This window comes from Shewanella saliphila, assembly GCF_014648295.1.
GTDB lineage: Bacteria > Pseudomonadota > Gammaproteobacteria > Enterobacterales > Shewanellaceae > Shewanella > Shewanella saliphila.
Window position 1 is genome coordinate 1 of the sequence record NZ_BMQV01000002.1, and the last position, 57,671, is coordinate 57,671.

General features: G+C 41.1%; 55 protein-coding genes, 2 tRNA genes and 1 pseudogene (1 of these 58 running past the window's edge). 14 read left to right on the forward strand and 44 right to left on the reverse strand.

All coding sequences use genetic code 11. From position 1 onward, the window contains the following. Positions 1 to 116: pseudogene (locus tag IEY48_RS01680) on the forward strand (ISAs1-like element ISSpu13 family transposase); the annotation flags it as partial. Here the strand turns inward: IEY48_RS01680 and IEY48_RS01685 are convergent. From IEY48_RS01685 to IEY48_RS01820, 28 genes are all read right to left on the reverse strand, one after another. Next, positions 104 to 646, reverse strand: a complete 543-nt coding sequence (locus tag IEY48_RS01685) for a hypothetical protein (RefSeq protein ID WP_188916642.1) — start codon at positions 644 to 646, stop codon at positions 104 to 106. The pseudogene IEY48_RS01680 and the gene IEY48_RS01685 overlap by 13 nt on opposite strands. A 3-nt stretch (positions 647 to 649) precedes the next feature. Beyond that, positions 650 to 2,449, reverse strand: a complete 1,800-nt coding sequence (locus IEY48_RS01690) for a coiled-coil domain-containing protein (RefSeq protein WP_188916644.1) — start codon at positions 2,447 to 2,449, stop codon at positions 650 to 652. A gap of 51 nt (positions 2,450 to 2,500) precedes the next feature. Next, a complete protein-coding gene (locus IEY48_RS01695; protein WP_188916646.1) occupies positions 2,501 to 3,928 on the reverse strand; it encodes a phosphomannomutase in 1,428 nt (475 codons plus the stop codon). A gap of 6 nt (positions 3,929 to 3,934) precedes the next feature. Next, positions 3,935 to 5,344, reverse strand: coding sequence for a mannose-1-phosphate guanylyltransferase/mannose-6-phosphate isomerase (locus IEY48_RS01700; protein WP_188916648.1), 1,410 nt, complete (start codon positions 5,342 to 5,344; stop codon positions 3,935 to 3,937). Positions 5,345 to 5,357: 13 nt separating this feature from the next. Beyond that, the gene (gene rfbB / locus IEY48_RS01705; RefSeq protein ID WP_188916649.1) at positions 5,358 to 6,458 is read right to left on the reverse strand and encodes a dTDP-glucose 4,6-dehydratase; all 1,101 of its coding nucleotides are present in this window, start codon (positions 6,456 to 6,458) and stop codon (positions 5,358 to 5,360) included. Between the two features lie 534 nt (positions 6,459 to 6,992). Then, entirely contained in the window at positions 6,993 to 7,334 is a 342-nt protein-coding gene (locus IEY48_RS01710) for a four helix bundle protein (protein ID WP_188916650.1), read from the reverse strand. Positions 7,335 to 7,544: 210 nt separating this feature from the next. Further along, a complete protein-coding gene (gene rfbD / locus IEY48_RS01715) occupies positions 7,545 to 8,471 on the reverse strand; it encodes a dTDP-4-dehydrorhamnose reductase (protein ID WP_188916651.1) in 927 nt (308 codons plus the stop codon). A gap of 40 nt (positions 8,472 to 8,511) precedes the next feature. Beyond that, entirely contained in the window at positions 8,512 to 9,057 is a 546-nt protein-coding gene (gene rfbC, locus IEY48_RS01720; protein ID WP_188916652.1) for a dTDP-4-dehydrorhamnose 3,5-epimerase, read from the reverse strand. 193 nt (positions 9,058 to 9,250) lie between these two features. Beyond that, positions 9,251 to 10,162, reverse strand: a complete 912-nt coding sequence (gene rfbA, locus IEY48_RS01725; protein ID WP_188916653.1) for a glucose-1-phosphate thymidylyltransferase RfbA — start codon at positions 10,160 to 10,162, stop codon at positions 9,251 to 9,253. A gap of 52 nt (positions 10,163 to 10,214) precedes the next feature. After that, complete coding sequence (locus IEY48_RS01730) at positions 10,215 to 11,735, reverse strand: KpsE/RkpR family capsule polysaccharide export protein (RefSeq protein WP_188916654.1); 1,521 nt, start codon at positions 11,733 to 11,735, stop codon at positions 10,215 to 10,217. Positions 11,736 to 11,737: 2 nt separating this feature from the next. After that, on the reverse strand, positions 11,738 to 12,388 hold the full coding sequence (locus tag IEY48_RS01735) for an ABC transporter ATP-binding protein (protein WP_188916655.1): 651 nt from the start codon (positions 12,386 to 12,388) through the stop codon (positions 11,738 to 11,740). Positions 12,389 to 12,410: 22 nt separating this feature from the next. Next, positions 12,411 to 13,196 carry an ABC transporter permease gene (locus IEY48_RS01740; protein WP_188916656.1) on the reverse strand — a complete coding sequence of 262 codons (786 nt, stop codon included), beginning with the start codon at positions 13,194 to 13,196 and terminating at the stop codon, positions 12,411 to 12,413. A gap of 3 nt (positions 13,197 to 13,199) precedes the next feature. Further along, the gene (locus IEY48_RS01745) at positions 13,200 to 14,936 is read right to left on the reverse strand and encodes a polysaccharide biosynthesis/export family protein (RefSeq protein WP_188916657.1); all 1,737 of its coding nucleotides are present in this window, start codon (positions 14,934 to 14,936) and stop codon (positions 13,200 to 13,202) included. 5 nt (positions 14,937 to 14,941) lie between these two features. Beyond that, positions 14,942 to 15,331 carry an RT0821/Lpp0805 family surface protein gene (locus IEY48_RS01750; protein WP_188916658.1) on the reverse strand — a complete coding sequence of 130 codons (390 nt, stop codon included), beginning with the start codon at positions 15,329 to 15,331 and terminating at the stop codon, positions 14,942 to 14,944. A gap of 47 nt (positions 15,332 to 15,378) precedes the next feature. Beyond that, positions 15,379 to 16,416, reverse strand: a complete 1,038-nt coding sequence (gene wecA / locus IEY48_RS01755; protein WP_188916660.1) for a UDP-N-acetylglucosamine--undecaprenyl-phosphate N-acetylglucosaminephosphotransferase — start codon at positions 16,414 to 16,416, stop codon at positions 15,379 to 15,381. Between the two features lie 583 nt (positions 16,417 to 16,999). Beyond that, complete coding sequence (gene rfaH / locus IEY48_RS01760) at positions 17,000 to 17,509, reverse strand: transcription/translation regulatory transformer protein RfaH (protein WP_188916662.1); 510 nt, start codon at positions 17,507 to 17,509, stop codon at positions 17,000 to 17,002. A 350-nt stretch (positions 17,510 to 17,859) separates the two neighbouring features. After that, positions 17,860 to 18,417 carry a DUF4136 domain-containing protein gene (locus IEY48_RS01765; RefSeq protein ID WP_188916664.1) on the reverse strand — a complete coding sequence of 186 codons (558 nt, stop codon included), beginning with the start codon at positions 18,415 to 18,417 and terminating at the stop codon, positions 17,860 to 17,862. 397 nt (positions 18,418 to 18,814) lie between these two features. Continuing rightward, positions 18,815 to 20,557 carry a sugar phosphorylase gene (locus IEY48_RS01770; RefSeq protein WP_188916666.1) on the reverse strand — a complete coding sequence of 581 codons (1,743 nt, stop codon included), beginning with the start codon at positions 20,555 to 20,557 and terminating at the stop codon, positions 18,815 to 18,817. A gap of 21 nt (positions 20,558 to 20,578) precedes the next feature. Further along, the gene (locus IEY48_RS01775; RefSeq protein ID WP_188916668.1) at positions 20,579 to 21,799 is read right to left on the reverse strand and encodes a glycosyltransferase family protein; all 1,221 of its coding nucleotides are present in this window, start codon (positions 21,797 to 21,799) and stop codon (positions 20,579 to 20,581) included. A 1-nt stretch (position 21,800) separates the two neighbouring features. Next, complete coding sequence (locus tag IEY48_RS01780) at positions 21,801 to 22,658, reverse strand: HAD-IIB family hydrolase (protein ID WP_188916670.1); 858 nt, start codon at positions 22,656 to 22,658, stop codon at positions 21,801 to 21,803. A 2,210-nt stretch (positions 22,659 to 24,868) separates the two neighbouring features. Further along, positions 24,869 to 25,288 carry a Holliday junction resolvase RuvX gene (gene ruvX / locus IEY48_RS01785; protein ID WP_188916672.1) on the reverse strand — a complete coding sequence of 140 codons (420 nt, stop codon included), beginning with the start codon at positions 25,286 to 25,288 and terminating at the stop codon, positions 24,869 to 24,871. Positions 25,289 to 25,552: 264 nt separating this feature from the next. Then, positions 25,553 to 26,113 (reverse strand): YqgE/AlgH family protein, encoded by a 561-nt coding sequence (locus tag IEY48_RS01790; RefSeq protein ID WP_188916674.1) that lies wholly within the window; start codon positions 26,111 to 26,113, stop codon positions 25,553 to 25,555. Between the two features lie 28 nt (positions 26,114 to 26,141). Further along, complete coding sequence (gene yciH / locus IEY48_RS01795; protein WP_188916676.1) at positions 26,142 to 26,471, reverse strand: stress response translation initiation inhibitor YciH; 330 nt, start codon at positions 26,469 to 26,471, stop codon at positions 26,142 to 26,144. A gap of 342 nt (positions 26,472 to 26,813) precedes the next feature. Continuing rightward, positions 26,814 to 27,827: a ferrochelatase gene (gene hemH, locus IEY48_RS01800; protein ID WP_188916678.1), complete on the reverse strand. Its 1,014-nt coding sequence runs from the start codon at positions 27,825 to 27,827 to the stop codon at positions 26,814 to 26,816. Positions 27,828 to 28,002: 175 nt separating this feature from the next. After that, a complete protein-coding gene (locus IEY48_RS01805) occupies positions 28,003 to 28,536 on the reverse strand; it encodes a glutathione peroxidase (RefSeq protein ID WP_188916679.1) in 534 nt (177 codons plus the stop codon). A gap of 114 nt (positions 28,537 to 28,650) precedes the next feature. Continuing rightward, positions 28,651 to 29,754 carry a putative porin gene (locus IEY48_RS01810; protein ID WP_188916682.1) on the reverse strand — a complete coding sequence of 368 codons (1,104 nt, stop codon included), beginning with the start codon at positions 29,752 to 29,754 and terminating at the stop codon, positions 28,651 to 28,653. 117 nt (positions 29,755 to 29,871) lie between these two features. Further along, positions 29,872 to 30,984 carry a PilT/PilU family type 4a pilus ATPase gene (locus tag IEY48_RS01815; RefSeq protein WP_188916684.1) on the reverse strand — a complete coding sequence of 371 codons (1,113 nt, stop codon included), beginning with the start codon at positions 30,982 to 30,984 and terminating at the stop codon, positions 29,872 to 29,874. A gap of 11 nt (positions 30,985 to 30,995) precedes the next feature. After that, complete coding sequence (locus IEY48_RS01820; protein WP_188916686.1) at positions 30,996 to 32,033, reverse strand: type IV pilus twitching motility protein PilT; 1,038 nt, start codon at positions 32,031 to 32,033, stop codon at positions 30,996 to 30,998. Positions 32,034 to 32,060: 27 nt separating this feature from the next. Between IEY48_RS01820 and IEY48_RS01825 the strand changes: the two genes are divergently transcribed. The 7 genes from IEY48_RS01825 (at position 32,061) to IEY48_RS01855 (ending at position 39,445) form a co-directional block, all read left to right on the forward strand. Then, the gene (locus IEY48_RS01825; protein WP_188916687.1) at positions 32,061 to 32,747 is read left to right on the forward strand and encodes a YggS family pyridoxal phosphate-dependent enzyme; all 687 of its coding nucleotides are present in this window, start codon (positions 32,061 to 32,063) and stop codon (positions 32,745 to 32,747) included. Positions 32,748 to 32,992: 245 nt separating this feature from the next. Then, positions 32,993 to 33,811, forward strand: a complete 819-nt coding sequence (proC, locus tag IEY48_RS01830; protein ID WP_188916689.1) for a pyrroline-5-carboxylate reductase — start codon at positions 32,993 to 32,995, stop codon at positions 33,809 to 33,811. Positions 33,812 to 33,935: 124 nt separating this feature from the next. Further along, on the forward strand, positions 33,936 to 34,484 hold the full coding sequence (locus tag IEY48_RS01835; RefSeq protein WP_188916691.1) for a YggT family protein: 549 nt from the start codon (positions 33,936 to 33,938) through the stop codon (positions 34,482 to 34,484). Positions 34,485 to 34,658: 174 nt separating this feature from the next. Continuing rightward, a complete protein-coding gene (locus IEY48_RS01840) occupies positions 34,659 to 35,066 on the forward strand; it encodes a DUF4426 domain-containing protein (RefSeq protein WP_373293687.1) in 408 nt (135 codons plus the stop codon). 519 nt (positions 35,067 to 35,585) lie between these two features. After that, positions 35,586 to 36,218, forward strand: coding sequence for an RdgB/HAM1 family non-canonical purine NTP pyrophosphatase (gene rdgB, locus IEY48_RS01845; protein ID WP_188916695.1), 633 nt, complete (start codon positions 35,586 to 35,588; stop codon positions 36,216 to 36,218). Then, complete coding sequence (gene hemW, locus IEY48_RS01850; RefSeq protein WP_188916697.1) at positions 36,218 to 37,357, forward strand: radical SAM family heme chaperone HemW; 1,140 nt, start codon at positions 36,218 to 36,220, stop codon at positions 37,355 to 37,357. The genes rdgB and hemW overlap by 1 nt, the downstream gene beginning before the upstream one ends. A 237-nt stretch (positions 37,358 to 37,594) precedes the next feature. Beyond that, positions 37,595 to 39,445 (forward strand): DUF885 domain-containing protein, encoded by a 1,851-nt coding sequence (locus IEY48_RS01855; RefSeq protein WP_188916699.1) that lies wholly within the window; start codon positions 37,595 to 37,597, stop codon positions 39,443 to 39,445. Between the two features lie 457 nt (positions 39,446 to 39,902). On the opposite strand, the gene IEY48_RS01860 is transcribed toward IEY48_RS01855, so the two are convergent. The 5 genes from IEY48_RS01860 to trmB all read right to left on the reverse strand — a co-directional run bounded on the left by IEY48_RS01860 (position 39,903) and on the right by trmB (position 44,280). Further along, positions 39,903 to 40,844, reverse strand: coding sequence for a LysR family transcriptional regulator (locus IEY48_RS01860; RefSeq protein ID WP_188916701.1), 942 nt, complete (start codon positions 40,842 to 40,844; stop codon positions 39,903 to 39,905). A 418-nt stretch (positions 40,845 to 41,262) separates the two neighbouring features. Next, on the reverse strand, positions 41,263 to 42,075 hold the full coding sequence (locus IEY48_RS01865; RefSeq protein WP_188916703.1) for a YggN family protein: 813 nt from the start codon (positions 42,073 to 42,075) through the stop codon (positions 41,263 to 41,265). Between the two features lie 217 nt (positions 42,076 to 42,292). Next, positions 42,293 to 43,207, reverse strand: coding sequence for a glutaminase B (gene glsB / locus IEY48_RS01870; protein WP_188916705.1), 915 nt, complete (start codon positions 43,205 to 43,207; stop codon positions 42,293 to 42,295). 6 nt (positions 43,208 to 43,213) lie between these two features. After that, positions 43,214 to 43,540, reverse strand: a complete 327-nt coding sequence (locus tag IEY48_RS01875) for a 50S ribosome-binding protein YggL (protein ID WP_188916707.1) — start codon at positions 43,538 to 43,540, stop codon at positions 43,214 to 43,216. Positions 43,541 to 43,563: 23 nt separating this feature from the next. Continuing rightward, entirely contained in the window at positions 43,564 to 44,280 is a 717-nt protein-coding gene (trmB, locus tag IEY48_RS01880) for a tRNA (guanosine(46)-N7)-methyltransferase TrmB (protein WP_188916709.1), read from the reverse strand. Between the two features lie 258 nt (positions 44,281 to 44,538). Here trmB and mutY point away from each other — a divergent pair, with 258 nt between their 5' ends. Further along, positions 44,539 to 45,612 carry an A/G-specific adenine glycosylase gene (gene mutY / locus IEY48_RS01885; RefSeq protein ID WP_188916711.1) on the forward strand — a complete coding sequence of 358 codons (1,074 nt, stop codon included), beginning with the start codon at positions 44,539 to 44,541 and terminating at the stop codon, positions 45,610 to 45,612. 33 nt (positions 45,613 to 45,645) lie between these two features. Next, positions 45,646 to 45,924, forward strand: coding sequence for an oxidative damage protection protein (locus IEY48_RS01890; RefSeq protein WP_188916714.1), 279 nt, complete (start codon positions 45,646 to 45,648; stop codon positions 45,922 to 45,924). Between the two features lie 90 nt (positions 45,925 to 46,014). Here the strand turns inward: IEY48_RS01890 and IEY48_RS01895 are convergent, their stop codons facing one another. Further along, complete coding sequence (locus IEY48_RS01895; RefSeq protein ID WP_188916716.1) at positions 46,015 to 46,224, reverse strand: YceI family protein; 210 nt, start codon at positions 46,222 to 46,224, stop codon at positions 46,015 to 46,017. Positions 46,225 to 46,563: 339 nt separating this feature from the next. Between IEY48_RS01895 and IEY48_RS01900 the strand changes: the two genes are divergently transcribed. Both IEY48_RS01900 and IEY48_RS01905 read left to right on the forward strand, forming a co-directional pair. Next, a tRNA-Phe gene (locus tag IEY48_RS01900) sits at positions 46,564 to 46,639 on the forward strand. 7 nt (positions 46,640 to 46,646) lie between these two features. Continuing rightward, positions 46,647 to 46,722 (forward strand) — tRNA-Thr (locus tag IEY48_RS01905). A gap of 144 nt (positions 46,723 to 46,866) precedes the next feature. Here IEY48_RS01905 and IEY48_RS01910 read toward each other — a convergent pair. The 3 genes from IEY48_RS01910 to glnB all read right to left on the reverse strand — a co-directional run bounded on the left by IEY48_RS01910 (position 46,867) and on the right by glnB (position 49,473). Further along, complete coding sequence (locus tag IEY48_RS01910) at positions 46,867 to 47,568, reverse strand: SapC family protein (RefSeq protein WP_188916718.1); 702 nt, start codon at positions 47,566 to 47,568, stop codon at positions 46,867 to 46,869. Positions 47,569 to 47,783: 215 nt separating this feature from the next. After that, positions 47,784 to 49,070 (reverse strand): NAD(P)/FAD-dependent oxidoreductase, encoded by a 1,287-nt coding sequence (locus IEY48_RS01915; protein ID WP_188916720.1) that lies wholly within the window; start codon positions 49,068 to 49,070, stop codon positions 47,784 to 47,786. Positions 49,071 to 49,134: 64 nt separating this feature from the next. Next, the gene (glnB, locus tag IEY48_RS01920; RefSeq protein ID WP_188916721.1) at positions 49,135 to 49,473 is read right to left on the reverse strand and encodes a nitrogen regulatory protein P-II; all 339 of its coding nucleotides are present in this window, start codon (positions 49,471 to 49,473) and stop codon (positions 49,135 to 49,137) included. A gap of 220 nt (positions 49,474 to 49,693) precedes the next feature. Between glnB and IEY48_RS01925 the strand changes: the two genes are divergently transcribed. Beyond that, positions 49,694 to 50,218 (forward strand): GspH/FimT family pseudopilin, encoded by a 525-nt coding sequence (locus tag IEY48_RS01925; RefSeq protein ID WP_188916935.1) that lies wholly within the window; start codon positions 49,694 to 49,696, stop codon positions 50,216 to 50,218. A 136-nt stretch (positions 50,219 to 50,354) separates the two neighbouring features. Further along, the gene (locus IEY48_RS01930; protein ID WP_188916722.1) at positions 50,355 to 50,879 is read left to right on the forward strand and encodes a GspH/FimT family pseudopilin; all 525 of its coding nucleotides are present in this window, start codon (positions 50,355 to 50,357) and stop codon (positions 50,877 to 50,879) included. Between the two features lie 61 nt (positions 50,880 to 50,940). On the opposite strand, the gene IEY48_RS01935 is transcribed toward IEY48_RS01930, so the two are convergent. The 7 genes from IEY48_RS01935 to ispH form a co-directional block, all read right to left on the reverse strand. After that, positions 50,941 to 51,258, reverse strand: a complete 318-nt coding sequence (locus IEY48_RS01935; RefSeq protein ID WP_188916723.1) for a TapY2 family type IVa secretion system protein — start codon at positions 51,256 to 51,258, stop codon at positions 50,941 to 50,943. Next, complete coding sequence (locus tag IEY48_RS01940) at positions 51,255 to 51,647, reverse strand: type IV pilin protein (protein WP_188916724.1); 393 nt, start codon at positions 51,645 to 51,647, stop codon at positions 51,255 to 51,257. Before IEY48_RS01940 ends, IEY48_RS01935 begins: the two co-directional genes overlap by 4 nt. 15 nt (positions 51,648 to 51,662) lie before the next feature. Next, positions 51,663 to 55,169 (reverse strand): pilus assembly protein, encoded by a 3,507-nt coding sequence (locus IEY48_RS01945; protein ID WP_188916725.1) that lies wholly within the window; start codon positions 55,167 to 55,169, stop codon positions 51,663 to 51,665. Positions 55,170 to 55,171: 2 nt separating this feature from the next. Next, positions 55,172 to 55,615: a pilus assembly PilX family protein gene (locus tag IEY48_RS01950; protein ID WP_188916726.1), complete on the reverse strand. Its 444-nt coding sequence runs from the start codon at positions 55,613 to 55,615 to the stop codon at positions 55,172 to 55,174. A 57-nt stretch (positions 55,616 to 55,672) separates the two neighbouring features. Then, the gene (locus tag IEY48_RS01955) at positions 55,673 to 56,638 is read right to left on the reverse strand and encodes a PilW family protein (protein ID WP_188916727.1); all 966 of its coding nucleotides are present in this window, start codon (positions 56,636 to 56,638) and stop codon (positions 55,673 to 55,675) included. Next, on the reverse strand, positions 56,635 to 57,189 hold the full coding sequence (gene pilV / locus IEY48_RS01960) for a type IV pilus modification protein PilV (protein WP_188916728.1): 555 nt from the start codon (positions 57,187 to 57,189) through the stop codon (positions 56,635 to 56,637). Before pilV ends, IEY48_RS01955 begins: the two co-directional genes overlap by 4 nt. A 277-nt stretch (positions 57,190 to 57,466) precedes the next feature. After that, positions 57,467 to 57,671: the 3' portion of a 4-hydroxy-3-methylbut-2-enyl diphosphate reductase gene (gene ispH / locus IEY48_RS01965; RefSeq protein WP_188916937.1), read on the reverse strand. The gene runs 725 nt beyond the window's last position; the window shows 205 of its 930 coding nt (coding positions 726-930); its start codon lies beyond the right edge, outside the window; it ends in the stop codon at positions 57,467 to 57,469.

Sequence of the window (57,671 nt, forward strand, 5' to 3'; positions counted from 1 at the left end):
TAAATCTAGTGAAGCTACATCCCGCTAAAACAAGCCAAAATCAGAAATTCAATAGGGCTTGTTGGAGTGATGATTTCAGGGAAGATATTATTTTTGGCGCTGGTCAAAAAGTGTAATCAGCCCCTGACTCATAATGCATTTTACGCTTAATGCTTTGTGTTGAATCAAACGGACTGTACATTAAACCGACGATTATTGTTATTTTTGCAACATATTCAGCCCCATGATTTTGTTTCAATACATCTAATGCTAATGCTAATGCTTTAGCATGTTGCCAATTTAGGGTATGGCACCAAAATACTATTTTTTGATCTTTCTTATTCGTCGAAAGGCACAATCTGATTGCACTAATATATTCTAAGGCAAGACGGCTGCAGTATTGCTGTAATTCTTGATAGCTGGGTAATTGGTAAAAATACTGGTAAAAATCGGTTGTAAAGTGATGAGTGGCCTTAACCTTGCTGTTTAAGTTTTCTGTAAATGCTGTTGGGCAATCTTGATGGCATAAAAGCTCAATACTAACCTGTTCATTATTTGTAAAGGCATCAGCTATCGCTAACACAGTCGCGGGGTGATGCCCTCCTAGCTCTCGTAAACCAGGGTCTATTATTATCAGCCGTTGCTGAGAGACTTGGTTAACCGACATTGATTATAACGTCAGTAACGATAACGTATTTTGGAGATAATGTGGTACACTCACATCACTGCTTATTGATATTGGCGTCCACTGTCCGCCTTGCTGTAATTTGATATAATAAAACTCTAATTCTTCTTGCAATTGAGTAATTTGCAATAAGGCCAATTCATTCTCAGATTCTAAATCACATATCTTCAATTCAAGAGCCTTTATTTTTGCTTGATATTCATTATCGTTGGTAATGGATTGCTCAATTGAAATATTATTGGCCATTTTTTGGTTATACTCATCTTTAAGTTTTTTAAGTTCAGCATTTTTATGATCAAGCTTTTGCGACAGTGTTTGATTGTTTAAAAACGTTTGCTCAAGCTCTTCTTGTAACTGACTGATTTGCAGTAATCCTAATTCGTTTTCACTAGTCAACAACTCTTGTTGCCGTTCAGCTTGTGCTAACAGCTCGATACTGACTTGATGATCTGCCTTAAGTTGTTCGCTATTGACATACGATTGCTCAAGCTTTTCTTGTAACTGACTGATTTGCAGTAACGCTAACTCGCTTTCATTGGTCAACAACTCTTGTTGTCTTTCAGTTTGAGCTAACTGCTCGATACTGACTTGATGCTCTGCCTTAAATTGTTCGCTATTAACAAACGATTGCTCAAGCTCTTCTTGTAATTGACTGATTTGCAGTAACGCTAACTCGCTTTCGTTGGTAAACAACTCTTGTTGTCTTTCAGCTTGTGCTAACTGCTCGAGATTAACTTGATTATCAGCCTTAAGTTGTTCGCTATTAACAAATGATTGTTCAAGTTCTTCTTGTAATTGACTGATTTGCAGTAACGCTAATTCGTTTTCGCTAGTTAGCTTTGCTTGCAATATTTCTGACTGTGCTAATCTGTCAGTGAATGACGCAGTATCAAGGGCTAACTGTTGTTGTATTTGTTTTTTTTGCTCTGTGACAGCATGATGCTCAATTGCAAGCTTTTGGCTTTGGGTGTGCGTAATTTCAAGTTCTTCTTGCAACTGGTTTATTTGCAATAACGCTAATTCTTTTTCGGCATCGCCTGCCGTAGCTTGCTCTATTAACGCGCTATTTTGCTGTTGCAAACCATCAATGCGGCTTGCTAATTTTGTTACATCTTGTTGAGTCTCTTTAGCCGTGGTTAGCAACATTGATAACCCAATCGTTAGCCTTGCTTCTGCAGGTAAACCATAGTCGGTTTTATTAATGTCAGCTGCGCCTTCTAACTGCTCGAACAATTGCTGTAGCTGAGGGTTACTTTTGATACTGTTAATAGATTGAACGATTTGGGCGATGCTCAGTAAATTTTCAGCTTGTTGTTTTACTGTTAGCTTTTTAAGCACTAAGCCAGAAACACTATTAAATAATTTAACTATTTGCTCAACATGGTTAACGATATCGGCTTGATTGATCAGATATGACTGCTCCATATTGGATAAGTGTAGCTCTAGTATTGCACTTGAATAACTTACCCAATCGTGCTCACTGAGTGATGACGCTATACTTACTTCAGGCGCTGAATAAAATGAAATATAATGATAATTATCGCTGTTTAAAGGTGTATTATTTAGTAACTCAACATCCCCATTATAAAAGTAAATCGCGACTTTACCTTGGTATTCTATTTGTGCTTTACCTTGCTGTAAGTTCAATAAATAGTCATTTAATTGTTGTAGGTTATTACTTGCTACAGCGTCATTTAAGTTAATTGCATTGTGACTCAAAAACATATCAACTAACGCTTGTTTATTTTCTATATTTAATAAACCACAAAAAACCAGTAGTTTCATGATAGGTCCTTTAGTGTATGTCGCGACTAAAACGGCTAAATTTAGTATTCATTATATTGTTTGAACTTTTAATAAGGTGTTACTAACATAATCGAGAGCTTGTTGCTCAACATCTGATTCTGCATAACAACGTAGCTCAGGCGCATTACCTGATGGACGTAAATGGATAATATCACCGTCATTAAAGGTAATTCTTAAACCATCAGTTTGATTAATATTTGAAATGATTTTTTGGGTATAACCCAATGCTAAAACAAATTGTTGTGGTGCCTTTGCCGCGTTGGCAATGATAGCTTTACTACACTCGGTTGCGAAATTTTTAATTCGATCGCTAGCCGTAATGCGTTTAGGTAAAGCATTAACCGATTTTGATAACGGTTCTGTCATGCTTGCAGTTAAGGCAATAATAGCGGGTAATACTGCGTCTCGAGTCGGTAAGCTTTTTAATACCTTGTCACCAACTGCAATGTCACTGCCTAACAAAAAGCCACCGTTGGCCTCAAACCCAGCAAAAGAGCGGTATTGATTTTTTAAGGTGTCAAATGCGGCAATAACATAAGGTGAACCAATTTTTGTTCTTATGACTTGCTTAAAACTCTGTGTTAACTCAATGGCTGTATTGCAGCTAACGGGAACAGCCAACGCTTCAATATTTAGTGCTTGTGCGCATAGTAAGCCTAAAATATCACCTCTAAGCCATTCGCCATGCTCATCGGCAAGTAATGGCCTGTCGCCATCACCATCAGTCGAAAACAAGGCATCTAATTGATACTGCTGAGTCCAATTACGTGCTTTTACTCTGTCTTCTTCTGCAACGGCTTCGGTATCTATAGGTACAAAAACATCGCTGCGCTCTAGACGAATAACATCTGCACCTAATTGGTTAAAAATTGTATGGTAACAATCTCTACCCGCACTTGAGTGTTCATAAATACCAATGCGTTTACCTAGTAATGGTTGATTTGCAAACAATGAGGTATATCGAGAAATGTATTGATTTAACGCATCTGGATTGACTTCGATTTCAGTTGTATTTGTAATAGCTTCAAATTCAATTTGAGCATTTAAGATACCGACTTCATCTTGTTTGGTGATTTCACCATCTGGTCGATAAAATTTTAATCCGTTACGGTCAAATGGAATATGACTGCCCGTTACCATAATACAAGGTAGATTTAGCTGCATCGACACATAAGCTAAAGCAGGCGTTGGCACAACGCCATAGTAAATGACCTTTATATTGGCCTGCTGGGCAGCTTTAGCACATGCCATTGCCATACTATGGCTACTTGGTCGATTATCGATTGCGATGGCAATGGTATCAAAGCGAAACTCAGGTTTTATTACGTCGATAAAAGCATGGGTAAAAGCACCACATACATTATTTGTAAAATCGCTAACCAGTCCTCTGGCACCACTGGTTCCAAAGGCAATTTGACTATTTTTTAATATATGGTGACTATTTAATATATTGGCCATCTGTGATTACCCTTTTACACGCCCATAACGATCTTCAAAACGGACAATGTCATCTTCGCCTAAGTAGCTTCCGGTTTGCACTTCAATCATTTCTAATGGTATTTTGCCGGGGTTTTCTAAAGCATGAATCGTACCCAGCGGAATGTAGGTTGATTGGTCTTCTGTAACAATAATGGTTTGCTCACCATTGGTCACTTTTGCTGTGCCAGAAACGACAATCCAATGCTCACTGCGATGATGGTGCATTTGAATTGATAACTTCTCACCCGGCTTTACGGTAATACGTTTAACCTGGTCACGCTCACCAAAATCGATTGAGTCATATTTCCCCCAAGGGCGATAAACCTCACGATGTAGATGATGTTCTGTTCTGTTTTGTGACTTAAGCTGTTCAACAATTGCTTTTACATCTTGTACTTTGTCTTTGTGGGCAACTAAAACGGCATCTTTTGTTTCAATAACAACAATATTATCAACGCCTACAGCGGCAATCATTTTATGTTCGGCGTTAAAATAACTATTGTTGCTATTGTGGGTTAATACATCACCTTGCATAACGTTATTATTGACATCTTTATCAGAAATATCCCAAAGTGCAGACCAGGCTCCCACATCACTCCATTTGGCATCTAATGGGATAACGACGGCATTATCTGTTTTTTCCATTACCGCATAATCGATAGATTCTGATGGACATTTTAAAAATTCTTGTTCGTTTACGCGAATAAAATCGAGATCTGAAGTGGTATGATCAATAGCTTGTAAACATGCTTGATAGATATCAGGACGATGTTTTTGCAGCTCTTTTAAATAATCTGAAGCCTTGAACAAAAACATGCCACTATTCCAATAGTAATCACCACTATTGAGGTATTCTTGTGCAGTTGCTAAGTCTGGCTTTTCTACAAATTGATTAACGGTATAACCAGAAAGTTGTGGTTCACCACGTTTAATATATCCGTATCCCGTTTCGGCATGGGTAGGCACAATACCAAAAGTCACCATTTTACCTTGTTGTGCTGCAACGGTCGCTTTTTTTACACTTTCCTCAAATGCAGCCACATCTTTAATGACATGATCAGCTGCTAACACTAGCATTAACGCTTCACTATTTTGTTTTTGTAGTTCAAGTGCTGCTAATGCAATTGCTGGGGCAGTGTTTCGGCCAACAGGCTCTAAGATTATTTGCCCTAATTGATTAATTTCTCTTAATTGCTCTGCCGCTAAAAAACGGTGGTCTTCATTACAAATAACAATATTTTTATTATCAGCAAAAGGTAAAGTACGTAGTACTGTTTCTTGCAACATGCTGTTTGAGCTAGTTAGCTTTAAAAATTGCTTTGGGTGAAGCGCACGCGACATCGGCCATAAACGACTACCAGAACCACCGGCCATAATTACAGGTACAATTTGCATTTTTATTCCTAATTTATTTTGATTGATATGTTCCATCTAATACTGCTTTCCACCAATTATCATTGGTTAAATACCAGTCGAGCGTTTTAGCGAAGCCACTTTCAAAGCTTTCTGCTGGTTTATAACCTAATTCATTATTTGTTTTGGTTGCATCAATCGCATATCGTCTGTCGTGACCGGCACGATCTTGCACGTAAGTAATCAGTGATTCAGTTTTACCCGCAATCGCTGATTTTGCGTTAGGGAAGCGAGCAGATAAGCTGCTATCTGATGCGAATTTATCGTTCATTACTTTGCAGACTAGTTTTACAATATCGATATTAGCCCACTCATTGTTACCGCCAATGTTGTAGTTTTCACCTATGCGGCCTTTATTCAGCACTAACTCAATACCACGCGCATGGTCTTCAACGTATAACCAATCACGAATTTGTTGACCATCACCATAAACCGGCAATGGTTTGTCATTAAGGATGTTGGTGACAATTAACGGAATCAGTTTTTCAGGGAAGTGGTATGGGCCGTAGTTATTTGAACAATTTGAGGTTGTTACTTCTAAGCCATAGGTGTGGTGATAAGCACGTACTAAATGATCGCTTGCCGCTTTTGATGCTGAATAGGGGGAGTTAGGGGCGTAAGCCGTTTCTTCGGTAAAAGCGGGATCGGTTGCACTTAAGGTGCCGTAAACTTCATCGGTACTCACGTGATGGAAACGGTGTTCTGTTGTAGGTTTACCTTGTGCTTTTGGCTCATCTATCCACTTTTTCTTAGCGGCTTTTAATAAACTATAGGTGCCTAGAATATTGGTTTCGATAAAGGCATCTGGACCTGTAATTGAACGGTCAACATGTGACTCTGCAGCAAAGTGGACTATGGTATTTAATTGATGGGTATCGATGAGCGATTCGATTAATGGCGTGTCACATATATCGCCATGCACAAAAATCATCTTATTGTTGTCAGCAACTAGATCAAGGTTAGCTTTATTTCCTGCGTAAGTTAATGCGTCTAATACTACGACCTTATCTTGTGGATGATTAGCCAACCAGTAATGGACAAAATTAGCCCCGATAAAACCAGCACCACCGGTAACTAGCAAATTACGTTGTTCCATTTTTATATTCCATTTCACATATTTGGGGCTTTACACCCGAGATTTTTAATCAAAAGTGACAAGTAACAAGTAACAAGTAGCAAGTAGCAAGTAGCAAGTAGCAAGTAGCAAGTAGCAAGTAGCAAGTAGCAAGTAGCAAGTAGCAAGTAACAAGTAACAAGTAGCAAGTAGCAAGTAGCAAGTAGCAAGTAGCAAGTAACAAGTAGCAAGTGACAAATAGCAAGTAACAAGTAACAAGTAACAAGTAACAAGTAACAAGTAACAAGTAACAAGTAACAAGTAACAAGTAACAAGTAACAAGTAACAAGTAACAAGTAACAAGTAACAAGTAACAAGTAACAAGTAACAAGTAACAAGTAGCAAGTGACAAATAGCAAGTGACAAATAGCAAGTGACAAATAGCAAGTGACAAATAGCAAGTGACAAGTGACAAGTGACAAGTGACAAGTGACAAGTGACAAGTGACAAATAGCAAGTGACAAATAGCAAGTAACAAGCGGCAAGTAGTATGTGGCAAAGGTTAAAAAAACATAGCTATTGGAGCTTTTTTGCCATTAGACTTGCAATCATTCTTGAGATTTCTTCTGACTCTCTAATCCATTGAGTACCGATTTCAGATGCAATATATTCGATCTTGATTCCAATATAGATTTGAGTTCTTAATTCACCGCAAGAACCTTTGGCATATGACAAAAAGATAGCAAACTCTTTTCTACTTTTTCTTTCAAAACCCTCAGCAATATTTGATGGTACTGACAAAGAAGAACGTGTAATTTGATCTTTAAACCCAAAATCACGCGAACTCCTGAAATAAATATAAATTTCAGCAGACAAAATTACCGAACGTTTCCAGATATCAAGGTCTTCAAATCTCATAAACAGTCCTTTTCACTGTTATTTAGTGATTGTAAACCTTAGTCCAACACTTAACTTTTGTCTGTTTGTTTTTTAGTTTATCCTTTTCTACTTGTTCCTTTCTCAACTCTTCTTGTTACTTGTCACTTTCGGCTTTCTACTATTCTTTCTCAGCTCTTCTTGTTACTTGTCACTTTCGACTTTCTACTATTCCTTTCTCAGCTCTTCTTGTTACTTGTCACTTTCGACTTTCACCTTCTCAGCTTTAACCTGCTCTAGCATAGATTTTAATTGTTTGCGCCAGTGTATGGTTTTTACACTTGTTAGCGCTTCTGCTTCAGTTTTATTTAGCACACTAAATTCTGGGCGTTTTGCTGGTGTTGGGTAGCTTGATGCTGGAATTGCACTAATAGGTATCGCTTTATTTAATAAGCCTTGCTCTATAGCCAGCTCTTGGATTGCAACTGCAAAGTCATACCATGAGGCTACACCTGCATCGGTCCAATTAAGAATTTTCGTCTGATTTAATGTCTTGCTCTCAGCTCCAACCTTGTCACTTTGCTTCTGCACTAACGCCCAAAGCATATTAGCAAGGCCAGCAGCCCAGGTCGGTGTGCCAACTTGGTCATAAACGATACCAAGTTGGTCTTTTTCTGCCATTAAACGCAGCATGGTTTTTACAAAATTTTTTCCAAACTTAGAATAAACCCAAGCTGTGCGCACTATGGTGGCCTGCGAGCCTAGAATGCGACTAACCGCTTGTTCGCCTGCGAGCTTAGAGGCGCCATAAACACCCAGTGGATTTGTTGCATCAGCAGACACATAAGGCGTGGTTTTAGAACCATCGAAAACAAAGTCTGTTGAAATATGAATTAATTTTGCACTAATGGCTTTACATGCAGTGGCTAGGTTGGCCGCACCCGTTTGATTAACGGCATAGGCAGCATCAATATCTGACTCTGCTTTATCTACTGCAGTATAGGCTGCAGTATTAATAACGATATCTGGCGAAAAACTGATTAAAATCTCGTTCACTACGGCAATATCGGTAATATCAAGTGACTGACTGTCAAAGCATTGAATTTCTATATTGTCAGGACAACTACGTTGTAGTTCTGAACCAAGCTGGCCATTTTTACCTGTTATTAATACTTTCATTTAGTTTTTATTCGTCTTTTTATGGTGGTATTCAATGACATTAAAAAGTTGGTGCATCTGCAAACGCTAACCCTGCTTCATCTTTGACTGACAATGACGGTAATTGACCATCAACGAGTGGCCACTGAATGTTAACAGTTGGGTCATCCCATTTAAGCGACACTTCAACTGATGGGTTATACACATCTGTACACTTATATACGAATTCAGCTTCCTCGGTTGTTACATAAAACCCATGTGCAAAACCTTCTGGCACCCATAATTGGCGTTTGTTTTCTTCTGAGAGCAACACGCCAACCCATTGGCCAAAAGTCGCAGAGTCTTTACGCATATCAACGGCTACATCAAAAACTTCACCACGTGTTACTCGAACAAGCTTTCCTTGAGTATTGGCTGTTTGATAATGAAGCCCACGTAATATGCCATGCGATGATTTACTGTGGTTTTCTTGTACAAAAACACGCTCACCACAATGTTGATTAAATAGCTCTGTACGAAAGGTCTCCATAAAGAAACCTCGCTCATCACCAAACACTTTAGGCTCAATGATTTTTACATCAGGAATCGCTGTATCTATAAAATTCATAATCTCTCTTGATGTTGAAGTGGAAAGTTAAAAGTGACAAGCAGCAAGTAACGAGTTGTAAGTAACGAGTTGCAAGTGACAAGTGACAAGCAGCAAGCAACGAGCGGCAAGCAACGAGTGGATTGTTTTTTCTAAGCCTTTACTTGTGACTTGTGACTTTCTACTTTAACCGTCTCAGCCTTTCTGCTTCTGCTCAAAATACTTTTTGTTCTAATATGTCGAGTAGGTATTGTCCGTAACCTGACTTTTTAAGCGGTGCTGCGAGCTCGCGTAATTGCTGTGCATTAATATGCCCCATGCGGTAGGCAATTTCTTCTGGGCAACTGATTTTTAGGCCTTGGCGTTTTTCAATTGCTCGAATGAAATTAGCAGCATCAAGTAAATCGTCGAGAGTACCGGTATCTAACCATGCAGTGCCGCGCCCCATAATTTCAACATTGAGTTCATGTTGTGCTAAATATTGCTCAATTACATCGGTTATTTCGAGCTCACCACGCGCTGAGGGTTTAACATTTTTCGCGAAATCAACTACTCGATTGTCGAAAAAATATAATCCAGGTACCGCATAGTTTGATTTGGGTTGTTGAGGTTTTTCTTCAATCGAAATAGCTTTACCTGACTCATCAAACTCGACGACACCATATGATTTAGGGTTGGATACGTGGTAACCAAATACGGTAGCGCCAACTTCACGTGCTGTCGCATTTTGCAGTGAAATTGATAAATCGTGACCATAAAATAAGTTGTCACCTAATACCAATGCAGCACTTTGCCCTTCTAAAAACTCTTCTGCAAGAATGAAGGCTTGCGCCAGCCCGTCTGGGCTTGGTTGTTCTACATATTCAAAACAAATTCCCCAATCGCTTCCGTCACCGAGTAACTCTTTAAATCGCGGTAATTCATCTGGGGTAGCAATAACTAAAATTTCAGTAATACCCGCAACCATTAATGTTGAAATCGGGTAGTAAATCATAGGCTTATCGTAAACAGACATAAGCTGTTTACTCACGACTTTAGTCAATGGATACAAACGTGTACCCGTTCCACCAGCTAAAATTATGCCTTTACGAGTGTATTTGTTATTAGGTTTTGAAACAATGTTCATATAGCGTCCTGTCTATAAATTGCTATAGGTAAAGCTCAATAATAAAGTCGAGTTATCTTAGCTCTTTTGCCGTTGCAATGATGATTTTACCTATGCCGAATAGCATTAACTGAAACACCATAAACAATAAGATATTGTATGTTGCTTTAGGATATTGATTATCTTGCGGTAATGTTGCGGATTCGACAACAACTAGGTATTTAAGTTGTCTGTATGCTTCGATTCTAGCTTTATCTAAAGATATCTCCGACGCAGTATAGCCATTTAATGCTAACTCTAATTCAATCTTTAAATCTGCAAATTGAGCTAATACCTCACTAACAGCAGTTCCGCTTCGAGGTAAAGAAGGTTGATTTGATGTATTGACTGAGCCTGAGTTATCTTGCTTACCTTGCTGGAGTGACAAGCGCTCTCGCTCTAATTCCAACTGATTTTTTAATGCTGCAAGCTCTGACTCAAGGATCATCACTTGTGGTGCTTTTGATGTCATCACCGACGTTAAGCCTTTTAGTTCGGCACTTTTGCTTGCTATCTGGCTTTCTAATCCATAGGTAATTTGTTGCAGAGCAGTTCCTTCGGCTTCTGGGTCAAGTAGATTATTTTTTTGTTGAAAGGCTAAGATATTTCTTTGTACATCGCGCAGCCGACTTTCTACTTTTTGATGTTCACCTCGAATAAACTCTAATTGTGCATCTGCCAGTTGGTGACCAATAGAATTGATGTACCATTCAGCACGGTCAACAATCGCTTGGGTTAATGTTTTCGCATATTCTGGCGTAAAACCTTGTACTAATATTTTGATTACACCTGACTTTTCATCAATTTCTATAATCGTATGTTCAATATAATATTTAAGTAAATCTTCAATACTTGGGTTACGACTCAACCGAGAAAAAATATCACCGCCATCATGGTAATGCTGTTGAAGATTAAATTCTTTTTGTAAAAAATTGAGCATATCTTCAGAATGGATATATGCCTTAGCCAATTCAGTATCTGCTGTAGAGTTACTCCCTACGCCTAACCCGCTTAACAATGCCATTGAAGGGTCCATTGTTGACATGCCATCAGGTTGTTGAATGATCAATTGCGCACGGCTTTCATAACGCGGGGCTGCCCACACTAATTGATAAAATGAAAACAAAACAAAAGGAATAAGCAACACTACAACCCAAGGTTGCTTGAGCTTTTGGGTCTGAAATTGCGTCAAATATTGAGTAATAGTCAGTTCTATATTGTCTAGTACTGATTTCTTATTCATTTCATCAGTATTTTGATACTGATGATTTTCTGTCGTGCTGGCTTGATGTTCTATGGACGAGCTAGTTTGGGTCATTTTTGCTTTAGACGCTATCTCATTTGATAATCGCGTCAGTTCTTTCACTACATTTGGATTATTAGGTTGTAAATTACGAACTCGTTGCAATACACGTCTCGCTAAATAAATATCTGACTGCTCAATTTCTTTTGATAAACTAATTAATTTTTTTGGCGCATTCCAAATGGTTGCATCTGTTTTTTCTGCTAGTGCTTTAAAACGTTGTTCTATCTTATCAACTGCTTTTAGAGTCATAATTATAATGCCTGATATTGAGCAATTCCTTGCTCTAAATCGTTGTAGAAAGTTAATTGACCTTTATGAAGCACAATTGCGCTGTCACAAAAGTGCCTGAGTTCATCCATTTCGTGACTGACCATAATCACATTGGCATTTTTACTTTTTTCGGTTAGCGCCTTACGAGCTTTATTTCTAAACTTAGCATCACCAACGGATGTCACCTCATCAATAAGATAGATATCAAAGTCAATGCCAATTGAGCATGCAAATGCAAGTCTAGGTTTCATACCGCTAGAATACGTCCCGACAGGTAAATCAAATTTAGGTCCGAGTTCTGCAAATTGTCGTACTCGTTTCACATATGCATCTAAATCTGCTACACCATTGATCATGCCTATAAAACGGGCATTTTCTGCGCCGGTCATTTGACCATGAATACCCGTTGTTAATGCGACTGGCCAAGATAAATGCAAGTCGGTAACAACTCTGCCTTTGTTTGGATACTCACTGCCGGCTAAAATTCTAAATAATGTCGACTTACCTGCACCATTACTGCCCAGAATGGCAATGTTATGTCCTGAAGGGATTTCAAAATTTAGATTGTCGAATATATATTGTTTCCCAAGTGTTGATGGGTAATATTTAGTGACATTTTCGAGTCTAATCATAAACGTTGGCCGGACCTATAATTCATCGACTTATCGCCTGTTTCCAAGATATGTGATAAATAGATAGTGAGAAAAAAAATAATATCAATCCGGAAGAAAACAAATAAAACTCACTTACGGCCTCAGAGCTGTATGAGTGATAAGCGGCATGCCGCGATAACTCAATAGCATGCAATATTGGATTCCAATCAAGGTAATGCCAATACTCTTTGGGTACATCTTGCATTGAAAAAAATACTGCTGATATAAAAAATAATGGTCGAGTTAAAACTGATTGTATTTTACTCACTTCGGGTACATAACATTGAAAAATGGCTACTAACAAGCCTAGTGACATTGCGATTAACCAGAGCGCGATAGCATTGATAATTATTGATAAAGGGTCATCGACGCGAAACTCCATACCAATAAAATACATAATGACCAATACTAAAAGATATACCGTTAATTTAACCAAAAAATAAAAAGCGCCCGTTGCAATAACACTACTAATGGGTTGCACTTGCCGAAAGGCAAACAAGGCTTTATTTTTTTTAATTGAATTGGAGCAGTTCATAAAAGTATCTAAAAACAACTGAATAAACAGCATGCCGTACATCATAAACTCAAATGTAGGAATACTATGAGTATCACCACCATTCATTCTGCCGCGTAAATACGAAAGCATAAAAATAAAAGCTAATGGGTTTACTACAGCCCATGCTAAACCTAAGCGGTCATTAAAACCTGTTCGTAATTCACGCACAAAAAGGGCAAATATGACATCTCGCCATATTGCCCAATTATTACGTTTTATGATGGTTGTCATTGATTATGTAGCCACGTTTGCCGCAATGGCAATCTGGTAAATAATTTGGGTTACGTCTTTAATTGACTGCATAATTTTAGCATCTACTTTTGGTAAAACTAAAATTTGGTCGCCCGCTCTTAAAGGACCTTTGGCATTGAGGTCTATCATTCCATTTGGATGAATAACCATAATTTGTTCATAGTTAGCACGTTCGCTATAACCACCGGCCCAGGCAATATAGTCTTCAACGCTGGCATTTTTATTAAACACCAATGCCTGTGGCATGAGTACTTCTCCACCGACTTGAATTAAGTCTGTTTTAGCTGGAATAAAAACGATGTCGCCTTGTTCGAGTTGAATATTAGCGACTTTACCTTGATCAGAGATTACCACCTTACCTAGAGGCATTATTTTGCGTGCACGCTCGGTGAACTCAAGGATCATCTTGCCTTCTTCGGCACGAATTTTTGCCTCGCCGTCAGATGATGCCGGCGCGGTAAACACACTACGCTCTAAACGTTCAAGAGATTGATCAATCATCTCTTTTTGTTTTGTTGCAACACTCTTACGTTGAATATAGATAGACTCATAGTCAGTTAGGTTCTTATCAACCTCAATCTGCGCTAATAAATCATGTAAACGAGTTTCTTTTTTTACCGCAAAGTATGAAGGACCTAAATAACTACCTGAGATTTGAATATCGAACACTTGGGCGCGAATGTCGTCATTAAAGATGACTCGGTCGCCATCACGTAAGTTAAACGTTTCAAAATCATTGTAAGGCAAATATACAGAAAATGGCCCATCACTGCGATCACCAACAATGCCTACATGACTAACTTTTGCCAAAGGTAGTGCAAATTTAGCCAATTGTTGGCCATCTGCTTGGTTACCGGTAAATTCAAATCGGAATGGATTTCTTACGCTGCCAGACACAACTACGGTCGCTTTTTGGCGTTCGACCAAAATAACGTCGTTATCTTTAAAGTTAAATTTAGGTAAGTAGCCTTTTAACATGAAGTCATAAAGATCAATCTCTTGTACAACCTGGTTTTGACGAAGCACTTTGATAGAGCGATAACTGCCGCGTTCTGAGTCTATACCGCCGGCACGTTTAAGGTAATAAAGAATACTGTCCGATGCGATACCAGCATATTGGCCAGGACGGATGACACTACCACTGATATACACACTGACTGGCGTAGCGGTTAAAAGGTTTACGTAGATTTCGACACTATTTTTATAAACTTGCTTAATTTTTTGGCTAACAAAATTGTTTAATTGGCTCGCTTTTACGTCAGCAACATAAACAGGGCCAACATTGGTGATAAACAAGTTACCTTGATTATCAACAGTTATCACTTCAGATTGATTTATCGCACCCCATAACCAAATAGACACTTTATCGCCTGGTGCGATGGTGTAATCTTCGTTTAAACCATCAATGCGCTCACTTTCGTAACCACCGGCAAATAAGTTTGCCCCAAAAGGAGGTGGTAAACCTATTTCAGATACTGGTAATAGTTCAGCGGCGGTCATTTCACCCGGTAGCATAATGCCGTCTCGCGGCGCTTTGGAATAACTCCCATTTTCTAACGAAGCATTAGGTAAGGTTGTTTGTGTTGTCCCCATACTTTGTAGGTTGGTTAATGACATTTGGTTTGGCTCTGCCGCTGTAGCGCTAAACACTAACAACTGGGCACTAACCAGTAAACCTAACAGCAATTTATGGCAATAAAGATTGATAGCTTTATTCATGTTGATTACGCTCCAAAGTCAATTTGGTTGTTTTTACTATCAATAACCTGAGGGATAATTGACCATTGAACGCTTTGATTGTCTTTACAAATTATACGTCGTTGTTTGTCTGAATTATTTGTAGTGTAATTTAAAAACACTTCTCTGCATTGTTTGCCAAGCGCTGAAAAGTATTGCTTACCTAATGTAAATTGCACATCGTTATAAACACCAGCATAACCTTGAGGTTGCTGAGATATTATTGTGTTTAATTCAGCAGGCAGCACATTTTCACCAATCGATTTAACGGGTTGCTCTAACAATGGCATAGAAGCTTCGATAACAGGTGGAGAAGAAGTACAGCCCATAAGAATTAACATTATGGCAGAGAGTGACACGATACAATTTTTTTTCATATTTTATGTAATCTAATGATTTTGATTAATAAATTTAAACAATCCAGTTATTTTTTTCTGCTATTTAAACTGTTCCACATATGTTGAGTACATAATGCGTAACCTATGAATAAAAAGATAAAAAATGTAAACAGAATCCATTCAGGAACAAAGTAAATTTCAGCAAGGCAACCAATAAAAGCAAACACACTCGCTACTGAAGATATCGCGACTAGAGCATATCTTCTGCTGTAACCATATGCTTCGAATAAATGATGTAAATGCTGCCTATCGGCGGTAAACGGTGAGCCACCAGATTTCATTCGACGGATCATGACTGATACCATGTCGATTAATGGAATGGCTAATATGTACAAAGCGGTAACAGGCCTAAAAGCGGGTGTATCTAGCTCGGTACCAACAATCATTAACCATACGATTGTTAAACCAATAAACATGTTTCCAGAGTCACCCATAAACACTTTGCTAAATGAGTGATGCAAATTCAAGTTGAACAACAAATACGCAAGAAGTGCCGCTATAAATAATACTGGCAGTAAATACCACTCGTTAGTGAGCCTGCTAAGTAAAAACGCTAATGCACCAAATGCAATGAGACTAAGCGCTCCGGCTAAACCATCAATACCGTCCATCATATTGATCGCATTAATGCCTGCAATGATTGCAATAACACTCACAGCTGCGCCAGCATATCCCAATTTGAACTCAAAAAAGCCCAAAATAGAACCAAAGCTTTGCAAGTAAGTTTCGGTGCCGAATATCATTAAAGAAGCAACAATGATTTGAGAGATCAACCTGACTTTGACCGATAATAAATACCTGTCATCTAAGGTCCCTAGAAACAAAACCAGTGCTGCGGCCACGAGATAAATATTTAGATTTTGACTGTGGTCGATAAACACCATTGAGGTTATTAATACCGAAAAGTAAATTGCGATACCTCCGATAAGAGGTATATGCCCATCATGTACTTTTCGATCGCATGGGTAGTCGAGCAGTCCTGTTTTTACAGCGATAGGCTTCACTAGTTTAATTGCGAAGAATGAAACTAGAAAAGTCACTGATACTGGGAGCCAATAATCCATTATTTATCCCTATATTTATGAGTGATGAAAGTATTTTGGTTTAAAAGCCAAAAAACGAAATTGCGGTTGAATGTTAAAGCGAAAAGAACAAGGAAATTATGAAATCAAACTATTGTGTCATTGTTAAACATTTGAGCATTTAACCTTGGATTTTAACTGAAGTAGTGCACACGAATATTGCATACGTCCATGTGTTCCACTCTTCGAGCCAGCTGGAGCTGTTAGCGATTGTTCCAGACAATCACTTTCGGCGTCTGCTTAACGAATACTTATTCAAAAATACAGTTTTCATTCGATGTCCTTCGGACACGCTACCGCCCATGGATTACGGCTTCCAAATTGCCCAGGGTTTACCAATTTCTGTCTAAGCGCGCATATTGTAACTAAAAAGGACGCATTAATCTGTTCAAAAAGCACACAGAACATAAAACACTAACACTTTTTAAACATTTAGTGCTTTTCGAGCAGTTAAAAAGCTAATAATGGTACTTTTCGCTCCTACAGAAGCCAAATAGATACATTACAAAAAATTATATAGCAAAAATCTTACAAATTTTATAGCGAAAGTCGCATCAAATAGCGGTTAACTATCAGTTTTATTTTCAACGGTTTGTAAGTTATCCAGCTCAACTAAAATGCGTTTTTGCTGTCCCATAATGGTAAACAGTACATGGCAACGTTTGTCTGGGTTATTTTCATCGAAAATGGCCTCAAGGTCTTTAAATGGACCATAGACAAACTTCACTTTATCGCCTTTAGCTAGCGGCTTTTCAACTTCAGGAACATGTCCTTGAACACGCCTCTTAAGCGCGGAAATAATTCTGTCGTCAATGGGAGTCATATCTTCTCGACAGCCTACTATGCGGTTAGCACCACGAGTATTGTGGATTTTGCTCACGCTAGTGACTTGTGGGTCAAAGTAGATAAATAGATAACTTGGGAAAAGCGGCACCGTGACCATTTTGCTCTTATTACGGACCGTTTTTTGCTGGGCGATCATCGGTAAATAACTTTCGACTTCTTGCAAAGCCAAATTTTGCTGTGCACGTACTTCATCACGTGGTTTGCAATACAGTAGATACCAAGATTTCATTGTTTCTCGCTTGTGTTAATTTACTCATCAGCCTGAGTAAGTGACTTCCCATTCACACAATAGATTTTAGCAAACTTACTCATCCATTTGAATGACTTTCTACGTCGAACGCCTATAAATACGCCACTTAAAGAAAATATGGCAACCTAAAATATTGATGTAAAAATAACAATTCTTTTTACACTTAAATTTATCGAAAGCAGGACTAAAGTTTAATGATAAAAAAGGTCAGTTATTGCGCTACTGTAGAGGTTAATGATGTAGTCACAAATGCTTAATACATAAAAACCTCGACAAACGTCGAGGTTTTTATGTTTTTGCTAACTTGAGTCTGGCATCTGTTCGTTTGATTACTGGTCAAGTTTTGGCGGGTAATTCATCATCACTTTGCCAATCGCATTATTGATTGATTCAGTTCGCTCTTGTGGGGTATTTTGATCTCTTATTGTGTCGGCTACTGTACCGCGCCACACTAACTTGCCCGTTTTGTTGTCAACTAAATCAACAATCATGGTGCCGACTTCGTATTCGCGTACCACGGTTTCAGTTTGCATTGAACCTGCGAGTCCCCAACGAGGACCATAATACGGGTTGTATCCAAAATGGCTGTTAAAGGTGTCAATGTTGATTTTTTTATCTACTTTGGTGATGTAATTTACCAGTAAGTCTGCATTTTGTTTGTCGACTTTACTGATGCCTTTTTGGCTCAACTGAGTTTCAATGGCAGAGCGGACACGCTGGTCCATTAGCCCATCTAATTGATATACCGCATCATCATTTTTCTTTTCTATCCATGCGTATGATTTGTATTGTTCAAATGCGACTGAAGGATCGAAGTCTGAACTTGATTTTAAGGTGCTGCATGCGCTTAACGCTAACACCGCTATGGCGATAAAAACTTTTTTCATTACAGACTCCAAAATAGCATTGACTAATAAGCATAAGCTTATAGAGCGCAATAATGTTGTCAAGTTAACTAGGGTTTATAAACAAGCAGCGAGAAAGTGAGCTTCAAGCCAGCCCGACCGCATTCGTCGTCCCGGCAATGCTTTCAAGCCGGGATCCAGCTGTTAGCTTTGAAGCTTTAAAACAACACCTGGATCGTCCCGGAAACTCTTATAAATCCGGGTTCTAAGACCTCGGGGATGACGACAAAGCAATACACTCACACCTCGTCACTTGTGCCTTGGCCCTTGTCACTTGTACCTTGTCACTTGTACCTTGTCACTTGTACCTTGTCACTTGTACCTTGTCACTTGCACCTTGTTACTTGTACCTTGCCCCTTTCGCCCCCCGACTCTTCACCTAGCCTTTATTACTGATCCACACGGTTTGATAAGGCTGTAATTGTATTGTTTGAGTAATATCTTCTATTTTGGTGTCGGTGAGTAAATCGACCCAATGTTCTGAAATTACCAGATTTAACTCATTGATGGGTAAGTCGGTGACTTGGTCTGAGACATTACTGATACAAAAAATACTTTGCTTACGGTTTCGACTTTGACGCCAAAAACCAAAAAGCTGTAGACCTAAATGTAAGGTAAATTGTGTCGCGCTTGGATGAAATGCTGCTTGTTGTGTGCGTATATTGATGAGCTTTGTCATTGCCGACAATACTTGGCTGTGAGTGCTTTGTGCATCGCCCAGCTGTTGCTTTAATTCATCAAGCTCCCAACGGTGGCGGTTAATGGCCCGGTTGTGTGATGTATTTGTCAACTTTTCATAGTCATTACGGGTACCCAGCAAACTGTGAATGTATATTCCGGGGATTCCCTCAAGGGCCAACATGATGGAATGAGCACACATAAAGCGTTGCATGCCCCATAAATCTTTACCTTTTGTGGTGCCTTGCAGGGCATCGTAAAGGGCAATATTAATTTCGTAAGGTTTTTGCTCACCAGTTTCGGTGGTACGTGCTGATATTTGCCCACCAAAATCTTTCATGGTGTCGACAAGGGTTTGTATTTCATCATCGTCGAGTAACCCTTCTGCCGGACGTAACCCAATACCGTCGTGTGAGGCGATAAAGTTAAAGTAGGTTGTGCCATCTTGTGCTGGCGGCATGCTCATCAACCAACGCTTTAAGTACAAACAGTTACCGGTAATCAGAGTATTGATGAGCAAGGGCGGCAAGGAAAAGTTATAAATACAATGCGCTTCGTTAGCATTTCCAAAGTAGGTTAAATTTTGGGTGTTGGGTATATTGGTTTCGGTAATAATCATCGCATCGTTTTGTGCATGCTCAATTAGCGTGCGCAGTAACCGAATAATTTCATGCGTTTGTGCCAGGTTGATTGATTTACTGCCGACTATTTTCCATAAAAATGCGACTGCATCGAACCTAAATATACTGACGCCGGCATCTAAATACTGGCGAATAATAGTGACAAACTCGATGAGAACTTGGGGGTTTCTAAAATCAAAATCCACTTGGTCATGGCTAAACGTACACCACACATGTTGGGTGCCGGTTGGGGTTTCTGTTGGCCTTAATAGCGTTGATGTTCGTGGTCTTACAACCTCAGATAAATCATCGTTGGGTTGCGCGGTAAAAAAGTAATCGTGGCCTGGCCCCTCACCTTTACAAAAGTTTTCGAACCAAAAGCTTCGGCTAGAACAATGATTAATGACTAAGTCTGACATTAATCGACGTTTACTGGCAATGGCACTGATATCAGCCCAATCACCGAGGCTTTCATTAACGCTTGAGTAGTCAATAACAGCAAAGCCATCGTCTGAACTGTAGGGGAAAAACGGTAAAATATGCACACTATTAATGCAGCCAAGGTAGCTGTCGATAAATTGCGCTAAGGTGGTAAGTGGGCGCTCACCTTGCTGCAATATACTGTCACCATAGGTAATCATTATGGTGTCTTTTTCTGACCAATGGTTTACAAAAGGCTCAGGTATCTGACTAAACTCGGTAATACGCATGATTTCAATCAACCGACTCACCAATTGGTTTATCGGTTGTTCGATATCGATGTCTTTATAAATACACTCCAGTTGATGCTGTAGCTTTTGTTGTAATCCATCCATTACTGACATAAAAAAACCTTATATTTATCCTTAACTGAATTCAGCGTTGTCGGCCTCGACCGCTTCTTTAAGTTGTTCAAGTACATCAGGCATTGCGCTCACTACTCGGCTCCATGTTGGCATAAATGGTGTTTCCATTGGGTTATCTAGAAAACGTTGCCCTGCTGTCACAATATTTTGAGCAAACATTTCAACGGCCTTTTCTTCTAAATGGATGTCGGTAGTTAGGCCATTCATTAATGCATCATTATGATAGGTTTCGACATAATCGAGTGCAACACGGTAATAAGTGGCTTTTAATGTACGAAATGACTCGGTGCTGAAGGTGTTCCCTTGAGTGGCGAGTTTTCGGAAAAATGCTTTAGTAATATCAATCGACATTTTTGATAAACCGGCATCTTCATTGTTTAGCGACAAGTCTTGATGTTTGTGATCGTAATTATCGGCGATATCAACCTGACAAATACGGTTAGGGGCATAATTACGTTGCATTTCAGACAGTACGCCAATTTCTAGGCCCCAGTCACTTGGGATACGTAAATCAGTTAACACATCACGTCTGAATGAGAACTCACCTGCTAATGGGTAACGAAAGCTGTCCATGTATTCTAAATATTCGTTATAACCCACTACTTTTTTCAGTGCTTTAATCAGTGGAGTGACTAACAAACGTGATACACGGCCATTGATTTTACCATCAGATAATCTGGCGTAATAACCTTTGCTAAATGCATAATTAAATTGCGGGTTGGCGACTGGGTATAGCAATCTCGCCAATAAGGACTTCTCGTATGTCACGATGTCGCAATCATGTAATGCGACAGACTCTGATTTTTTTGAGGCCAACATGTAACCCATGCAATACCATACATTGCGGCCTTTACCCAACTCAGTGGGTGCTAAGCCTAACTTTTGTAACTTGGCATCGAGCGCTTGAAGACGTGGGCCGTCATTCCATAAAATACGGTGGTGTTGCGGTAATTCACCAAAAAAACTCAGCGCATGTTTGTATTGCGCTTCATCTGCCCTATCTAAGCCAATGACGATTTCAGACAAGTAAGGCACATCTTTAAGTTTTGCCACTATGCCTTTTAGTGCATCGCCTTCTAACTCAGAAAATAACGAAGGTAGTATCAACCCTAGTGGTCGAGTTTTAGCAAATTTAAGCAGATCTTGTTCAAGCTCATCATGGGTACGACGAGTTAAGTTGTGCATTGTAGTGACAATGCCATTTTGATAAAAATCAGCCATATTATGCTCCTGTTAATGACGCAGATGTTGAAGATGTGGCCAATGAAGATGTGAGTAGTGTTGCAGTAATACACTCAGCCCAACCTTTAGGACCGCACTCTTGGCTTTTAATGGTTTGTTTTTTACGTAATACCGGAAAATCATGGGTTGGAGATTTTATTTGAATGGCAATATCAGCCGCTTCTAACATGGCGCTGTCGTTACCGCTGTCACCTAATGCGATTGTCGTCACCGGAGCTTGATAATGGTTTGCATACACTTGAGCCAGCCAGTTCATGGCTTTGCCTTTGTCACTTTCACCACCGATGTGCAAAAAGCGACCGCCCTGTAACATATGGGCGCCAAGTGATGTCATATGTGCAATAAATTCTTGCTTACGTGCATCATCACCTTTCCATAATAATGGTTCAGAATAATGTCTCACCAGTGCAAGCCTTGCTTTGTCGGGGGCAAGGTCGGTGACTTCGCACAATTCTTCGACGCTAAAAGATGAAAAACCAACATACTCGTCTTCAAACTCAACGGCTTGTTGAGCTAATAAATCAAGCCAATGTTGACGTGGTGGGCAAAACTCTTTAACCCAGTAATAGCCTTGGGTAACGGTGTCTTGTGGTTGTTGATCAAAGTATCCGATTGGAATATAGATAACGGCACCATTTTCTGAAATAAACGGTGAGTTAATGCCGATGGTTTGCTGCAGTTTTTCCATTTCAGCAAAGGTTTTACTGGTATTAGCTATGATGGGAATATGACGTTCATTGAGCGCTTCAATCACATCAATGGCATGGTTGAAACTATAGTCAAAGTGGTCGAGTAACGTTCCGTCAATATCAGTGAAAATCAGTGGTCTGTTGGTCATATCTTGTCCCTTTAACTTAATACTGGATAGCGCGGTAAGTACAATCTTAGTTGTTACTTTGCGATATTACTAAATTAATAGATTCAGAATATGTGCCAGAGCAGAAAGCGTTGCCCCGAAATGGAACAAACCACCTTTTAGCCACTGTAATTTATAGGGTTTTATTTTATCAAACCTGAGGTGAACAACATTATTTTAGACTTTAAACGAGTTACATATGTGCAACAAATAAAGCCAATTGCACCATATTGGTGCAACCGATGAATAAAAAGAGACTATAACGTTGAAATGGCCAATATTGGTAAGCCGGTGCACAATCAAAGTCAAATGCCAAGAATGGATCCCCAATAAAAGCACTTGAGGATGACAGCAACTACTACGTCATTAGCTCATTCATACTCAGAAGATGCCAACTACTCCGTCATTAGCTCATTCGCACTCAGAAGATACTAACTACTCCGTCGTTCCGGCAATGCTTTTGAGCCGGAATCCAGGTGTTGGTTTTTATGCTGTAAGGCGACAGTCAACGTCACAAGATTCGCACTCGGATGATGCCAACGACTCCGTCGTTCCGGCAATGCTGTTGAGCCGGAATCCAGGTGTTGGCTTTTATGCTGTTAGGCGACAGTCACAAGACACGAGAGGCAAGAAACAACTAGATCGTCTCGGTAACTCTTATAAATCCGGGATCTAAGATCTCAGGGATGACAGATTAGAGCAACCTCCAACTACTCCATCATTAGCTCATTCGTACTCAGAAGATGCTTACTACTCCGTCGTTCCGGCAATGCTGTTGAGCCGGAATCCAGGTGTTGGCTTTTATGCTGTTAGGCGACAGTCAAACTCACAAGACACGAGAGGCAAGAAACACCTGGATCGTCCCGGTAACTCTTATAAATCCGGGATCTAAGATCTCAGGGATGACGGCATAGAGCGGCCTCCAATCACGCCAACTACTCCGCCATTAGCTCATTCGTACTCAGAAGATGCTTACTACTCCGTCGTTCCGGCAATGCTGTTGAGCCGGAATCCAGGTGTTGGCTTTTATGCTGTAAGGCGACAGTCACAAGACAAGAGAAACAAGAAACACCTGGATCCCTGATAACAGATCTCAGGGATGACAGATTAGAGAAACACCTAGATCGTCCCAGTAATTCTTATAAGTCCGGGATCTAAGACCTCGAGGATGACGGTATAGAGCAGCCTCCAACCAAGCCAACTACTCATCATTAGCTCATTCGCACTCAGAAGATCCTAACTACTACGTCGTTCCGGCAATGCTTTTTAGCCGGAATCCAGGTGTTGGCTTTTATGCTGTAAGGCGACAGTCAAAGTCACAAGAAACAAGAAACACCTGGATCGTCCCGGTAACTCTTATAAATCCGGGATCTAAGATCTCAGGGATGACGGCATAGAGCAGCCTCCAACCAAGCCAACTACTCCATCATTAGCTCATTCGCACTCAGATGACGCCAACTACTCCGTCGTTCCGGCAATGCTTTTAAGCCGGAATCCAGGTGTGGCTTTTATGCTGTAAGGCGACAGTCACAAGAAACAAGAAACACCTGGATCCCTGATAACAGATCTCAGGGATGACGGCATAGAGCGGCCTCCAATCACGCCATCTACTCCATCATTAGCTCATTCGCACTCAGAAGATGCTAACTACTCCGTCGTTCCGGCAATGCTTTTGAGCCGGAATCCAGGTATTGGCTTTTATGCAGTAAGGCGACAGTCAACGTCACAAGACACGTACTCGGATGATGCCAACTACTACGTCGTTCCGGCAATGCTTTTAAGCCGGAATCCAGGTGTTGGCTTTTATGCTGTTAGGCGACAGTCAAACTCACAAGACACGAGAGGCAAGGAACACTTGGATCCCTGATAACAGCTTTCAGGGATGACGGCATAGAGCGGCCTCCAATCACGCCAACAACTCCATCATTAGCTCATTCGTACTCAGAAGATGCTTACGACTCCGTCGTTCCGGCAATGCTTTTGAGCCGGAATCCAGGTGTTGGCTTTTATGCTGTAAGGCGACAGTCAAAGTCACAAGACACAAGAAACAAGGAACAAGAAACACCTGGATCCCAGATAACAGATCTCAGGGATGACGGCATAGAGAAACATCTGGATCGTCTCGGTAACTCTTATAAATCCGGGATCTAAGATCTCAGGGATGACGGTTAATGTAGTTACAGGCTCAAGCTTTAAAACTGGTTTTCAAAATAACTTTCGACAATCAATACGGCTGATACTGCATCAACTTGGCCCTTGGTTAATGCTTTAAACCCGCCTAACTCAAACAAACGCGCTTTAGCGTCTGCTGTAGTAAGGCGCTCATCTTGGGTGGCAATGTTCACTCCGAAACGGCCGTTGATACGATTAGCAAATTTACGGGCGCGCTGGGTCATTTCTTGCTCTGTACCATCCATATTTAATGGTAAGCCGACAACCACCAAATCGGGTTGCCATTCTTTAAGTAGCTTTTCAATATCACCCCAGTTTGGAATACCATCAACCGCTTTGATTGATAACAAGGGTGTGGCACTTGCCGTTATGGCTTGGCCTATCGCAACACCAATACTTTTGGTGCCATAATCAAAGCCTAAAACCGTTTGAGGTTGCATGTATTTCTCTTTATTTAATCGTTAGATTTGGGGGGGGAGGCTAGGAACTAGCAGCGTAGCGACCTAGCAGTGACGAAGTCACGCCCTAGAACCTAGCAGCGAAGCGCTCTAGCAGTGACGAAGTCACACCCTAGAAACTAGCAGCGAAGCGTCCTAGCAGTGACGAAGTCACGCCTTAGAACCTAGTAGCGTAGCGTCCTAGCTGTGACGAAGTCACGTCCTAGAACCTAGTAGCGTAGCGTCCTAAAACAACAGTGACACTGCTTAAGCGTGGCCGATTTGTGTCGACATTTGCCAAAAATCGAACCCTAACGCCTGGGTGGCACTTTGCCATAACTGTTCATGATCGCCATTAAATAACAGTTCTGGTGAGGCTTTTATCGTGAGCCATGTATTTTCAGCTAACTCTTGCTCAAGTTGATCTTTACCCCAACCAGCGTAACCCAAGGCAACAATAAAGTTATCGGGAGATTTTCCGGTGCCAATAGACGTCAGAATATCGCGCGAGGTCGTCAGCATTGAGTAATCACTAATCTCTACACTGTTAATCCAATTTTGTTGTGGGGTATGAATAACAAAGCCACGGTCGGGAGCGACTGGACCGCCAATCAATACTTGTTCATTGATTGCAAACATATGCTCTGGCGACGGATTTAACTCCATCTGATCAAGTAACTCTTCAACATCTACACCAATTGGGCGATTAACCATTATACCCATTGCGCCTTTGTCATCATGTTCACAAATATAAATCACTGAACGTTCAAAAAACGAATCATCAAGTGACGGCATAGCAATTAATAAATGATCTTTTAAACTATCCATATGCTCTCCCCAATCGTGCTGTTAGCGTTTATCCACCCGCTAATTTCACGGTGAAATTCAATTTCTCTAATATGGACTTTATTAATTCACGGTTGTCTGTTTGCACCTCAATATTGAAGTCTTTTACTGTACCACCACAACCGCATTGTTTCTTAATCTTTTGCGCCAATTCTTTTAACGCTTTTTCATCTAGCCCTAAGCCTTTAATAACACTGACACCTTTACCTTTTCGACCTTTAGTGTCTTTATGAATTCGCACTATGCCGTCACCCGTTGGCACTTCGGCTTGTTCTTTTGGCTCGTCAATTCGCCCTTTGTCTGTGCTATATACCAGCGAAATATTTGGATCTATTCTCATAATCGTTGTTTTTGATAACCGTAATTTGAGTTTAACAAATCGTAAAAGCTGAGGCGAGGAGATAAAATAAAAGCCTAGTATTGAGGACGCTACGCTGCTAGGACGATCTGCGGTCTCGAGGACGCTGCGCTACTAGAACGACCTGCGGTCTCGAGGACGCTGCGCTGCTAGAACGACCTGCGGTATCGAGGGCGTTGCGCTGCTAGAACAACCTACGGTCTCGAGGACGCTGCGCTGATAGAACCTAGCAGTGACGAAGTCACGCCCTAGCAGGACGTAGTCCACCCTCTGGCGAGCCTGCGAGTTCCTAGAACCTAGCAGTGACGCAGTCACGCCCTATAATTATAAGAAAGGTTTAACCAAGTTCGCCATCATTTTGATGTGGTCGTCGTTATCATTTAAGCACTCAATGTAACGGAAGTCTTTGCCACCAGCATCTTCAAATACATGGCGGTTTTCACCTTTGATTTCTTCTAAGGTTTCTAAACAATCAGCACTGAACGCTGGGCAAATAACGGCGATATCAGTAATGCCTTTTTCCGGCAAACTGCCAATAGTGGCGTCGGTATAAGGTTGTAACCATTTCGCTTTACCAAAGCGAGACTGGAATGTGGCAACATAATCGTCTTCACTTAACCCGAGTTTCTCAACCACTAAACGGGTGGTTTTCATACAAAAACAATAATACGGATCGCCAAGGTGTAAATTACGCTCAGGCATTCCGTGATATGACATCACTAACTTTTGCGGTTTGCCATTAAGGTCAAAGTCTTTTTGAATCGACGCGGCAATGGCATCAATAAAATCTGGGTTGTCATGATAGGTGTTAATAAAATGCAGTGACGGTAAATAGCGCCATTTCATCATTTCTTTAGCAAGCGCATCAAACGCAGACCCTGTCGTAGGCGCTGCATATTGCGGATAAAGCGGCAGTACCACTAGGTTATCGACACCTTGCTTATGCATTGTTTGTAGTGTGCTGGCCACCGACGGTGAACCATAACGCATGGCTAAGTGCACGCTAGCGTCATGACCTTGGGCTTGTAGGCTTTGTGCAAGCTTAGCTTGTTGGCGTTCACTGATATCGAGCAATGGTGAGCCTGCATCGGTCCATACTTGTTTGTATAGTTCTGCCGATTTAGCTGGGCGGATACGTAAAATAATGCCATGTAGAATAATCATCCACAGTAATTTTGGTATTTCAACTACACGAGGATCGGATAAAAACTCAGCGAGGTAGGTCCTTACCGCTGATGCTGTTGGAGCATCTGGAGTCCCTAGATTTAAAAGTAATACGCCAGTTTTACCACGCGCTTTATGACCAGTGTCTTTATCTAGCCCTGAAAATCTAGCCAAAATGTCTTCTCCGTTATCAGTCAAGGTGCCTTTGCTTTGTAAAATAGGCGCTATTGTTAGGGCATATCTTATCGGTAACCTTAGCAAAGGTTAGGTAGTTACTAGGGTAAGTATTGTATCTTATTATTTATAAACAAAAAGAGTGCTAGGTAGCGATTTTTTACCTTTGAGCATGTCACAAAACCGACTCAATGGCTTTTTTCAATTGTTCGCTGTCAGGTTTCACTCTTGAATTAAATTGCTGAACCGTTTGGCCATCACCTGAAACCACGTATTTATAGAAGTTCCATTTAGGTGCTGCACTTTTATCTGCTAAAAATTTAAACACCGAATTTGCAGCATCACCTTTTACAGGCGAAGTTGCGACCATAGTGAAGTTGACGCCGTAATTGATAAAACACACATCGGCGGTTTTAGCTTCGTCTTTTTCTTCTTGAAAAAAATCATCTGAAGGGAAACCAATCACCACTAATCCTTTATCGGCATATTGTTTGTGCACCGCCTCGAGGGCTTCAAATTGTGGCGTAAAACCGCAATTTGATGCTGTATTAACAATTAACACAGGCTTGCCTTGGGTAAGTTCGCACAAGTTTACGTTTTCTTTTGAATGTAATTTACGTGCTTCAACATTGAGATAATCAGGGCAACTTGCCGCCGATATTCCAAAACTGCTTGTAATAAGCGCTGCGGCGGCGAGAGACTTTATCATCTTGAAATATCCTTTTATTTAGTCAATAAAAAAGGTATTGATAATCAACGTATCAATACCTTTGTAGATTACTCTCAACATTACGCTTTTTAGCGATATTAAGATCAGTTTGCCTTAGAAATAAAAGCCAACATTGATGTTTAATCTAGAGTGCCATGAAGTATCACCATTATCGATACCAACACCAGAACCGTTAACAAAATACATGTTTTTGCCCGCAATCCAATCTACGTATGAGTACAGTTTACCTGCGCTGATTGCACAACCTGTTACGTTTTGAATTGAGTCATCAAGACCTTGACCAGACGACATTACCTGGCTGTAATCGTTATAACAGCTTAATTGAGTAATTGGGCCCCAATCTACGTCAAATGATTTAGCAATGTTAACAATGGCAACGTCAGCTTCAGCGGCAATATCAGACTGATATTGGAAAGCACTTATCGCAATACGGTTGCTGCCTTCTACGTCATAGTCGTAATGCATGTACTGTAATTGTAATTGCCATTTTTTCCAGTCAGCTTGCCAATGTGCAGCTGCTGCAATGCTATCAACATCTTCACCATCTGTGTTGGTCTCGTTAGCAACAAAATCTAACTGACTAAACTGGAACGAACCACCTAACTTGTGGGTTACGTCACCTGTGGTAAATTCACGTTCAACACGAGCGTTAAGCTGACCTGATTCTTCATAAGAAGATTGATCCGTTGTTGCCACGTCAAATGAGTAACGGTCATAACGTGAACCATCACCGTATTCGTCATTAGCAAAATAAGCTAAATCGTAGCGCCAGCCATTTTGTTCATTTTTATAATGAATACCTGCATCATAATCATCTTCAAAACCTAGATAATAAGCAGCGCTAAACCAAAATGAATGAGCGGCATAAGGTAGGAAGCCAAATGGAACTTGCGTTACACCCACTTGCACAGACTGAGCTTCATCAAACTGATACCCCATATATGCATGATGAATAACGTCCATATCTTGATACCAACGGTATTGAGCTGAAGCGAAGATGCCGTCTTTATCTTGGTAATTTACATCAGCTCGGAACAATTCAAACTCAAGCTTTGCGTTGTTGTCGTAATCTTTCCAGCCGTAGTTAATACGAACTGCACCACCAATGTCTAATTCATCAGTGACTTTAGCCGCTAATGAAGAAACAGAAAACAATACTAACGATGAAGCCAGAGCGGCTTTTTGCCATAAATACATGTGACATCCTTGAGAGGTTTTTAAAAACATGTTGTAAATTAGTAAGTGATCATAGCAATAAAGGCCATAAGTTGCTGCTTATAACCTCTTAAAACGTTAAATAGATGCTGAAAATTACTAATCCATGTCTAAAGTAATGCCTTCCATAGACCCTGCAGAAGAGGTTTCATTGCCTTGTAATTTAATCATTAAGCGTAAATCATTGGGTGAATCGGCATGATGTAACGCATCGGCGTAGCTAATTTCGCCTTCTATATACAAGTCGAGTAAGGCTTGGTCAAAGGTTTGCATGCCCTGCTCGCGTGATTTAGACATGGTTTCTTTGAGTTTATGCAGTTCATTTTTGGCAATCAAACTGGCGACACGTGGGGTATTAATTAATACCTCAATCGCAGCGCGACGTCCGGTACCGTCTGACTTAGGAATAAGCTGCTGCGCAACAATGCCGCGTAAGTTTAATGATAAGTCGAACAACAATTGATTGTGCTTACTTTCTGGTACTAAATGCATAATACGGTCAAGTGCTTGGTTAGCATTGTTGGCGTGCAATGTCGCCATACATAAATGGCCGGTTTCAGCAAACGACAGCGCAAACTCCATTGTTTCTTGAGTTCGAATTTCACCAATCAAGATAACGTCTGGCGCCTGACGCAATGAGCTTTTAAGTGCTGCATCAAACGAGTCGGTATCAATTCCGACTTCACGTTGGGTGATAATGCTTTTACGGTGGTTATGCACAAATTCGACAGGGTCTTCAATCGTTAAAATATGCCCACGCGCATGGGCATTACGGTAACCCACCAGTGCAGCAAGAGAGGTTGATTTACCAGTACCAGTACCCCCGACCATAATAATTAAGCCACGTTTACTCATGACCAAATCTTTTAAAATGGCAGGCAGCTTTAAGTCATCGACCTCTGGGATTTGCGTTTCAATACGGCGCATAACGCAACCGGCTGACTCACGTTGCCAAAATGCACTGACACGAAAACGGCCTAATTCTTTAGCGGCGAATGCAAAGTTACATTCGCTACTTTCATGAAATTCTTTCTTTTGAACGTCTGTCATTAACGATTCGACAAACTCTAACGACTGCTGCGGCGTTAATTTAGTCTCAGATAATTGACGCAATTCACCGTCAATTTTAGCGCTCGGCGGAAAACCGGCGGTAATAAATAAATCCGAGGCCTTTTTCTCGACCATAATATTTAAAAACGGACGAACATCCATGATCCTAATCCTTAAAAATTAGCTTGTTTATTCGAGCTTTTCTGCATGGCATCTTCACGAGTAATGATACCGCGATTGACCAAGTTTTGTAGGCATTGGTCAAGCGTTTGCATGCCATGTGCCATACCCGTTTGAATTGCAGAATACATTTGTGCCACTTTATCTTCACGAATAAGGTTACGGATAGCCGGCGTTCCCATCATAATTTCGTGTGCAGCAACTCGGCCGCCACCAATTTTTTTAATCAAGGTTTGTGAAATTACCGCCTGCAACGATTCTGACAACATAGTACGAACCATGCCCTTTTCACCTTCAGGGAAAACATCGACCACACGGTCAATGGTTTTAGCGGCTGAGGTGGTATGCAAAGTACCAAACACTAAGTGACCCGTTTCTGCTGCGGTCATGGCTAAACGAATGGTTTCAAGGTCACGCATTTCACCCACCAAGATAACATCCGGGTCTTCACGCAGTGCGCTTCGTAGTGCGGCATTAAAACTATGGGTATGTTTGTGTACTTCACGTTGGTTGACCAAACATTGCTTGTTTTGGTGTACAAATTCTATTGGGTCTTCAATGGTTAAGATATGGTCATGGCGGTTTTCATTAATGTAGTCGACCATTGCTGCCAATGTGGTTGATTTACCCGAACCGGTTGGTCCTGTCACTAACACTAAACCACGTGGATAACTGGATATTTTCTTAAAAATCTCTGGCGCGCCAAGCTGTTCTAATGACAAAATCTCAGATGGAATGGTACGAAATACTGCGCCAGCGCCACGAGATTGGTTAAAAGCGTTAACACGAAAACGTGCTAGGTTTGGCACTTCAAATGAAAAGTCAATTTCGAGGTGTTCTTCGTAGTCTTTTCGTTGTTTATCGTTCATGATGTCATAAACAAGACTATGAACACCTTGATGATCTAGCGCTGGTAAGTTAATTTTTCTCACTTCACCGTCGACACGGATCATTGGAGAAACACCAGCAGAAAGGTGTAGATCTGATGCTTTGTGTTTTACACTAAAAGCGAGTAATTCAGTGATTTCCATTGTAGAGACATCCATTTAACCAACATTATGACAACAATAGCAGACAGAATATCAATCGCCCAGAGTAGAATGTCACAAGCGGCGCAAAATTGTTCGCGATCGCCAAGTGAAATCAGCCTACTTGCGGTAAGTAAAACCAAACCCATTAGTGACATCATTGCCGCTTATCAAGCTGGCCAACGACGTTTTGGGGAAAATTATGTGCAAGAAGGCGAAACAAAAATCACTGCACTAGCAGACGATTACCCAGATATTGAATGGCACTTTATTGGACCATTACAATCAAATAAAACCAAAATTGTTGCCGAACATTTTGATTGGATGCATACCGTTAGCCGCGACAAAATTGCCCAGCGCTTAAACGATCAACGCCCAACTAACAAACCACCACTGAATGTCTGCATTCAGGTCAATATTAGCCAAGAAGACAGCAAATCAGGGGTTAATGTTAACGATGCTGCCACGTTAGCAGGGGTCATTAGTCAACTGCCTAACCTTAAGTTGCGGGGCTTAATGGCTATTCCAACAGCCACAGACGATATCCGCATTCAACAACAAGAGTTTGCCAGCTTAAAAAGCTTGTACGATCAATTACAGCAACAACACCCGAGTATCGACACACTATCAATGGGCATGAGCGGCGACCTGGATATTGCCATAGCAAATGGCTCTACCATGGTGCGCATCGGCAGTGCGATATTTGGTGAACGATAGATTCTAGGGTCTAGGAGCTCGCAAGCTCGCCTGAGAGCGGACTACGTCCTTCTAGGTTCTAGGTTCTAGGTTCTAGGTTCTAGGTTCTAGGTTCTAGGTTCTAGGTTCTAGCAGCGAAGCGTCCTAGCAGTGACGAAGTCACGCCCTAGCAGCGTAGCACCTAGAACCTAGCCGCGAAGCAACCTTTTAGGTACCATATAAAGCAACAAGATTTAAATTCACTCTTTTAATTGGATGTAATTGAAATGACTCAAGCAAAAGTATGTTTTATCGGTGCGGGCAACATGACTCGCAGTATTATCAGTGGCTTAGTCAAACATGGTTATCCAAGTGCCCTTATCCACGCGACTAATCCGAGTAAAGGCAAATTAGATGCGTTGGTAGAAGATTTTTCAATTGAAGTATCACACGACAATGCTGCAGCAGCACAAGCCGCAGATGTGATCGTATTGAGCGTAAAACCGCAATTAATGGAAACCGTGTGTGATGCTCTCAGTCATTTAGATTTATCAAGTAAGTTAATCATCACTATCGCTGCAGGCATTCCAGCGGCGCGTTATCAACAATACTTTAAACAACCCATCAAGCTCATTCGCACTATGCCCAATACACCGACTCAAATTGGTTATGGCATGACGGGAATTTTTGCTGATGAAGGTATTTCTGCGCAAGATAAAGCCATTTGCGAAACATTAATGAAAACCGGCGGCAAAGTGGTGTGGGTAGATAGCGAAGACGGCCTAAATCAAGTAATTGCATTAGCAGGCAGTTCACCGGCTTACTTCTTTTTGTTTATTGAATCGATGATAGCTTCTGGCGTTAACATGGGCATGGCAGAAGACAAAGCCAGACTGCTCGCTGAACAAGCTGCGTTAGGCGCGGCACAAATGGTCATTCAAAACCAGCAGCTATCTGTAGCCGAATTACGCCAAAATGTAATGTCAAAAGGCGGCACAACAGCAAGAGCTGTAGAAACATTACAACAAGGTGACCTAGGAGGTTTGGTTGATAAAGCCATGACCAATTGTGTTGCCCGCGCTCAAGAAATGGCAGAAACCTTTTAATTAAGCACGAAACTGAGATGAACGATTATTTATCTCAGTTTATAATGCTTAGTGATAACATTGTGGTACGTAATTGGGCGTTGAGCCCTATTCAAATCAATAAAACAAATGTAAGGCAATATTCATGAATGCAATGGTTTTTTTGATCAACACGCTGTTTGACTTGTACCTCATGGTCGTCATTCTTCGTTTTTGGTTACAATTGGCTAAAGCCGACTTTTATAACCCGTTTAGCCAATTTGTGGTAAAAGCCACTCAACCCATTATTGCGCCTATGCGCCGAGTGTTACCGTCAATAGGTAGCATTGATACCTCATCAATTTTGTTAGCACTGATTGTTGTGGTGCTCAAAATGTCAGTACTTACTTTCATCGCTGGTGCCAGTTTTGACTTGCTCACCATTTTATTGTTTGCCGTTGTGTCAGTGTTTAAAAATGCCGGTGTATTACTGTTTTGGATGTTGCTTATCCGCGCAATTTTGAGCTGGTTTAACCAAGGTTATAACCCTGTAGTGATGATCATGACTCAACTCACTGAACCTATTTTGGCGCCAGTGCGTAGAATATTACCGTCGATGGGTGGCTTAGATTTGTCGGTATTAGTGGTATTTATTGCGATGAACTTTTTAAACATGTTATTTGCACAATACATCCCATTTTGGGCAATGATTTAAGCAAAATCACTGAGCATAACGCATAAAAAAGAGCAGCCTATACCCAGGGTATGATGAGCTGCTCTTTTTGTATTTGAGGCGACTTGGTATCAACCAAAGCCTCGAAACAATTTACAGGAAGGCCCCATGTTAAAAGCAATCTCAACTACACGATATATATTCACGGTATTATTAATGTCATTACTGAGTGTAATAGGCGTTGCACATGCTGAACAAAAACAGCAAGTGGGTAATTTTGATATCCATTACATGGCACTTAACAGCACCTTTATTACCCCTCAAATCGCTAAAACCTATGGCATTGAACGCAGTGGTTATAACGGTTTAGTCAATATCACCGTGCTTAATACTCAGCTGCCAGATAATCCGGCTGTTGAAGTTGAAATATCCGGTGTAGCGAATAATTTAATTGATGCACGCATGAACCTAGATTTTAAAGAAATCCGTGAAGGCAATGCCATTTACTACATTGCCGAAGTGCCTTTTCGTGACGATCAAGAAGTGAATTTTACTGTTGCAATCAAATACACCAACCAACTCAATACCACCATTAAATTCAAACAAAAATTCTACGTTGAATAGCTAGAACGACCTGCGGTCTCGAGGACGCTTCGCTGCTAGAACGACCTGCGGTCTCGAGAACGCTTCGCTGCTAGAACGACCTGCGGTCTCGAGGACGGTACACTGCTAGAACGACCTACGGTCTCGAGGACGCTGCGCTGCTAGAACGACCTGCCGTCTCGAGGACGCTGCGCTGCTAGAATGACCTGCGGTCTCGAGGACGCTGCGCTGCTAGAATGACCTGCGGTCTCGAGGACGCTGCGCTGCTAGAATGACCTGCGGTCTCGAGGACGCTGCGCTGCTAGAACGACCTACGGTCTCGAGGACGCTACGCTGTTAGAACGACCTGCGGTCTCGAGGACGCTGCGCTGCTAGAACGACCTACGGTCTCGAGGACGCTGCGCTGATAGCAGTGACGAAGTCACGCCCTCTAGCGAGCCTGCGAGTTCCTAGAACCTAAAAGCATAGCCGAACAACCATAGTGCATCTCTGCTTTGTTCGCGTATAATGTCGCAAATTTTTACCTCAGGTCGAGCTCTCATGCAATCTCCAACTCAACACATCGTTCTTGCCAGTGGCAACAAAGGTAAACTTGCCGAATTTGCGCAAATGTTTACAACATATGGCATTGAAGTCCTGCCACAAAATCAGTTTAACGTGCCAGATGTTGCAGAAACCGGCACGACCTTTGTTGAAAATGCCATTATAAAAGCACGCCACGCGGCTGAAATTACCGGTAAACCAGCAATTGCAGATGATTCAGGCATTGAAGTCGATGCTCTGCAAGGGCAACCAGGGATTTACTCAGCTCGCTACTCTGGTGTCGGGGCGAGTGAAACCAGCAATTACCTCAAGCTATTAGATGCACTGCAAGGTGAAACCCAACGCGCTGCCCGTTTTCAATGTGTATTGGTGTACATGCGCCATGCCAAAGATCCTACACCGATCATTTGCCAGGCATCTTGGGAGGGCACTATTAACCTTGCGCCACAAGGTGAGCACGGCCATGGATACGACCCAGTATTTATTCCACAGGGGTTTGACTGCAGTGCTGCAGAGTTAACCGCTGAGCAAAAGAATGCCCATAGCCATCGTGGCAAAGCGCTTGAGTTATTAATTAACGCAATGAAAGCCCAGGGTGTCATTAGTGCACCATCAACAGGCGGCCAATAATGACCTTACAGCTGCCACCATTGAGCCTGTATGTGCATATTCCTTGGTGTGTGCAAAAGTGTCCTTATTGCGACTTTAACTCTCACGGGCAAAACGGCGAGTTGCCTCAGCAGCAATATATTGATGCATTGCTGGCCGATCTTCAGGCTGACTTGGCGTATGTGCAAAACCGTAAAATTCACACGATTTTTATTGGTGGTGGCACGCCTTCTTTATTCGATGCCAGCCAAATACAGCGTTTACTCGACGGTGCTCGTGCATTAATCCCCTTTGAAGATGATATTGAGATCACAATGGAGGCTAACCCGGGCACACTTGAACATGATGATTTTAGCGCCTACCGCGCTGCTGGAGTCACCCGATTATCGATTGGTGTACAAAGTTTTTCTAAAGATAAGCTTAATTTGCTCGGACGTATTCATAACGAAGATGAAGCAAAAATCGCGGCGCAAAAGGCCAAACAAGCCGATTATTTAAGCTTTAACCTCGATCTAATGCATGGGCTACCAAACCAAAGCTTTGACGAAGCCATGCACGACATCGACACGGCAACAGCATTAGCACCGCCGCATTTATCTTGGTATCAATTAACCATTGAGCCCAATACCCTGTTCCACTCAAAACCGCCACAACTGCCCGATGATGAAAACCTATGGCAGATATATGAACAAGGGCAAAAGAAGCTGGCAGAGTTGGGTTACGAGCAATATGAAATCTCCGCCTATGCTAAGCCCGGATTTCAATGTCGTCATAATTTAAATTATTGGCAGTTTGGTGACTATTTAGGGATTGGCTGCGGCGCGCACGGTAAAATAACCTTGCCGTCTGACAACCGAATTATCCGCACGGTTAAAATTAAGCACCCTAAAGGCTATTTAGCGGCACAAAACTACACCTTTGAAACCTCAGATGTGATTGAAGAAGATCGTCCATTAGAGTACTTGATGAACCGCTTACGATTAATGACACCGATTGCTAAAACAGAATTTGAACAACGTACCGGCCAATCTGCCGAGGTCGTCAAAGTTGGTATGCAAAAGTCGATAGAAAGAGGTTTATTAACTGAAACCGACACACATTGGCAGCTTACGCCCAAAGGCCACATGTTTGTTAACGACTTACTGTCGCAATTTATTTAACCCGACGTTACTCATCTGCAATACCCTGTAAAGCGCCCATTTGCATGAGCTGTGGGCTGCTATTCTCGCCTTTGACTCTTTGCGCTGTTTATCTGTGCTTTCCCTGTGCTGTTCCCTGCACTCTTTCTCTAGGTTCGATATAACAAGATACACACTTTATAACATTTAATTTAACACATTTAGTAAAAGCTTGATTAGGATGTCAGCCTATAAATTGTGTCGTTTAGGAAGATATTGATGTCCCTTAAAACTAAAACAACCTTAATTGCCGTGGCATTATCAAGCTTATTAAGTACATGCGCTGTTGCGCACTCACATACTTCAGTCGAGTTAAGCCCACAGCAGAGCAAAGCAGAGACCGCCAATACTGAGTCTGCTAAGGCAAACGCGCTATTTGAAGCCATCTTTATGGAAAACGTGATGGCCAGTCCCGTTAACCAAACTTACTTAGGCATTAAGCAAGATTACGATAAGTGGAATGACTTATCAGAAGCGGCTGCAGATGCTGAGCTTGCCCGTGCTAAAGATCAACTTGCCCGCATAAATGCCATAGATATTACTCAGCTCGACGAGCAAACCACCTTAAGCTTTGAATTACTCAAAGCACGCATAGAACAAACGATTGCTGATGATAAATGGCGTTATCACACCTATCCGGTAAACCAAATGTACGGCGTGCATTCTATGGTGGCATCGATATTAATTAACCAACATCAAATAACCGACGAAAGTGATGCTAAGGCTTATATCAGCCGCCTTAATGCCACCGAAACATTACTCGCACAATTACAAACAGCACTTGAAATTAGAGCCAACAAAAAGATTATCGCCCCTAAGTTTGTGTTTGGTTATGTGATTGCAGACAGTCAAAACATTATCTCTGGCGCTCCCTTTAACGATACCGATAAAGACAACGCCTTGTGGGCTGATGCCAACCGAAAAATCAATAAGCTCGACATTAGTGAAGACAAAAAGCGCGCTCTATTGGCCGAAGTTAAACAAGCCTTAATCACTAAAGTAAAGCCCGCTTACCAGCAGTTTATTGCTTATGCCAAAACCTTAGAGGCCCGGGCTGATACGCGTGATGGTGCATGGAAACTCCCAGACGGAGAAGCCTTCTTTAAAAATGCTCTCTCCCGCACGACCACCACAGACATGAGCGCAGACCAAATTCATGACTTGGGTTTAGCAGAAGTAAAACGCATCCATAATGAAATGCGCCTTATTATGAAAAAGGTTAACTATACCGGTAACCTGCAAGAGTTTTTTACCTTTATGCGTGATGATAAGCAGTTCTATTACCCAGAAACTGACGTGGGTAAACAAGCTTATTTAACCGAAGCAAAAGCGTTAATCGACAATATGGAAACTCGCCTCGACGAAGTCTTTAAAATAAAGCCGAAAGCGGCGTTGCTGGTTAAACAAGTTGAAGCTTTTCGTGAGAAATCTGCAGGTAAAGCATTTTACGATCAACCCGCTCCCGATGGCTCTCGACCAGGTACTTACTACGCTAACTTATATAAAATGGAAGCAATGCCAAAATATCAAATGGAGGCGTTAGCCTACCATGAGGGTATTCCTGGGCATCATATGCAAATTGCCATTGCCCAAGAACTGCAAGGCATTCCAAAGTTTCGTAAGTTTGGTGGTTATACCGCTTATATTGAAGGTTGGGGTTTATATTCAGAGTACTTTCCGAAAGAAATGGGCCTTTATGCCGACCCTTATTCAGATTTTGGCCGCTTATCAATGGAACTATGGCGCGCGTGTCGCCTAGTCGTCGATACCGGTATTCATGATAAAAAATGGACTCGTGAGCAAGCCATTGCTTATTACGTCGATAACACGCCTAACGCCGAATCTGACGCGATAAAAATGGTTGAGCGCCATATTGTTATGCCATCGCAAGCGACTGCATACAAGGTTGGGATGATTAAGATTTTATCATTACGTGAAAAAGCTAAAAAACAACTTGGTGATAAGTTTGATATCCGTGATTTTCACACACTAGTATTAAAAAATGGCCCATTGCCTTTAGATGTACTTGAAGAGCAAGTTGATAAATGGATTAAGCAGCAAGTTATTTAAGCTGAGTACAACAATAAAAATGCAGCAACCTTAGGTTGCTGCATTTTTTATTGGTTGTTATTTTTTTGAACCACAAAAAAATAACCCCAAGTCAATGCTTGGGGTAACCAAAAAACTAGGATGATGGTTTCAAAGCCGACATTGTTTTAGTTTGAAGAAAACCGTTGTCAGCACTGATCCAAAATTTGCATGGTTGCCGATTTGGGCATTCAACTGAAAAGGGGTCATTTCTCAGAAAAATACATATTCAAATCATTTCGAATCAACTGACATCTATTGTATTGATATAAGAACAGACTGCAACAACTAACCTGCCTTACATCAGTAAGTCATTGATTAATAGTTCACTAAAAAATGAATCAATGAACTAGTTAAAGTGTTGATATAAAACAGATAAAAATAAAGCCGCAAGGTTATTTGCGGCTTTGTTTTATTTCAAGAACAATGTTTCCGGATTTTACTTGCGAAGCTTGTATAAATGATCGAACTTCGCATCCCAATATGGCGGGCTACCAATATGGGTTTTAATGAAATCAATAAATGCACTGACCTTAGGAGCCAAGTGTTTACGACGAGGGTAAACCGCTTGCAAAGGTAAGTTATGAGTTAATTGCCAATCAGGTAATAATGGCACCAATGTGCCCTGGGCAATTTCATCTTCCATTAGATAACTCGCAAGATACACAATACCTAAACCGCTGACGGCAGCTGACTTAAGTGCAGGAGCATTATCAACACGGAAATTACCAGACACCCCGATTTCGCAATAATCTTCGCCCTTTTTAAATTGCCACATGCTGTGCTCATGCCACTCGCCTTGATACACCAAGCAATTGTGTTCAACTAATTGTTCAGGACGACTAATATTACCATGCTGGGCAATATAACCTGGTGACGCAACTAACAAAAATTGACATTTCATTAGTGGTCTAGCAACCATACCTAACGGCAATTGTTCAGACATAGTTAACAGTAAGTCTAAACCTTCACTGACCACATCAACTTTATGGTCAAGCAAGCTGACTTGTAACTCAAGCTCAGGATGGCGAGCCATAAAGTCTGGTAATGCCGGAATAATATGCATGGTGCCGAATGATTGTGAGATCCCCACTTTCAATACGCCACGAGTTGCGTCATTTAAGTTATGGACACTGGCAACAGCTTGCTCTGCATCGCGAAGTAACTCTTCACCTTGCAGATATAACAAATTACCAGCTTCAGTAAGACTTAAACTACGCGTTGTACGCTGAATAAGTTGAACACCAAGTTTATGTTCAAGATCTGCAACTTGCGTACTCACTTTAGATTTAGAAATGCCAAGACGTCTGGCAGCTGCACTAAAACTTCCTGCGCGTGCAACATGAGTAAAAATTGCGATAGGTTCTAACAGTTCTAACATGAAAGTCGCCTTAAGCTGGTTACGACATTAAAAAAAATTAGGTGTTTGTTGAGTCAGGAATAAAAGCCACGTTAAAGGACTATTCCAAGTTAAACATTCACGTCAACTCAGTTATATTTGAAACAAGTTTGCAGCCAATAAGCAGACATAAAAAGTCAATATTGGCATACACAAGTCTGTTGTCTTAAATATAACCACATCTAAAGTAGAGTGCTTTTTTGTTATAATTTTTATGAGTATAACAAAAAAACCAGCTATGGCTCTATATTTATAATTGACAATTTTTTTATCAGAACAAAGAAATGGCGCTATAGCGGCTGATGAGGGCTTTTTATCAATAAAAAAAGCCCCTGTGTCTTGAAATAGAAAACAGGGGAAGGTCAGGTGTCTTTCAGGGAGACGGGTTGACTAAAAAAGCTTATTGCGTTGTGTCACCTAGCTTAGCTAGGGTATATGGAGCAAGTTCGGGTATGGCTTGACGCGCTTGATTTTCGAGCACTAATAAACCTTCAAAATTGTCACAAACTTTGGTTGCACGAGCTTCAAGCTCTTGAGATTGCGACTCAAGTTGCTGCTCAATGTCGTTACCAACATTATCCATTTTTTGTGAGAATGCATTCATCTTTTCTTCAAATGTACCGCCATCTGATGACATAATTTGGCTGCCTAGCGTCATCATTAATGAGCCCATTGAGCTGGTTACCATCTGTTCTATTTCTTGCTCAAACTCTTCATTAAAGGTTTTCTCAATTGATGCTTCGGTAGAGCCTAAATAAAACTTATCACCTTGCTGATACGCCATAGTATCGACACGTTGTTGAATACCAGACATTAATTTATCAATATGAGTGCCTGCGGCTTCACCTAAAATTGGCGTCAATGCCATGTTAACCGCTTGCGTAGCAATCGACACTACATCGCCCACTAAGTCAATCACATCTGGCACCTGGCTAGAAAGCGCTTCAGAATACTCGGTCAATAATTTTTGTTGATCGTCGTTAAGGGTAATTTTTTTACCATCGACATAAAGTTGACCTAACTCAACGCGATACTTTTCTGCGCCGTTATCACTTATCTGTAAATTAGTGGGTTCAACCGTGACATCATAATTCAGCGTCACATTACACTTATCATCATTGAGAGACATTTTTGCCATGGCTGGAGTCCATGCGCCAGCGGTAAACAACACGCTGGTTAATGCTAACCCACAGATCAACTTTTGCTTGGTCATGATAAAGATCCTTTTTGCAGTACGAGTGCGAATAATTAAGTCGAATATAAAACTTATAAAGCATAAGCCATGCCAAACATGCAAACCAATGATTTATATAAGTTTTAACTCTTTAAAGATTTAAAGTGAGGAGGGTGAGCGATGAATAACAGCAGTGTATTCGTAAAATAAACCAAAAAGTAGTCTATTTTACGAATCTCAATAATAATTAATTAGCCTAAAAAATTGAGCGGCCAAGTTGTTGGCTAATATGTTCTAACATTGCGGTACCGGCAAGTGAGTTACCATTAATATCAAGTTCTGGTGACCACACACAAATTGACATATCACCGGGTATTACAGCAATAATCCCCCCACCAACACCACTTTTACCAGGCATACCCACACGGTAGGCAAATTCACCGGCACCATCATATAACCCAGATGTGGCCAGTAAGGCATTTAATTGCCTTGTTTGTACGGGCGTGACTATCTCATCACCCTCGAGGGTTTTGCCTCGATTAGCTAAATAAAACATGGCTCGAGATAAATCAGCGCAACTCATTTTTAATGAGCAGTAATGAAAGTAGCTTTTCAGCACAGTATCGACATCACCGTCGAAGTTACCGAATGATTTCATTAAATAGGCAATTGACGCATTACGTGCACTAAACTGAAACTCAGAATCAGCAACTGTTTTATCGTAAGTGACACTTGGGTCTTGGCTTAACTGTCTCACCACTTCTAACATACGATGTTTAGGTGCGCCAAGACGGGCTTGCAGCAAGTCGGCAATAACCAGTGCACCCGCATTAATAAAGGGGTTTCGTGGTTTGCCACGCTCTAACTCTACTTGGACTAATGAGTTAAACGAATGACCTGAAGGCTCTTTTCCTACTCGATTCCAGATTTCTTCTTCTGTGTATAAGTTTAACGCAAGCGTTAGACTAAACACTTTGGAAATACTTTGAATAGAAAAAGGCTCAAGATAGTCGCCAGCGCCAATGGTAGTACCGTCAACAGTCGTGATGGCAATACCTATTTTATTGGGGTCAACATTAGCAAGGGCAGGAATATACCCTGCCACCTTGCCTTTACCCAATAACGGCCTGACTTTGTCTACCGCTTCTTGTAGTAATAATTGCTCTGGCAATTTAGTTTAACCCCACCAGATGTCATATAAGGCACTCACTTCTATGCCCGATACTGGTTTGCTTTGCCAAAATGCCTGTACTGCGGCGATATCATCTTCGGTACACTTGCCAATGGCCTGGGTTGCAATGATGCCTTCCCATTCTTTATGGCCACCACCATGAAAGCCTAACTGGCGAGGTTCAATCACTTCATCAATAAACTGATCAACTAATGCATCAATATCTTGTTCTGAGACTGACTCGTCAAAGGTCCAATTGACATCGAACCCGAACTCTTGAAACTCATCCACTCGTAACTTTTTACGTAAACGACGGCTGCGATTTTGCGCCATAATGTGTTCTCCAGTTGCTAAAATTAAGCGATACGCTCAAACATGATATCCCAAACACCGTGACCAAGACGATGGCCACGCGCTTCGAACTTAGTTAACGGACGGTGGTCTGGACGTTCAACCACTGTACCAGTAGTAGATTGATTTTTATAACCTTCTGCAGCATTCATTACTTCTAACATATGCTCGCTGTAGTTTTCCCAATCTGTTGCCATATGCAGCACGCCGCCGATTTTTAACTTACGGCGGACTAACTCAACAAACTCAGCTTGCACAATGCGGCGTTTGTGGTGACGCTTTTTGTGCCAAGGATCTGGGAAAAACAATTGCAAACGTGCTAATGAGCCGTCAGCAATGCTGTGCTCTAATACTTCCATTGCATCATGGTGGTATACACGTAAATTAGTGACTTTGGCTTCACCCGCGTCGGCTAAACATGCGCCAATACCTGGTTTGTGCACTTCAATACCAATAAAGTTTTGCTCAGGTGATGCACTTGCCATTTGCACTAATGAGGCACCCATACCAAAGCCGATTTCAAGAACGGTATCGGCATCACGCCCAAACACTTTTGTTAAATCAAGTGGTTGTGGTGTGTAGTCCAACCCCATTGCAGGCCAGTGAGCCTCAATTGCTTGTGATTGGCCTTTGGTTAGTCGCCCTTCACGCAAAACAAAACTTCTGATTTTACGAATATACTTACCGTCTTCGTTAAACTCAGCTGTGGTAACGTCGCTCATTTCTGCCTCATTGCTTACGTAATTTACCCAATGTAAGTGTTTACCGTTAGCGTACTAACGCCACTATTTACATCCACATTACGCTTTTGCTATTTGTGGTGGATCAATTTAAAAAATTAAGTTGGGCATTATACCTAAAGTCGCCGCACATGTTTACGCTAAATTAATCATCAACAAGTGATTCTGCTCAAGTGAGTATAAAAGGTTAAAATGGTTTGCCTACTTGTGTAATAAAATGGCTATAGATACACTGCGCCCATGAAAAAAGTGACTACCTTTGCCGAGCGTATTATTGCTTGGTACGACCTTAATGGTCGTAAAACACTGCCCTGGCAGATCAATAAAACACCTTACCGCGTTTGGGTGTCTGAAATTATGCTGCAACAAACCCAAGTCGCAACGGTTATCCCTTATTATGAACGATTTATGGCAAGATTTCCGACGGTTGTCGAACTTGCTAACGCTGAGCAAGATGAGGTATTACATTTATGGACAGGATTAGGCTACTACGCCAGAGCGCGTAATTTGCATAAAGCCGCCCAGCATGTGCGTGATGCATTTAGTGGCGAGTTTCCCACAGACTTTGACGATGTGGTTGCTTTATCTGGTATTGGTAAGTCTACCGCTGGAGCGGTGTTGTCACTCTCACTTGGACAACATCATCCTATTTTGGATGGCAATGTAAAGCGTGTATTAGCAAGGCACGGTGCGATTGACGGTTGGCCTGGGGTGAAAACGGTTGAGCAGCAGTTATGGCAATTAACCGAACAACATACACCCAAAGTAGGTGTAGAGAAATTTAACCAAGCCATGATGGATATTGGCTCTAGTGTATGTACACGAAGTAAGCCACTTTGTGCGCAATGTCCTGTCGCAATTGACTGTAAGGCGCAATTACAAGGTGAACAAACTCGTTACCCCGGTAAAAAACCTAAAAAAGTTACCCCTGAAAAGTCCGCTTTTATGTTGGTTATGGTTAACAACTCTGGTTCAGATACCACTGTACAGTTAATGCAGCGTCCACCCGCGGGTATCTGGGGCGGTTTATGGTGTTTCCCACAATTTGATACAGAGGTGGAGTTGACTGATTATTTAGCGCTGCATAACCTTAAAGCCTCAGATCAAGGCCTTGCTGGATTTAGACATACATTTAGCCACTTTCATTTGGATATTCAGCCCGTTTTAGTTGAATTAACATCTCAGCCAGTTACGGGGATCATGGAACAAAACGCGACTCTCTGGTATAACATAGACCAACCAGCAAAAGTGGGATTAGCTGCGGCCACAGAGCGTATTTTGTCTAATTTAGCCGTACTTTTCATGACACATTAGTTTTAATCGAAATTAAGTTAGTAAGGAATCACCATGGCTCGCACAGTTCAGTGTCAACACCTTAATAAATCTGCCGACGGTTTGGATTTTCAGCTTTATCCAGGCGAGTTAGGTAAACGTATTTATGACAATATCAGTAAAGAAGCGTGGGGCTTGTGGCAACAAAAGCAAACGATGCTGATTAATGAGAAAAAACTCAACATGATGAATGTTGATGACCGCAAATTTTTAGAAACTCAAATGCTGAGCTTCTTATTTGAAGGTAAAGATGTTGAAATCGAAGGTTATGTTCCTCCTGCTGAAGACGAGTAACAAACATTAGTGATAAACATTAGTGATAAACATTAATAACAAACATTAATAGAAAAAGCCGCAAACAATGCGGCTTTTTTGTGGCTATACTTATTGCTTAACGCCCTCAACAATAAATTCTAATGCTACGTTAGCTGATGCTGGGCTTAAATCCATTTTCACACCATAATCTTTCATTGCAAAAGTGGTTTTGCCAGTCAAACCTGCACGATAGCCGCCCCAAAGGGTCTTGCTCTCCACCAGTGGTTTTGCATCAATAGCCAACCGCTTCGTTATGCTATTAAAGGTCAAGTCATCCACGGTTAAAACAGTTGGCTAATTATTGTCGAAATAACATTTATTTTTTCGCGAGTGACAATAACGACTCGATTTAAAGCCAATATCCATCAGCATTGGTTAATAAAAACCATCTCAAACAAAACACTAATACTTAAATTTAGCCATTTCGGATTAAAAACCATCAATAACAGTTAAAACTGCCGCATTTTGAACATTAACTAGCCGAACGATGAAAAACTTTTAAAAAGCACTTGCACGATAAAATCCATCGCTATATTATGTGCGCACTCCAGACGAGACAGGCACTGATTACCAAGTTAGTACCTAGTTTGAAGTAGTAAACTAACGCTTAGTTTAGTTGCCCGAATAGCTCAGTCGGTAGAGCAGAGGATTGAAAATCCTCGTGTCCCTGGTTCGATTCCGGGTTCGGGCACCACAATTTAGCCGGCATAGCTCAGTTGGTAGAGCAACTGACTTGTAATCAGTAGGTCCCGAGTTCGACTCTTGGTGCCGGCACCATAAAAACAAAAAAGCCACTCAATGAGTGGCTTTTTTGTATCTATTGATTAGTATTTTAACATTTCATTACTCATCAGATTGGACAAGAATAAAAAAAGACACTCGATAGAGTGCCTTAGTTTTTTTTCTTAATAAGCTGGCAGGTTATTTATCCTGCATTTCAACTCTAGCTAGACGGTTCACTTGGTTTAACGAACCTAAATGACCGAAGATTGGCCCTAATAAGCCGCGTTTTTTCAAATCTAAAAATTCTTCGTCACTTAATTCATTTAGTTTTGCTTCATCAACAACATATAAACCATTGATATTGCGCTTTTCACCGGCGACATCAACCGTTAATGTTTGGTTGATTAATAAACCTTTTTCATTTAAAAAGCCTAAAATCCCACGTGTTGCTTGATCTTGTTCATAGTGGCTAATTAAAGCTTTTTTACGTGTTTCTAGCAATGGCGTTTCTTTACCGTCAACAAACAATGGTTGGCCTTCAGTTTTGCTAACTTCTTTAGCCTCTTCACGAATACCAATCCACACTTTATCTTTTACATCTGGGTTAAGAACAAGTCCTAAAGGATAATCTCGCACTACCGCAGGAATATACAGACCTTGCCATTTGCCGTCTTTAACACTTAAATTTTGTCCAGGCTTTAACCCTAGCATTGCAACTGACTGAAATTCATTGGTGTCGCTATTTTTAACAAACACAATTGGGTATTCTGTCGCGGCACGGCTGATCTCATGTAGAGTAACTGGCACGATATGTTGCTCTGCTACATGTGAATAGTCACTTGCTGCTAGTTTTAACTCGCCATGTTTGGTTTGTTCTAATAACGTAATTTGGTTTTGCATCTTGGCTCCCTGAGGCACTGATTATCTTCTTTGACATACGTACAGCTTGGTATCTATACGAGAGTTAACAATTCATTGATACCTGAAACTACCAAGATAAATCTTAAATTCAAGTACATTTAGATTAAATTGCGCTTATCATCATTAAAAGCTGTTTTATTGTCCAATAAGAGAGGCTTTATCCGTAGTAAAGCCCTTGTCGTGACAAACCATATTTAGTGCAATTTAAGCTTAGGTCGCTGCCAACGCAGCAATTTTTGGGCGATGCGGTACACTGAAGCGGAAAACCAGCCATATAAACTGGCTAGGTGACGTTGATATAATGAAATATACATTAAGCGTGCAACGTGACCCTCCACGAAAAAATCACCTGAGCGTAAATTCCCCATTAGATTTCCGACCGCAGAAAAGCGGCTTAATGAAACTAAAGAGCCATAGTCTTTATATTCAAATGACTTTTCTGGCTGTGACTTCATTTTTAAACACAAATTAGCATACAAGCGATCGGCCATTTGTGCTGCGGCTTGGGCACGAGGTGGAACCGGTTTGCCTGATGGCAATATGAGTTGTGCGCAATCGCCTAACGCATAGATATCGCTAAGTCCTTTAACTCGCATGCAGTCATCGACATCTAATTGATTACGCGGTGTTACAGGAAGTTGAGTGAAGCTCTCGAATACTTTTGGCCCTTTAACGCCTGCAGCCCATACTTTGATATTGGCTTTAATCACATCGCCCGTTGCGGTCACAAAACCTTGTTTGGTCACTTCTTTAACCTGAACACCTAAGTGCAATTTAACCCCAAGCTTTGACAATACTGTTTGCGCTCTTGCGCTTACTTGTGCTGGCAGTTGTGGCAAAATTTTGTTTGATGCTTCGATAAGGTTAATGTCTAAATGATCTTTGCTAATATTTTGATAGCCGTATTCTTTAACAGACTCGATAACATGATGAAGCTCTGCCGATAGCTCTACGCCTGTTGCCCCTGCACCAACAATTCCGATACCTAACTGATCTTGGGTTTCATTGAGTTGTAATAACGCATCCATCAACTTTTGATGGAATACATTTGCGCTATCAAGGCTGTCTAAAAATATGCAGTGTTTTTCAGCACCTGGCGTATTAAAGCTATTGGAGACACCACCTAACGCTAGCACTAAGGTGTCATATGCAATGTGGCGCTCAGCGATAATCTGTTCACCCTCATCATTATAAACAGGCGCTAATTGAATCGTTTTGGCTTGTGGGTCGCATTGTTCAATAGCACCTCTAATATAGCGGTAACCATTTTTAAGGCCATGATCGCGATATTGCAACCCTTCAATCGATTGATCAATAACCCCAACCGCAACCTCATGTAATTTAGGTTTCCAAATATGCACGGTATTTTTATCAACTAAGCTGATATCAACTAAAGAATTGCTACCAAACTTACGCCCTAGCTTTGACGCCAATGCTAAACCGGCAGCTCCACCACCAACAATAACAATTCTTTGTTGCATAAACTTCTCCAACCAAACATTGTCTTACTAACTTGAAACACATAAAAAAAGGCCCTTGTGGGCCTTATACTGCTTCGTCGTTTTCTTCACCGGTACGAATACGAATGACTCGCTCGACATCGGTAACAAAAATCTTTCCGTCGCCTATCTTTCCTGTTCTTGCAGTATCAACAATTGCATCGATAGCACGTTCTAGCAGCTCATCCTGGATCACAAGCTCAATTTTCACTTTAGGTAAAAAATCGACCATGTATTCTGCGCCACGATACAGTTCAGTATGCCCTTTTTGACGCCCAAATCCCTTCACCTCAGACACTGTCATACCTGTGATGCCAATCTCAGCGAGTGACTCACGCACATCATCAAGTTTAAATGGTTTAATAATGGCTTCGACTTTTTTCATTACATACTCCTGTCATCAGCTAAATTGTTGGTTAAACATATGTCATCGTTGACGTTTATAGCAACCAAACTTCCTGCAAATATCTTACTTGAAACCACAGCAAAATGTCGCTGCTATTTTGCGTATTTAGAAAAAGATATTTCACAGCAAAAGAATTGTTCATTTTCTATACTATTTAACCCGCAGCAGGATGCTGCCAACAATTTAGGGAAGAATAATGATGACTATCTCAACACTGACAAAAGGCTTTGGGCTTATCGAGCTCATCGTTACCACATTAATTATCATGTTGATGTCGCTTATCGCTGTCCCCTCCTTTACTGCAATACACGAACATACTCGAACACAGAGCAGCATTAAAGTCATACAACAGACTATCCAATTTGCCCGCAATATGGCGATAAGCTATGGAACAAGGGTCACGGTCTGCCCCATTGTAGATAACAAATGCACTTCTGATTGGCGAATTGGTCTCAGCGTATTTATTGACCGTGGTACCAAAAATCAAATTGATGCAAACGATCGGTTACTACAGCAAACCTCAGCATTTAACGATAACGATTTTGTGGGTTACAACCGAGCGGCGGTTAGGTTTCAAGCAGATGGTTTAGCTTCTGGTACAAATGGTACCCTCACATATTGCCCTAGCACTATAGACAGCGAGTATTCAAAAGCCGTTATCGTTAACCAAGCGGGGCGAGCAAGAATGTCCAAGAAGAAAAATATCAAATGTAAACCAAATTAATTTTTGGTTTTGTCTTTAATTAATAGTGAGATAGATATTTACGAGGCCAAATCATTAGACAATAAATAACCAATTAAACACTGTAATTCATGCTGTGCTTAGTTATACTCTTCTGTATATAGTTGAGGATACACACATGAAAAAATTACAGTCAGGTTTTACCTTAGTCGAGGTTATGGTTACGGTTGCTGTAGCAGCTATCCTTCTTGCAGTAGCGGCTCCCTCGTTTAATTCGTTATATGAAGGGATTAGAGCCAGAAGTGCCATTAGTACAATTGAATCATCATTTGTGTTTGCACGCAGCCAAGCGGTTAGTTATGGCAGTAGAGTATCTGTTTGCCCAATGACATCAACATCATGTGGTAGCGATTGGTCTCAAGGGTTCAGTGTATTTATTGATAACGGTGTAGTAGGCACCATGGACACCACTAACGGTATTGCAGATACGGTATTGCGTAAAGTGGATGCATTTAACAGTAACGACACAATTAAATCTGATCTAACTCGATACAGTTTTAACCCTGACGGTATGGTGACTAACGGAAACAGTGGCGTTTTTAGATACTGCCCAGGGGCTGCAGACAGCAGTTCTTCTGAAGCAATAAGCATGAATTCATCTGGACGAATTTCTAAGGTCACAACTACAGTAACGTGCAGTTAAAAGGCTTACCATTGGTAAGCCTGTATGTATCTTTATTAAATAACTATTGTTATCTTTTTACCTAGTGAGTACGCGCAGCATCAAGCTCTTGCACGAAAACGTCTTTAAACACCTTATCTTCAGTGATGCATTCAACAATTCTTTTGACGATTAATCGCTCATTAGTGACTGTGGGTACATATTCCGCCAGTAATGCACTTTGCTCTTCAATGAGTAACTTCGAGTCCCATACAAACACCGCAATATTTGACCCATTGGGTGTTTCTATATGGCATTTATACGTTACGTATGTTGTTTCATCAGATGTGGACTCTTCGGCTATCGCATTCATTGATAACAGCAATGCTAACAAAGCTGTAATAGGGGTAATTATGTTCATTTCCAACACTCCGTAGGTGACTTGGTGCCTGTTGAAGTTAACGATATTGCAGCGCAAGCACTATCACGAGTAGCTTGAACACCCACTGCGGTTGCAGTGACAGTAAAATCATCACCGCTTAATGTGGTGTCGACTTTGTAATAAGTATTTTCTACAACCCAAGGGTCGGCCGAAAGCCCTAGCTTAGTCATATCGGTGGTAAAACTGCGATGGTCTAAATAATACTGCTCCTGCAAATTAGCGACATGCATCACTCCAGCTAAACCATCACCTCTCGCACCTTTAGCCACAAACTGTGTGTAGCTTGGGTAAGCAATAGAAGCGAGAATACCGACAATAACCACGGTAATCATCACTTCAATTAAGGTAAATCCTTGTTGCTTTATCATTAGTTTTACTCGTCTCTACTCATCAATATGGTAATAAATTCTGTTTACGCCTAAACCACCACCAATACACTTATTATCTCCATCTGCACAGCCATCATCTGGACCATCGACTTTAACCATATCGTCAGTTGCTGAACCAACACCAATTAAGTACATATAGCTGTCAGATGAACCGTTATCAGGTATCACTAACTGCGGTGTATCAGGTACTCTAGCCCCCATAGTTAAATACTCTTCAGTATATGACCGTGTGCCTTTATGTAAATCAAAGCCATATAATCGACCTTCACCATAAGCTAAACATTGGTTTGCTGAAGTGATACTACCTGGTACATAAGAGGTAAAGTAAACACGTCCTTGAATGATAGTTGAAGCCGATAAGCTCTTCTCACCACTAGATCCAAAGTTATAGTACCAGCCTCGTTTAGCGCCAAATGCAATATTTTCAGCTTGTGTTGTCGGTGCTGTTGACGACACATTATAAAGATCTGATAACTGGAGCGCTGCAGGGATTTCGTGACCCGTTGCGCCGGTAAACGATTTAGTCACCACATTTCTATCTTGCAGCATAAAAAACTTATCTGAGCGCGTTGTATCCAAAGGATGTGGTCTGTTGCCCGTCCCTACAGTTACAGCATCATAAGGAATATTCTGATACGTTATACTGGTTGTAGTATTGTTCGAAGCATCTGTAACCGAAACTTCAGATACATTGGTAAACACCGTTTGGGCGACTGCCGCTTCAGCAAAAAAGCGTCTGTCTGTGGCTTGGGTTGAGCCGCCTAAACTGGCAAACTTAAACGCCGTCCAAGGGTTAGTAGAATCACTCGCTGACGCACTTGGTAAATCCATGCGCCACACATTGGCCCCTGTATCGGTAGCATATATTCTATCGGTCAAATTATCATTGTTACTGTCTAATATCGCAACGCTATTGGGGATACTGTCTACAATACCTGGCAATTGGGTTTTATTAGAACCAGATGCCGAGCCAAATTGATGAACTAAAGCACCTGTAGCAGCATTTAAAATGTATACACTACGCGCTGTTGTGTCATCCGTACCGACACTGGCACCGTCTTTATTTGATGGATTGTAACCCCCACCGATAATCACTACTGGTGTAGCACTTGCCGATGAAGTATTACCGGCAGGCACCCCAGGAATAAGCGTCACTACAGGCTCAGCCCAAGATTGCCCCATATCACTCATACCAGCAGAGCTTGGATCCACTTTCCACATAAATTGAGGTGAGTCAGGATTAGTAATATTTAGCGCATAATAAGATTTACCACCACGACGCATACCCACAAATAACCATGCTTTATCGACGGCCCCTGATGAATTACGCTCTACATAAGCCACTGGTGGACTGTCCATACCATAAACAGAGTGAATACCTGTTGGCACGTTAGCCCTGAGTTCACGAAGGTTTGGCAATAACTCTTGCGGCATAAAGGCCCAAGATTCCTCAACCGTATCACCGTTGTCTTTAAACATGTGCAAAAAGCCGGCATTGGTTCCCAATACAATGCGAACATCTGGTGAGCCATCAGTGCCATAATTGATTGCTAATGGTTTAGAGTGAAGCGGATCGCCCATAATATCAGCACGTTTGTCAGATGTTGAGCCATCATTATCCTCATCATCCACATCAATGCCCTTTGCCCAATCGAATAATTCGGTTAATTCAGACTTATCGACCCCCATAAAAATGGCTAATTCATTTTCACTCGTGATCCCAGGACTCGAAGCTGCATTTGATTTAGTAAACTCTTCGATTGAGCCATCACTACCAAAATTACCATATAAGGTTCGACTTGAAGTGTTTTGAAGTTGGGTTAGTGCACCACCGACTTCAACATTATTACCATCACCGCCACCACTCGTTGAGCTACATACAGAGTTTGATGTCCAAAACGAGCAAGCTGAAGAGGCTAAATTACCATCATCGCCAATGGCATCATTGCTATTTTTATCAACCACATCGCCAGTTCCAGTCACCTTGAACTTTTTCAAATTACCCACCCAGCGAGGGCCTTCATTAGGTAAAAACATCGCATAATAAACTGAGTCTAGAGTTTGGGTTCTATCAAAGTTATTACTGGCAATTGAAGGAGAAGTAAACGTAGAGTTGGTCTCTAAAATATTAGAGAAAATCGTTTGCAATGCTTCCTGTAATTTTTCCGCATCGGAAGCAGTATAGGTATCGCCACCACCACGGGCAGCAGTTTCTTGTAAAAGATCTGCGACTGAATCTGCATCTTCACCAAAACCAATCGTGTAAGTCGATACAGTTTGGGTTCCATCAAGATCCGTATTAACATCATTAGTGTTCAACCAACCAGCAAGAGCAGGCAAGTAGCTGCCAGAGTATTTATCTGAATTAGAAACACCAGAAAGAGCTTTAACTTTACTATCTGCATCATCATCTCTGGTTGGCTCACCATCAGTTATATAAATAACATAAGCTTTATCTTGACAGACCTTACCTACAAATGGAGAGATATAGCTGCCACCAGATTCTATTGAAGTGTCTCGTAAAGGTGTTCTCGATGGATCATCGTTACCAAAATACACACCACCACCAGAAAAATAACGATAAGCCTCATAAAGGGTTTCGCATAATGGTGTCCAGGTTGTAGCGGTAAGTGAACTAATAGTAGACAGTAAATTCGGTTTATTTGTCTCATTATTAGTCGTAATGCCATAGACAATACGCCCACCATCATCGAAGTTAAATACAGACAACCCAAAGTCTACACTTGGCGTTGTTACGATAGTGTCTTCCATAACACGCCTTGCGACTTCTATTCTCGAATAATTGTGTTTAGACTTTGTACTATGATACCAATTTACATATTTTTCAGTAAACAGAGTTACAGGCTGGCCAATCCCAAAATTAGTTAAAAGGGCTTTTTCTATTGCAGCATCGACTTCAGCGGTAGTTGATGATCCGTTAATTGGCGTATGCCTTTGAGGATCTGCAGATGTACCTAAGCCATCTACTGGAAAACCATTAGTTGCTGCGCGGTTGATATAATCTCTTTCTGCAATATCTTCGTAACAATCTGTATATTGAATACTTGTGCCATCAGTTAATGGCAGTTCTGACCACTCTCCATTTTCACCAATATATTTATGCTCACGTATATAACCAGTGAACATGCCATAGTCTTCTAAATAACCTTCGGCGGTATTACAGCCATTAATCTCATTTAAATAATATTGATTACTCGATGCTAATGGCACATTACTACTACTACGGGAAAAAAATAGTTTGGTATTAGTTTTCAAACGACCACTAGAATTGACATTTTCATCACCACGCTCATAGGGGTCATCTGTATAAAAAGTCGAGCCCATACTTCCTGAAACATCAAAAATAATCAGTACCTGAGGTTTTGAGCCTGAACGCGCTGTAGACTCAAAAACGTATAGCTCAGTATCATCGGCGAAGCTGATGGATGAGTAAGCCAATATTGCAAATAGCAATGTATAAGATAATTGTTTTATAAACATGACTAACTCCCTGTTAACACTTCTTGTTCAATTCCGGCGACGACGGTAACTAACCCCATATTGCTACGGCCAAATGTTGCAGCACTAGAAACTTCAACTCTACGGCAACTGATTAGGTTACCAGAACTTGCAGTCGCACTGCGCTTGCAACTCACATCGCCGGCATTTAACGGCGTCATGGTGTTTGAGACACCTAAATCGGCATCAACCGTGGTTGAGGCGACTGTCATTGTGGTTAATGTTGTTCCAGTATTGGCCGAGATAACTTTATCTTGAGCACCTTTTGCTGATGCCACAGCTTCAATCCGTTCAGAGCCCGCGCCAGCCATTCTTAATGACTGCGTCGAGTTAACGGCTAATGCCACACCGATTAAGGTCATCAGCACTAAGACTATTAATGAAAAAAACAACACGATACCTTGCTGTTTTTTTTGCGATGTAATCATTGTTGATACCTTCTTAAATTAACTGAGCAACTAACAATCTGTGACGAACAAATGAAACTAAAGGTTTATTAATATTGGATTTTCCAAAATTATTGTACTCGACACCACTTTACGACGATATTTGTCATTTAGAGGGCCTATTGTTTTGTCACCTAACGTATAAGTGTTGTCGTTTTTATAGCTTTGATCTTCTTCATTAGCTCGAACCAATAAAAATACTCTTAGAGCAACTAAACGTTGAAACAATTCGTTGTCCCACATTAATGTAGTGACATTTTGTGCTGGCATATAGCTGTCTGCAGTGCCATCACCATCATTGTCAAATCCATATAAAATACGCATATTCTCAATGCCTTCGACAAGCTGTTCTTCGTTATTCATGCCGTTATTAATTGATAGCGTTCTCCGTCTGAGTACCGGAGTGGTGCCATCATCACGAATAAAATAAACATGATGTTGATATTCCCATACCCTACTATTTAATAACGCGGGAACGGCGCCACTGCCGTCAAAAAACACAATTTCAGTTGATTCAGTCGCGGCGTAGTATCGAGTAGCTGTTAACACTGTGGCTGGCGGACCAATTAAGCGTTTTATTTGGATAACATCAGTGTTGGTATTGGGAGAGACACAGGCCAATGTTTCAGCACTCACACCTTGCTCGTATCCCCATAAACGACGAAAATGTGAAGGCTGAAGATTAGGGAAACTTGCATTATTCAAGCCTGCGCCAACGCAATCTGCAGCAACAGCTGTCGACGATATTGTCGTGTTTGTACCAATAATAAAATCAGTTCCGGTAATATCTCCCATAAAACCTAACTGGCTTAAGTCACGCTCCATAATCGCTAATGCTATGCGGCCGTTTTCTTGTAACTGATTAAACTGACTCGTTGTAGTGACATTACTCGATGACATACTGAACATCGTAAAAATACCAGCTGTTAAAAACAAACTGATCAACATCGCAACCATTAATTCAACGAGTGACATACCTTGTTGCTTTATAGACACTTTTATCATCTTATAATCGCCGTATTAACTGCTAATGCTCGTCGTCTATCACTGCTGCTACCGCAACCTTGTATAAAAGTAGACTGGCCATCGGTACCGTCAGAGGTTGCACGTACACCTTTCCACGTCATCACCACGGTGACATCGGTCCCCACAACACTAATACACGCTGTAGCAGAATCTAAACCACCAACATTAGTGTTATCAGATGATTTTTCATTTTCACCAGCGAATGCACGTTCCCACTGAAATAAATCCCAATTACGAGTTTCGGCATTGGTGCATATGGTATTAACACCAACATCTACATCGCAGGCTTTGGCTGATGATATCGATGAGCCTGTAAAAGTACCGGCATAATTAGCGAGTTCGCTGCTATTGATCCGCATGCGATTGATAATATCATTGGCATAATATGAGGCTTGGGTTTGTTGAAAGGACTCAAAACTGCCTTTTTTGGCGACGAGGTGCAGATTAAAAATGCCAATAAGGCCTATCACCAGAATAACTAGTGAAACCATTACTTCGATTAAGGAAAATCCATTCCTTTTTACTGACATTAGGCCAAACCTCCATGAAAAGATAATTAAATCTTGGTCTTACCTTAAAAATAACACACTTATAATTACTTTAAGCCATAGATAAGCATAGCTGAGCTAAAAGTAATCAGAAAGTAGTAACAATAAATATTTACATTGATTTATAAAGTTACAATAAATTCACACGGTTATCTTACTTATAACAATTAATCAGTATTATACTCGGTTTATCACACAAGTACAAAAAACCCGCAACTAATAATAGCTGCGGGTTAATAAGTTTAGGTCTATGATTTAACTATCTTAATTCTGCAGGGACAGCAAAAACCGTATCTTCTTTTCGACCTTCTACTTCGGTAATAACACTCGGCGCTAATGTAGCAATTGCGTTAACAACCTGTTGAACCAATACTTCAGGTGCTGAAGCGCCTGCAGTTACGGCCACTTTGCTGACATTATCAAACCAAATTGCTTCAACATCTGCAGCGGTATCAACTAAATAA

Excerpts from the sequence above, each read along its gene's own strand:
- IEY48_RS01690 (WP_188916644.1), bottom strand. The coding sequence starts at position 2,449 with ATGAAACTACTGGTTTTTTGTGGTTTATTAAATATAGAAAATAAACAA.
- rfbB (WP_188916649.1), bottom strand. The coding sequence starts at position 6,458 with ATGGAACAACGTAATTTGCTAGTTACCGGTGGTGCTGGTTTTATCGGG.
- IEY48_RS01775 (WP_188916668.1), bottom strand. The coding sequence starts at position 21,799 with ATGGCTGATTTTTATCAAAATGGCATTGTCACTACAATGCACAACTTA.
- rfbA (WP_188916653.1), bottom strand. The coding sequence starts at position 10,162 with ATGAACATTGTTTCAAAACCTAATAACAAATACACTCGTAAAGGCATA.
- pilV (WP_188916728.1), bottom strand. The coding sequence starts at position 57,189 with ATGTCAGTAAAAAGGAATGGATTTTCCTTAATCGAAGTAATGGTTTCA.
- IEY48_RS01940 (WP_188916724.1), bottom strand. The coding sequence starts at position 51,647 with ATGATAAAGCAACAAGGATTTACCTTAATTGAAGTGATGATTACCGTG.
- IEY48_RS01745 (WP_188916657.1), bottom strand. The coding sequence starts at position 14,936 with ATGAATAAAGCTATCAATCTTTATTGCCATAAATTGCTGTTAGGTTTA.
- IEY48_RS01955 (WP_188916727.1), bottom strand. The coding sequence starts at position 56,638 with ATGATAAAAGTGTCTATAAAGCAACAAGGTATGTCACTCGTTGAATTA.
- IEY48_RS01915 (WP_188916720.1), bottom strand. The coding sequence starts at position 49,070 with ATGCAACAAAGAATTGTTATTGTTGGTGGTGGAGCTGCCGGTTTAGCA.
- proC (WP_188916689.1), top strand. The coding sequence starts at position 32,993 with ATGACTCAAGCAAAAGTATGTTTTATCGGTGCGGGCAACATGACTCGC.
- rfaH (WP_188916662.1), bottom strand. The coding sequence starts at position 17,509 with ATGAAATCTTGGTATCTACTGTATTGCAAACCACGTGATGAAGTACGT.
- yciH (WP_188916676.1), bottom strand. The coding sequence starts at position 26,471 with ATGAGAATAGATCCAAATATTTCGCTGGTATATAGCACAGACAAAGGG.
- IEY48_RS01815 (WP_188916684.1), bottom strand. The coding sequence starts at position 30,984 with ATGGATGTTCGTCCGTTTTTAAATATTATGGTCGAGAAAAAGGCCTCG.
- IEY48_RS01730 (WP_188916654.1), bottom strand. The coding sequence starts at position 11,735 with ATGACTCTAAAAGCAGTTGATAAGATAGAACAACGTTTTAAAGCACTA.
- IEY48_RS01865 (WP_188916703.1), bottom strand. The coding sequence starts at position 42,075 with ATGACCAAGCAAAAGTTGATCTGTGGGTTAGCATTAACCAGCGTGTTG.
- wecA (WP_188916660.1), bottom strand. The coding sequence starts at position 16,416 with ATGGATTATTGGCTCCCAGTATCAGTGACTTTTCTAGTTTCATTCTTC.
- rfbC (WP_188916652.1), bottom strand. The coding sequence starts at position 9,057 with ATGAATTTTATAGATACAGCGATTCCTGATGTAAAAATCATTGAGCCT.
- IEY48_RS01950 (WP_188916726.1), bottom strand. The coding sequence starts at position 55,615 with ATGATTACATCGCAAAAAAAACAGCAAGGTATCGTGTTGTTTTTTTCA.
- IEY48_RS01945 (WP_188916725.1), bottom strand. The coding sequence starts at position 55,169 with ATGTTTATAAAACAATTATCTTATACATTGCTATTTGCAATATTGGCT.
- IEY48_RS01710 (WP_188916650.1), bottom strand. The coding sequence starts at position 7,334 with ATGAGATTTGAAGACCTTGATATCTGGAAACGTTCGGTAATTTTGTCT.
- IEY48_RS01805 (WP_188916679.1), bottom strand. The coding sequence starts at position 28,536 with ATGATAAAGTCTCTCGCCGCCGCAGCGCTTATTACAAGCAGTTTTGGA.
- IEY48_RS01700 (WP_188916648.1), bottom strand. The coding sequence starts at position 5,344 with ATGCAAATTGTACCTGTAATTATGGCCGGTGGTTCTGGTAGTCGTTTA.
- IEY48_RS01925 (WP_188916935.1), top strand. The coding sequence starts at position 49,694 with ATGACTATCTCAACACTGACAAAAGGCTTTGGGCTTATCGAGCTCATC.
- IEY48_RS01935 (WP_188916723.1), bottom strand. The coding sequence starts at position 51,258 with ATGAACATAATTACCCCTATTACAGCTTTGTTAGCATTGCTGTTATCA.
- IEY48_RS01855 (WP_188916699.1), top strand. The coding sequence starts at position 37,595 with ATGTCCCTTAAAACTAAAACAACCTTAATTGCCGTGGCATTATCAAGC.
- IEY48_RS01780 (WP_188916670.1), bottom strand. The coding sequence starts at position 22,658 with ATGACCAACAGACCACTGATTTTCACTGATATTGACGGAACGTTACTC.
- IEY48_RS01875 (WP_188916707.1), bottom strand. The coding sequence starts at position 43,540 with ATGGCGCAAAATCGCAGCCGTCGTTTACGTAAAAAGTTACGAGTGGAT.
- trmB (WP_188916709.1), bottom strand. The coding sequence starts at position 44,280 with ATGAGCGACGTTACCACAGCTGAGTTTAACGAAGACGGTAAGTATATT.
- IEY48_RS01735 (WP_188916655.1), bottom strand. The coding sequence starts at position 12,388 with ATGATTAGACTCGAAAATGTCACTAAATATTACCCATCAACACTTGGG.
- IEY48_RS01930 (WP_188916722.1), top strand. The coding sequence starts at position 50,355 with ATGAAAAAATTACAGTCAGGTTTTACCTTAGTCGAGGTTATGGTTACG.
- ruvX (WP_188916672.1), bottom strand. The coding sequence starts at position 25,288 with ATGCAACCTCAAACGGTTTTAGGCTTTGATTATGGCACCAAAAGTATT.
- IEY48_RS01740 (WP_188916656.1), bottom strand. The coding sequence starts at position 13,196 with ATGACAACCATCATAAAACGTAATAATTGGGCAATATGGCGAGATGTC.
- glnB (WP_188916721.1), bottom strand. The coding sequence starts at position 49,473 with ATGAAAAAAGTCGAAGCCATTATTAAACCATTTAAACTTGATGATGTG.
- IEY48_RS01765 (WP_188916664.1), bottom strand. The coding sequence starts at position 18,417 with ATGAAAAAAGTTTTTATCGCCATAGCGGTGTTAGCGTTAAGCGCATGC.
- IEY48_RS01825 (WP_188916687.1), top strand. The coding sequence starts at position 32,061 with ATGACAACAATAGCAGACAGAATATCAATCGCCCAGAGTAGAATGTCA.
- IEY48_RS01835 (WP_188916691.1), top strand. The coding sequence starts at position 33,936 with ATGAATGCAATGGTTTTTTTGATCAACACGCTGTTTGACTTGTACCTC.
- IEY48_RS01790 (WP_188916674.1), bottom strand. The coding sequence starts at position 26,113 with ATGGATAGTTTAAAAGATCATTTATTAATTGCTATGCCGTCACTTGAT.
- hemW (WP_188916697.1), top strand. The coding sequence starts at position 36,218 with ATGACCTTACAGCTGCCACCATTGAGCCTGTATGTGCATATTCCTTGG.
- IEY48_RS01840 (WP_373293687.1), top strand. The coding sequence starts at position 34,659 with ATGTCATTACTGAGTGTAATAGGCGTTGCACATGCTGAACAAAAACAG.
- IEY48_RS01890 (WP_188916714.1), top strand. The coding sequence starts at position 45,646 with ATGGCTCGCACAGTTCAGTGTCAACACCTTAATAAATCTGCCGACGGT.
- IEY48_RS01770 (WP_188916666.1), bottom strand. The coding sequence starts at position 20,557 with ATGTCAGTAATGGATGGATTACAACAAAAGCTACAGCATCAACTGGAG.
- IEY48_RS01910 (WP_188916718.1), bottom strand. The coding sequence starts at position 47,568 with ATGCAAAACCAAATTACGTTATTAGAACAAACCAAACATGGCGAGTTA.
- mutY (WP_188916711.1), top strand. The coding sequence starts at position 44,539 with ATGAAAAAAGTGACTACCTTTGCCGAGCGTATTATTGCTTGGTACGAC.
- rdgB (WP_188916695.1), top strand. The coding sequence starts at position 35,586 with ATGCAATCTCCAACTCAACACATCGTTCTTGCCAGTGGCAACAAAGGT.
- IEY48_RS01810 (WP_188916682.1), bottom strand. The coding sequence starts at position 29,754 with ATGTATTTATGGCAAAAAGCCGCTCTGGCTTCATCGTTAGTATTGTTT.
- IEY48_RS01820 (WP_188916686.1), bottom strand. The coding sequence starts at position 32,033 with ATGGAAATCACTGAATTACTCGCTTTTAGTGTAAAACACAAAGCATCA.
- IEY48_RS01685 (WP_188916642.1), bottom strand. The coding sequence starts at position 646 with ATGTCGGTTAACCAAGTCTCTCAGCAACGGCTGATAATAATAGACCCT.
- IEY48_RS01750 (WP_188916658.1), bottom strand. The coding sequence starts at position 15,331 with ATGAAAAAAAATTGTATCGTGTCACTCTCTGCCATAATGTTAATTCTT.
- rfbD (WP_188916651.1), bottom strand. The coding sequence starts at position 8,471 with ATGAAAGTATTAATAACAGGTAAAAATGGCCAGCTTGGTTCAGAACTA.
- IEY48_RS01695 (WP_188916646.1), bottom strand. The coding sequence starts at position 3,928 with ATGGCCAATATATTAAATAGTCACCATATATTAAAAAATAGTCAAATT.
- IEY48_RS01860 (WP_188916701.1), bottom strand. The coding sequence starts at position 40,844 with ATGTTAGAACTGTTAGAACCTATCGCAATTTTTACTCATGTTGCACGC.